The organism is Streptomyces sp. NPDC050416 (assembly GCF_044458845.1).
In the GTDB taxonomy this organism is placed as follows: domain Bacteria; phylum Actinomycetota; class Actinomycetes; order Streptomycetales; family Streptomycetaceae; genus Streptomyces.
In genome coordinates this window covers 227003-283169 of the sequence record NZ_JBITII010000002.1, presented here as the reverse complement: position 1 = coordinate 283169, position 56167 = coordinate 227003, and the positions used below count along the sequence as shown (strand labels likewise).

The following is a 56167-nucleotide window of genomic DNA, read 5'->3' as shown; positions in this document are numbered from 1 at the left end:
GGGACGCCATGTGGCAGAGCAGTCCCCCCGGATCCATCTACGACTACATCAAGGTCGCGTCCTTCTCCATCGGCCCCGACGGCCTCGTCGACCAGTGGAGCCTGCGCGCCGAGCACCTCTTCGGCATCCCCGCCGAACGCGCCGTCGGCATGGACCCCATAGAGGCGTTCATCGACCCGAGCCTGCGCGAGCGCGGCATGCGCAAGATGGCCGAGATCCTCGACGGCCGCGAGTGGACCGGCGTCGTGCCGTTCCGGATGCCCAAGGACGCCGAGGGGGAGTGCGGACGCGAGGGGCTCGCCGAGGTGTACGTCATGCCGACGCGCACCGAGGACGGCGAGAAGGCCGCCGTCTGCATCGTCGTCGACGTCCGCACCCTGCGCAGCATCGAGACCGACCTCGCCGCCTCGCAGGCCATTTTCGGTCAATCCCCGTTCGGTTTCCTGCTGATCGACTCCGACCTGCGGGTCCGCCGCGCCAACCACCGGTTCGCGTCCGTCTTCGGCGGCGAGCCCGACGACCACCGCGGCAAGGGCGTCCACGACTACCTCCAGCGCGGCGAGGCCGAGCGGGTCGCCGCCACGCTGCGCCGCGTCCTGGAGACCGGCAACTCCATCACCGACATGCACGTCACCGGCTTCGTGCCGGGCTCCGACGAGCGCCGCCACTGGTCCGTCAACCTCTATCGCGTGCACAGCGGTTCGGGCCGGCCCATCGGCATCGCCTGGCTCGGTACGGACATCACCTCGCGCCGCGCCGCCGCCCGCGAGGCCGCCGCCGCCCGCCGCAACCTCGCCCTGCTGAACGAGGCCGGCGCCCGCATCGGCAACTCCCTCGACCTGGAGACCACGGCCCGTCAGCTCCTCGACGTCGTCGTGCCCGGCTTCTGCGACCTGGCCACCGTCGACCTCTACCAGGGCCTGCTGGTCGGCGACGAGACCCCGCCCGGGCTCGCCGACGGCAGCGCCGAACTGCGCCGCGTGGCCTTCGCCAGCGCCGTCTCCGACGCGCCCTTCACCGGCACCGGGGTGCCCGTCGCGGTCGGCGCCGTCCACCACTACCCGTTCAACTCGCCCTGCGCGGACGCCCTGCGCACGGCCCGCCCGCAGACCGTCCCCGGCGAGGACGGCGGACTCGTGCAGTCCACGCTCGCCGTGCCGATGGTCGCCCACGACACCGTCGTCGGGCTCGTGCAGTTCGCCCGTACGAAGGGCAGCGAGCCGTTCGGCGACCGCGACCGGGACCTGGCCGTCGAACTCGCCGCGCGCGCCGCCGTCTGCATCGACAACGCCCGCCTCTACCGGCGCGAGCACCAACGCGCGTTGATACTGCAACGCTCCCTGCTCCCGCCCGGCGACCCGGAGGCCTCCGGCCTCGACATCGCCTGCCGCTATCTGCCCGGCAACGCCAACACCGGCCGGCCCAGCGAGGTCGGCGGCGACTGGTTCGACGTCATCGAACTCCCCGGGCACCGCACCGCGCTGGTCGTCGGCGACGTCATGGGCCGAGGCCTGCGCGCCGCCGTCGCCATGGGCGAACTCCGCACGGCCGTACGCACCCTGGCGCAACTCGACCTCGAACCGGCCGAGGTGCTCTCCCAGTTGGACGAGATCGCCCGCGGCCTCGGCGCCCCGGGCGGAGTGCAGCAGGCGACCCGGGCGGCCCGCCGCCCCCGGGAGGCGGACCTGTCGGAGGTGTACCTCGCCACCTGCGTCTACGCCGTCTACGACTCCGTCACCCGGCGCTGCACCTTCGCGAACGCGGGCCATCTGCCGCCCGTCCTGGTCGAACCGGGCGAGCCGGCCCTGATGCTCGACGTGCCGCCGGGCCTGCCGCTGGGCGTCGGCGGCGAGCCCTTCGAGGAGGTCGAGGTCGAACTCCCCGAGGGCGCGCTGCTCGCGCTCTACACGGATGGACTGGTCGAAAGCCGCGATCATCCCCTCGACGAGGGGCTCCAGGCCTTCGTCAGCACCCTCTCCGACCCCACCCAGCCCCTGGAGGACGTGTGCGACCACGTCCTCAACACCCTCGACACCCATCACGGCGAGGACGACATCGCGCTGCTGATGGCACGTGTACAGGGCCTGCCCACCGAGTCCGTCGGCGACTGGACCCTGCCGCGTGAGCCGCGCAGCGTGGGCCGGGCCCGCGAGTACGCGCGCGCCCAGCTGCTCAGCTGGGACATGGAACCCCTGGTCGACACCACGGAACTCCTGGTCAGCGAACTCGTCACCAACGCCCTGCGCTACGGCGAGGGCGAGATCCGGCTGCGGCTGCTGCTGGACCGCACGCTGGTCTGCGAGGTCTGGGACTCCGGCCTGGTCCAGCCCCGCCGCCGCCGCGCCCGCGACACGGACGAGGGCGGCCGGGGCCTCCAGCTGGTCGGCCTCCTCAGCGCCGCGTGGGGCTCCCGCCGCACGCCCCGGGGCAAGACGGTCTGGTTCGAACTGCCCCTGCCGGGTGGTGAAACGAGCCTGACGGACCCGGCGGAGGCACTGCTGAGCCTGTTCTGATCGCAACCGAACACCGGTACGGATCGTCCTCCCCGGCAACACCGATCGATCACCGGGGGAGACGGCATGGACCGCGTGGAGGGCACGACCTCGGACGAAACCGCAGCGGCAGCCGCCGACGGGGAGGATCCCTCACCGGAGGCTCCCGCACCCGACAAGGAAAGAAAAAGGCGGCGCCATCGCTGGGTCAAACGCACGACGCTCGCTCTGCTCCTGGCCCTGTTCCTCCCCCTTCTGACCGCCGAAACAGCTCTCTACATCAACTACCAGGGCGATCCCGCCCAGGGCACTCACACCCGGAACCGCGACGCGCTCTGGCTCGGCCACGCCTGGGTCGACGGCCGCAAGAAGGACGCCGACGTCACCGCCTTGGCCCACCGCCTGCAAGGCACCGGCATCCGCGACCTGTACGTCCACTCGGGCCCGCTGGAACACGACGGCACGTTGCCCAAGTCGGTCTATCCAAGAGCTCGTTGGTTCATCGACGCCGTCCACGAGAAACTCCCCGGCGTCCGCGTCCAGGCCTTCCTGGGCGACGTCCTGGCCACCGAGGGCCCCGACGGCATGCGCCTGGACAACGCGGACACCCGAGCCGCCGTCGTCCGCTCCTCCCGCCAGATCCTGGACACCGGCTACGACGGCATCCACCTCGACCTGGAGCCCCTGCACTCCGGGGACCGGAACTACCTCACCCTCCTGGACGCCCTGCGCCGCGAGACCCGCTCCCGGGACGCCCTGCTCTCGGTCGCCTCCCACCAGATCGACCCGCTCCCCGCCCTCCATTCCGTGGCCGGGACGTTCACCGACCACCCCAAGTGGTGGTCCCAGGAGTTCTTCGGCCAGGTCGCCCGCCGCGTCGACCAGATCGCCGTGATGTCGTACGACACCGCGCAGCCGCTGGAGAGCACCTACGGCGGCTACGTTGCCCAGCAGACATCACTCGCCTTGGAGGTCACCCCGCCCACGACCGACCTGCTGATGGGCCTGCCCTTCTACTGGGAGAGCAACTTCGACCACTGGGGCCACGCCGAGACCGTGCCCGCCGCCGTCCGGGGCGTCCGCCTGGGCCTGTCCCGCACGGACGCCGACCGGGCCCGTTTCGGCGTCGCGCTGTACATCGACTTCGCCGCGACCGAGGCGGACTGGCGCGCGTACAGGGAAGACTGGGTGCGGTGACCAGGATCCGAAGGCCCCTCACCCGCACCGACCTCGCCCCCCTCGCCCGCGCGGCCCTGGGCCCCGGCCGCACCCTCACCGGTGTGGAACGGCTGCGCGGCGGCACCAAGAAGGGCGTCTACCGCCTGACCCTCGACGACGACTCCACGGCCGTCGCCTACGTGTGGTCGGCCGACGAGGACTACTGGGACCAGCCCGACCCCGACCCCCGGGACGTCTTCTCCCACGGCACCGGACTCGGTCTGTTCACGGCGGCCCACGACCGCCTGGCCGCCTCCGGCGTCCGCACCCCACGGCTGATGTACGCGGACGCCACGCACACCCACCTCCCGGCCGACGCGGCCGTAGTGGAGGACATGACCGGCGGCAGCCTGGAGGACGCCCTCGCCCAGGACCCGCGCGAGGCACCCCGGCTCATGGACCGGATGGCGGAACTCCTCGCCACCCTGCACGCCCACACCGGCCCCCGCTTCGGGAAGGTCGCCGTCATCGACAACGGCGGCTCCTCCCACGGCGTCTCCTGCGAACAGCGCATCACCGACGGCGCCCTGCGCTGCCTCGCGGAGGCGGCCCGGCGCGAACCCCGTGCCGCCGCCGTACGCCGGGAACTGGAGGACACGATCCTCGCCCTGGCCGCCGAGGTCCGGCCGCGCGACCGCCAGACCCTCCTGCACGGCGAACTGGGCCCCGACCACGTCCTGCTCACGCCCGACGGGCAGCCGGCCCTCATCGACATCGAGGGCCTGATGTACTTCGACGTGGAGCACGAGCACGTCTTCCTCGAGCTCCGCTTCGGCCCCCACTACGACGCCCTGCGCGCCCCCGGCCTGGACGAGGCCCGCATGCGCCTGTACCGCCTGTCGATGCACCTCGGCCTGGTCTCGGGCCCGCTGACCCTCATCGAGGGCGACTTCCCGCACCCGGAGCGGATGCGGGAGATCGCGGAACACAACCTCCAGCAGGCGCTCAGCCTGCTGAAGAACGCCTCCTGATCTTCGAGCCCAGCCACACCAGAGGGTCGTACTTGCGGTCGATCGCCCGTTCCTTCAGCGGGATCAGCGCGTTGTCCGTGATCTTGATGCCCTCCGGGCAGACCTCCGTACAGCACTTGGTGATGTTGCAGTAGCCCAGGCCGTGTTCGTCCTGGGCGGTGGTCTTGCGGTCCAGGCCGGATTCCGCAGCGGCGTCCAGCGGGTGCATGTCCAGCTCCGCCACCCGCATCAGGAAACGCGGCCCAGCGAAGGCCTTCTTGTTCTCCTCGTGGTCGCGGACCACATGGCAGGTGTCCTGGCACAGGAAACACTCGATGCACTTGCGGAACTCCTGCGGACGGTCCACGTCCTCCTGCATCATCCGGTACTCGCCGGGACCGAGATCCGCGGGCGGGACGAAGGCCGGTACTTCCCTGGCCTTCTGGTAGTTGAAGCCGACGTCCGTGACGAGATCGCGGATCACCGGGAACGCCCGCAGCGGCGTCACCGTGATCGTCTCCTCCCGGTCGAACACCGACATGCGCGTCATGCACAACAGCCGCGGCCGGCCGTTGATCTCGGCGGAGCACGAACCGCACTTGCCCGCCTTGCAGTTCCAGCGCACCGCGAGATCGGGGGCCTGGGTGGCCTGGAGGCGGTGGATGATGTCGAGCACCACCTCGCCGTCGTTGACCTCGACCTCGAAGTCCTCCAGGCCGCCGCCTCCCACGTCACCGCGCCACACCTTGAAGTGGGCCGTGTAGCTGCTCATTCGTACAGCTCCTCTTCGGCGAGGTACTTGACCAGCTCCTCCTTGTCGAAGAGGGCGAGCAGGTCGGCACGGATGGGTTCGGTGGTCTCCCGGGTGAGGGTGATCTGGCCGCGGACCGGGTCCGTGGCCGCCAGCCCGCCCGTCGGGTCGGTCAGCGCGCACAGCAGGTTGATCCGGCGCCACTTGCGGTCCATCCCCGGATGGTCCTCGCGGGTGTGCCCGCCGCGCGACTCGGTGCGCTCCAGCGCGGCCCGCGCCACGCACTCGCTGACCAGCAGCATGTTCCTGAGGTCCAGGGCGAGGTGCCAGCCCGGGTTGAACTGCCGGTGCCCCTCGACGCCGGCCCGGCGGGCCCGTGCCCGCAGCTCGCCCAGCTTCTCCAGGGCCTGCTTCATCTCCGCCTCGCGGCGGATGATGCCGACCAGGTCGTTCATCGTCTGCTGGAGCTCCTGGTGCAGGGTGTAGGGGTTCTCCGGCGGGCCGCCCTTCGGCTCCTCGATCTCGGCCTCGGCGGAGAAGGGCCGCAGCGCCTCGGCGGCGGCGGCGTCGACCTGGCCGTCGTCCACCACGGGCCGCGCCCCGGCCAGCCCCGCCGCGTACTCGGCCGCGTGCCAGCCCGCCCGGCGCCCGAACACCAGCAGGTCCGACAGTGAGTTGCCGCCCAGCCGGTTGGAGCCGTGCATGCCGCCGGCCACCTCACCGGCCGCGTACAGCCCGGGCACCCCGCGCGCCGCCGCCGTGTCGGACTCGACCGCGATGCCGCCCATCACGTAGTGACAGGTGGGCCCGACCTCCATCGCCTCGGCCGTGATGTCGACGTCCGCCAGTTCCTTGAACTGGTGGTACATCGACGGCAGCCGGCGTTTGATCACCTCGGCGGGCATCCGGGTCGACACGTCGAGGAACACACCCCCGTGCGGCGAGCCGCGCCCCTCCTTCACCTCGGAGTTGATCGCCCGCGCGACCTCGTCGCGGGGGAGCAGCTCGGGGGGACGCCGGTTGTGGTCCGGGTCGTCGTACCAGCGGTCGGCCTCGTCCTCCGTCTCGGCGTACTTGTCCTTGAAGACGTCGGGGATGTAGTCGAACATGAACCGCTTGCCGTCGGAGTTGCGCAGCACCCCGCCGTCACCGCGCACCGACTCGGTGACGAGGATGCCCTTCACCGACGGCGGCCAGACCATGCCCGTCGGGTGGAACTGCACGAACTCCATGTTCAGCAGGGGAGCGCCCGCGAGGAGCGCCAGCGCGTGGCCGTCGCCGGTGTACTCCCACGAGTTCGACGTCACCTTGAAGGACTTGCCGATGCCGCCCGTCGCGATCACGACAGCCGGCGCCTCCAGGACGAAGAAGCGGCCCGATTCGCGCTCGTAGCCGAAGACCCCGGAGACACGGCCGTCCTCCTTGAGGACGCGGGTGACCGTGCACTCCTGGAAGACCTTCAGCCGGGACTCGTAGTCGCCGGTCTCCTTGAAGTCCTCCTGCTGGAGCGCGACGATCTTCTGCTGGAGGGTGCGGATCAGCTCCAGGCCCGTGCGGTCGCCGACGTGCGCGAGGCGCGGGTACTCGTGGCCGCCGAAGTTGCGCTGGGAGATCCGGCCGTCCTTGGTGCGGTCGAACAGCGCCCCCCAGGTCTCCAGCTCCCACACCCGCTGGGGCGCCTCCTGCGCGTGCAGCTCGGCCATCCGCCACTGGTTGAGGAACTTGCCGCCGCGCATGGTGTCGCGGAAGTGGACCCGCCAGTTGTCGTTCTCGTTGGCGTTGGCCATCGCCGCCGCGATGCCGCCCTCGGCCATCACCGTGTGCGCCTTGCCGAACAGCGACTTGCAGATCACGGCCGTACGGGCGCCCCGCTCGCATGCCTCGATGGCGGCGCGCAGCCCGGCGCCGCCCGCCCCCACCACGACGACGTCCCACTCCTGCCGGTCGACCACGGACATCAGAACGCACCCCTCATCAGAAGAACCGCGGATCGTCGAAGGCCCCGGACGCGACCAGGTAGACGTAGAAGTCGGCGAGCGCCACGCTCACCAGCGACGCCCAGGCGAGCTGCATGTGCCGGGCGTTGAGCCGGCCCGCCCACTGCCACATCCGGTAGCGCACGGGATGCTTGGAGAAGTGCTTGAGCTTGCCGCCGACGATGTGCCGGCACGAGTGGCAGGAGATCGTGTACGCCCAGATCAGCACGATGTTGACCAGGAACACGAGCGTGCCGAGGCCCATGTGGCCCCATGCGTAGTGCTCGTCGCGGAAGGCGAGCACGGTGTCGTAGGTGAGGATCCCGGCGACGACGATCGCGGCGTAGAAGAAGTACCGGTGGATGTTCTGCAGCACCAGCGGGAAGCGGGTCTCGCCGGTGTACTTCTTGTGGGGCTCGGCCACCGCGCAGGCCGGCGGGGAGGCCCAGAAGCCCCGGTAGTAGGCCTTGCGGTAGTAGTAGCAGGTCAGACGGAAGCCGAGCGGGAAGATCAGGATGATGATCGCGGGGGAGATCCCCCACCAGCTGCCGAAGATCTCCCAGTTCGGGCCGGCCCTCATCGGCTCGCAGCGCTCCGCCAGGCACGGCGAGTAGAAGGGCGAGACGTACGGCGCCGCGTAGTAGTCGGCGTCGGCGAAGGCCCGCCACGTCGAGTAGACGATGAAGGCGAGCAGCCCGGCGACCGTGCCGGCCGGGGCCAGCCACCAGCGGTCGGTGCGCAGGTGCGGGGCGTCGATCGCGGCGCGCGTACCCGCCCGTACGCCGCCGCTGCGGGGATGGGGTTCTGTGGCGGGGGGTTCCGTACCAGTGGCCACGTGACGACTCCGGTCGGGTTCGGGGGACGTGTCGGTCGTTCGACGCCCTCCCGGTCAGGGAGCGCGCCGGTCCCGGGCGCCGAGCCCCTCGTCGTCCGAGTCGACCCACAGCGACGGGTCGTACGGCGCGTCCGAGATGGTGACGAGGTCGGGACGCTTGGGTGCGGCCGGTGTGGCGGCGGCGTCGCGCAGCAGGGCGACGCTCTCGCGCAGGTGGTTGGCGTCGGCACGGACGCGGCGCATCTCCAGGCCGCCGGTGCCGAGCTGCTTCTCCAGGCGTCCCAGCGAGCGGAACAGCTCGTCGAGGCTGCGCTGGACTGACGTGAGTTCGTCGTGAACGGACATGACTTGCCCTCACTTCCGCGGGTCCTTCGAGGCCCAAGGCGGCAACGCTCATGCGCCTGCGAGTGTTGCGCGTCACACCTTGTGCTGTGAAGGGATGTGCATCGATTGGCCGAGGCGTGCGGGTGCATCCTGCGGTGCGTTGCGCCGCACGGGTGGCTTCCCGCCCGTGACCGCCGTGTCGCCCTGTGTTGCCGAACCCTTTCCTCTTCAGTGGCGGCATACATCAGATGAACTCCAAATACCGCCAAAAGTGATCATAACGCCCGCGGCTTCCCGGAGGTAGCACAGATGTCCCAGCATGGCGTCGGCCCGCGTGCGGTCACGCGCTCGGTCGCCTTCCTCACCGCGGGTGTGCTCGCGGTGCCCGCGCTCACCGGATGCGGCTCCGAGGACCCGGCGGGCAAGCCGCTCGCCGCACCGGACATCCAGCCCGCGGGCCGCGACCGGATCGCCGACGGCGGCACCCTGCGCTGGGCCGTGGACTCCGTGCCCGACACCCTGAACACCTTCCAGTCGGACGCCGACGCCACCACCCTCCGCGTCGCCCAGGCCGTCCTGCCGTCGATGTTCCGGATGAACGCCGCCGGCCGACCCGAGCGCAACCCCGCCTACCTGGAGTCCGCCGAGGTCGTCGAGACCGAGCCCAAGCAGGTCGTCCTGTACAAGCTGAACCAGCAGGCCGTCTGGAGCGACGGCCGGGAGATCGGTGCCGCCGACTTCGCCGCCCAGTGGCGCGCCCTGTCCGGCAAGGACACCGCCTACTGGACCGCCCGCAACGCCGGCTACGACCGCATCCAGAAGATCGAGCGCGGGGACAACGCCCTGGAGGTCAGGGTCACCTTCAGCCGCCCCTACGCCGACTGGCGGTCGCTGTTCTCGCCGCTGTACCCCAAGGACGTCATGGGCACCCCGGACTCCTTCAACGACGGTGCCCGCAAGAAGCTCAAGGTCACCGCCGGTCCCTTCACGGTGAAGAAGGTCGACCGCGAGGACGACGAGATCACCCTCGCCCGCAACCCCCGCTGGTGGGGCGAGCCCGCCAAGCTCTCCGAGATCGTGCTGCGCACGGTGCCCCGCGACAAGCGGGCTTCCGAGCTGGCCGCCGGCACCCTCGACGTGGCCGAGATCGATCCCTCCGCGGCCCGCCGCATCACCGTCGCCGCCCGCCCCCGGAGCTCCAGCAGCCCGCTGATGGGCCCCGCCGCCGACCGGTCCGCCGCGGACGCCCTGCACTCCTGGGCCGTCGCCAACGGCACCGACGAGGACGACGCCGACGAGGAGACCGTCGCCCGCAAGAAGCTGCGCAAGGCGGCCGTCACGTACGCCCGGCAGCAGCAGGCCCTGCGCGGCTTCGAAGTGCGCAAGTCCCTGGAGCCGGCCTTCACCCAGCTCGCCCTGAACGGCGCCGAGGGCCCCCTCGCCGACGAGCGCGTCCGCAGGGCCGTCGCCCGCGCCCTCGACCGCAAGAAACTGGCCGAAACCGTACTGAAGCCCCTGGGTCTGCCCGCCGTCCCGGTCGGCAGCCACCTGGCCCTGTCCGGCCAGGCCCACTACGCCGACAACAGCGGCGCCCTCGGCGGCCAGGACACCAAGGAGGCCCAGGCCCTGCTCGCGGACGCCGGGTGGGTGCGCGGCGGCCCCCTCAAGGAGCAGAAGAAGAAGGAAAAGGAAAAGAAAGAGGAGAAGGCGGCCGGCGCCCAGGGCGAGAAGGCCGTCGGCGAGGACAACAAGGCGCACGGCGGACAGGACCCCGCCGACCACCTCGCCCACGACGGCACCCAGTACAAGCACCCGGCCCGGGACGGTGCCCCCGGCGCGTACGCCCCCAAGGGCACCGCCGCCCCGGCGAACCGCGAGGCCGCCCCGCTCGCCAAGAACGGCAAGCCCCTCACGCTCCGCTTCGTGCTCCCCTCCGGACCCGGCTCCCAGACACTGCGCACGGTCGCCGGCCGCATCTCCCGCATGCTGGAGCGCGTCGGCATCGGCACGGACATCTCCAAGGTCTCCGACGAGTCCTACTTCAAGGACCACATCGCCTCCGGCCAGTACGACCTCGCCCTCTACTCCTGGCCGGCCACCGCCTTCCCCGCCACCGACGCCCGCCCCGTCTACGCCAAGCCCGTCCCGGCCGCCGACGGCTCCCTGAACGTCGAGCAGAACTACACCCGCGTCGGCACCGATCAGGTCGACCAGCTCTTCGACGAGGCCGTGTCCACCCTCGACGAGGGCAAGTCCCGCTCCCTGATCCGCAAGGCCGACTCCCGCATCTGGGCGGCGGCCGGCTCCATCCCCCTCTTCCAGCGCCCCCAGCTCATCGCGGCCCGCAAGAACCTCGTGAACACCGGAGCGTTCGGCTTCGGCACGCCGGTCTACGAGGACATGGGCTTCCTGAAGAAGGGCGCGAAGCCGGCGGCGGGCCCGTCGGCGAAGGGATCAGCGGCCCGGTAGCTCCCTTGCCGTCTCCGCCCGGCGCCCGCACCATGAACGCGGCAGTGATCATGGTGCGGGCGCCGGGCGTCCGTGCACGGGGGACGGGAGCCGGCGGATGCGCGGCACGGTACGGCGGGTCTGCGCGGCCGGGTTGGTCGTCGGGGTGCTGGTGACGGGACTGACGGCATGTGCGGGCGACGACACGGCCCCTGAGGTCCCCAAGACCGGCAGGGCCGTCGTGAAGGCCTGCGCCGACGGCACCTTCACCTGGTCCCGGTCACGGAGCGGGACCGGCTGACCGGCGTCTCCGCCCTCGAGCGGCTGGGCACGGGTGGCGGCAGGCCGCACAACCCGATGCGGCGGGTGTACACCCCCAGCCCCTCGGTACGCGCCGACGGACCGGCCCCGTCCGCCGCCGAGATCCTCTTCTCGCTTGGCAAGAAGACCGGCGAGATCGACTCCGGCGCGCGCACCCTGGCGGAGGCCGGCGGAGACATCTGGGCCTTCACCGACGTCCGGCTCCCGGCCCCGGAGCTCGACGACGACCGTGTCGTACCCCGCGCCGCCGGGGAGTTCGTCCAGTACGCCGGTGTGCGGGAAGTGCCGGCGGACTTCCGTTACACCTGCCCGGACGGCAGGACCGTCGCCGGCCGCGCCCGGAACTGGACGGTTGATCTCGCAGGAGTGACCGACTGCGACGAGCGCCCGGACTCGGCTCTGGCCGGGGAGGTCGCCCAGCACGCCTGCGGACGGGGCGAGACTGGCACTTCCAGCCCGTCCGGCGATTGAGGACGAGGCCGTTCAGGCCGAAGCGGGGGTCTGGGGGCGGCAGCCCCCAGCAGGCCCGGGGACTGGTGCCGGCTACCTCAAAAACCGGGTCTGACCTGCACCGACGTATCCCGGCTAACCCCCGCACCCGCGGACCCGTACCATGGGGTGAGGCCGTGGCATGTTGAGCCCGGCAGGGCCCGCGCACCACCGACGTACGCGCAGGGCATTCCTCACACTCCGGGAGTACGCCTTCTTATGGCCACGCGCCACGACATCCGCAACGTCGCCATCGTCGCCCACGTCGACCACGGCAAGACCACCATCGTCGACGGCATGCTGAAGCAGGCCGGCGCCTTCGCCGCGCACCAGCTCGACTCGGTCGACGACCGCATGATGGACTCGAACGACCTGGAGCGTGAGAAGGGCATCACGATCCTGGCCAAGAACACGGCGGTGAAGTACCACCCGAAGGACGGGGGGGACGTCATCACCATCAACATCATCGACACCCCCGGCCACGCCGACTTCGGCGGCGAGGTGGAGCGCGGTCTGTCGATGGTCGACGGCGTCGTCCTGCTCGTGGACGCCTCCGAGGGCCCGCTCCCGCAGACCCGCTTCGTGCTGCGCAAGGCGCTCCAGGCCCGGCTGCCCGTCATCCTCTGCATCAACAAGACGGACCGCCCGGACGCCCGGATCGACGAGGTCGTCAACGAGACCTACGACCTCTTCCTCGACCTGGACGCCGACGAGGAGCAGATCGAGTTCCCGATCGTCTACGCCTGCGGCCGCGACGGCATCGCCTCGCTGACCAAGCCGGACAACGGCACGGTCCCGGCCGACTCCACCAGCCTGGAGCCGTTCTTCTCCACCATCCTGGAGCACATCCCGGCCCCGAGCTACGACCCCTCCGCCCCGCTCCAGGCCCACGTCACGAACCTGGACGCCGACAACTTCCTCGGCCGTATCGCGCTGGTCCGCGTCGAGCAGGGCGAGCTGCGCAAGGGCCAGACGGTCGCGTGGATGAAGCGCGACGGGTCCGTCAGCAGCGTCCGCATCTCCGAGCTCATGATGACCGAGGCGCTCACCCGCAAGCCGGCCGAGGTGGCCGGTCCCGGTGACATCTGCGCCGTGGCCGGTATCCCGGACATCATGATCGGTGAGACCCTGGCCGACCCGGAGAACCCGGTCGCGCTGCCGCTGATCACGGTCGACGAGCCCGCGATCTCCATGGTCATCGGCACCAACACCTCCCCGCTGGTCGGCCGCGGCGCCACCGGCAAGGGCGCCGACAACAAGGCGGCCGTCAAGGACCGCAAGGTCACCGCCCGTCAGGTCAAGGACCGCCTCGACCGCGAGCTGATCGGCAACGTCAGCCTCCGGGTGCTGGACACCGAGCGGCCGGACGCCTGGGAGGTGCAGGGCCGTGGTGAGCTGGCGCTGGCCATCCTGGTCGAGACGATGCGCCGGGAAGGCTTCGAGCTGACCATCGGCAAGCCGCAGGTCGTCACCAAGGAGATCGACGGCAAGGTCTACGAGCCGGTCGAGCGCATGACGATCGACGTGCCCGAGGAGCACATGGGTGCCGTCACGCAGCTCATGGGCGTCCGCAAGGGCCGCATGGACAACATGTCGAACCACGGCTCCGGCTGGGTCCGCATGGAGTTCGTAGTGCCCTCACGCGGTCTCATCGGCTTCCGGACCGAGTTCCTGACCCAGACCCGCGGCACGGGCATCGGCCACTCCATCCACGAGGGCTTCGAGCCCTGGTTCGGCACGCTCCAGACCCGTAACAACGGCTCCCTGGTCGCCGACCGCGCCGGTGCGGTCACCGCCTTCGCGATGACCAACCTCCAGGAGCGCGGCGTGCTGTTCGTCGAGCCGGGCACCGAGGTGTACGAGGGCATGATCGTCGGCGAGAACTCCCGCGCCGACGACATGGACGTCAACATCACCAAGGAGAAGAAGCTCACCAACATGCGGTCGTCCACGGCCGATGTGACCGAGTCGATCGTCCCGCCGCGCAAGCTGTCGCTGGAGCAGTCCCTGGAGTTCTGCCGCGACGACGAGTGCGTCGAGGTCACCCCGGAGGCCGTGCGCATCCGCAAGGTGAACCTGGACGCGCGCGAGCGCGCCCGCGCCGCGAGCCGCGCCAAGCACGGCTGACGCCTGCCGTTCGACGACACCGGGCACCCCGCCTCGCGGGGTGCCCGGTGTCGTAGTAAAGCGGAGGGACGCGAAGGGAAGGGGTAGGGAAAACCCTCGATTTGCCGGGGACGGCCGTCCGGAGCGCCTTGTTCGCACTACCCTGCTGCGGAAGTACCGCGCTCTGCCCGCGCACAGGTCCGTACAACGGCCTTGCGGCGATGGCCTCTTGAGCGAGCGACAGCCACGGTCGGCAGCCTGCACGGCAGCCACGGTAGCCGCAAGCGGTTTATCTCACTCTCGCGTCCGGAATGCGGACACGCGCCACCGATAGATGTGTAACAAGTCCGTTTCGCAGGGATCTTTCACCAAACCCTTTGTCCGGATTTTGGAAGATGTAGGCGCGAGCTGTGATCGAACCGAGACCTCGAGAGTGTGGTTCGCTCCTGGCGCATGGCAGATAGTTAGGCGCGTAGAGCTCGGATGAACGGGTCACTCGCTGGAGGCGGCGCCGACTCACGAGCGCGGGGGCACCTGACGATTTCCGGCACCGGCGACGGGCGGTGGCGGTGGTCTGTCTGTGCTCCCTTTGCGGTGAACCAATGACTTCATAGGAGGAACCCATGCGCGGTGCCAAGAGCGCCAAGTGGGTCGCGGGGGCGATAGTCGTCGCCCTGGCCGCCACCGCCTGCGGCGGCGGCGACGACAGTGCCGGCGACGACATGAACAAGGGGAAGGCCGACCCGAACGGCATCGTCACTGCGCAGCTGAGCGAGCCTCAGAACCCGCTCCAGCCGGCCAACGCCAAGGAGAGCCAGGGCAGCCGTGTCCTGCGCACGATCTTCGCCGGCCTGGTCGACTACGAGCCCGGCACCGGCAAGCTCGAGTACGTCAACGCCGAGTCGGTCACGCCGAACGACGACTCGTCCGAGTGGACCGTCAAGCTCAAGCCGGGATGGAAGTTCCACGACGGCACCCCGGTCACCGCCAAGTCCTACGTGGACTCCTGGAACTGGTCGGCCAACATCAAGAACAACCAGACCAACTCCAGCTGGTTCTCCGACATCGTCGGCTTCGAGGACGTGCACCCGGAGAAGGGTGACCCGAAGAGCGACAAGATGTCGGGCCTGAAGGTCGTCGACGACAACACCTTCACCATCAAGCTGACGCAGCCGGTCTCGTACTTCGCGTACAAGCTGGGCTACGACGTGTGGGCGCCGCTGCCCGAGGCCTTCTTCAAGGACCCGAAGGCGTTCGGCGAGAAGCCGGTCGGCAACGGCCCGTACAAGTTCGTCTCCTGGGAGCACAACAAGCTCATCAAGGTCCGCAAGTTCGCGGACTACAAGGGCCCGAACGTCGCCAAGAACGGCGGCATCGACTTCAAGAACTACACGACCGCCGACGCGGCCTACTCGGACCTGCGCTCCGACAACGTGGACTGGATCGAGCAGGTCCCGACCACCGCGCTGACGAACTACAAGACGGACCTCGGCGACCGCGCCATCGACGAGCCGTACTCGGCCGTCCAGTCGATCGTCCCGGCGTTCTACACCAAGCAGTTCAAGGACATCGACCCCAAGGTCATCCAGGGTCTGTCCATGGCGATCGACCGCCAGACGATCACCAAGACCGTCCTCCAGGGCACGCGTACCCCGGCCGACTCCTACGTCGCCCCGGGTGTCCTCGGCTACAAGAAGGGCGCGCTCGGCGACATCGTCAAGTTCGACCCGGCCCAGGCCAAGAAGCTCATCCAGGAGGGTGGCGGCGTCCCGGGCAACAAGATCCAGATCCAGTACAACGCCGACCAGGACCACAAGCCCTGGGTCGACGCGGTCTGCAACTCGATCCGCAAGTCCACCGGCGTGGAGTGCACCGGCGACCCGAAGCCGACCTTCCAGGCCGACCTGGACACCCGTGACAAGCACGAGGTCAAGTCCATGTACCGCGGTGGCTGGGTGCTCGACTACCCGGTCAACTCGAACTTCATGCGCGACCTGTACGGCAGCACGGCGGCCGGCAACACCAGCGGCTACTCCAACAAGGAGTTCGACAAGCTGAGCTCCGAGGCGGACAAGGCCAGCTCGATCGACGAGACCGTGAAGCTGTACCAGCAGGCGGAGCAGCTCCTCGCCAAGGACATGCCGGCGATCCCGCTCTGGTTCTACAAGGTCAACAGCGGTCAGTCCAAGAACATCCTGGGCAAGATCGAGTACGGCCAGGACGGGGACCCGATCTTCGACACCATCCAGGTCAAGCAGAAGTAACAAGACGACCGCAGGCCGGTGCCGCCCCTCCCGGAAAAGGGGAGCGGCGGCACCGGCCCGTAGGCACAGGCCTCCACCTCACCCCCTCACCTGCGGTAGATGAGTGCGCAGGCCTCGCCGACCCCTCACGGCATGGAGGCGCAAGATGGGGCGCTACGCCGCCAGGCGACTGCTCCAGATGATCCCGATCTTCATCGGGACAACTCTGTTGATCTTCTTGATGGTCCACATCCTGCCGGGCGACCCGGTCCGGGCCATCTACGGGGACAAGGCTCCCGATCCCGCACAGATCGCGCAGATCAAGCGCGAGTACGGCTTCGACAAGCCCGTCCTCGAGCAGTACTTCCACTACATGCTGAATCTCCTCAAGGGAGACTTCGGCAGCAACCTCGCGGGGCGCCCGGTCGCCGACCTGATGGCCGACGCCTTCCCGGTGACGCTGCGTCTGACGCTGCTGGCCATCACCATCGAGATCATCATCGGTGTGGGCCTCGGCGCGTGGGCCGGTCTGCGGGCCGGTAAGGCCGCCGACACGGGCGTGCTGGTCTTCACCCTGACGGTGATCTCCATCCCCGTGTTCGTGCTGGGCTTCATCGCCCGGTTCATCTTCGCCGACGAACTCGGCTGGCTGCCGCCCAACGTGCAGGACTCCACGGACTACTCGCAGTTGTTCCTGCCGGCGTTCGTCCTGGCCATGCTGTCCATGGCCTACGTGGCCCGGCTGACCCGGACGACGTTCGCCGAGAACCTGCGGGCCGACTACATACGCACCGCGCTCGCCAAGGGCCTGCCCCGGCGCCGCATCATCGGTGTCCACCTGCTGCGCAATTCGCTGATCCCGGTCGTCACCTTCGTCGGCACCGACGTCGGCGGCTTCATCGGCGGCGCGGTCATCACCGAGGGCATCTTCAACATCCAGGGTGTCGGCAACCTCCTCTACAGGGCGATCCAGACGAGCGAGGGCTCGACGGTCACGGGTGTGGTGACGGTGCTCGTCCTCGTCATCCTCCTGATCAACCTGCTCATCGACCTGCTGTACGCGGTCCTGGACCCGAGGATCCGGTATGCCTGACGTGACCAAGGCCCAGACCACCGACGCCGCGACCGTGGACGCCGTGGCCCCGCCCGCCGTCGACACGGCCGGCAAGCAGAGCGCGCAGAAGAGCGAGAAGCCCCGCTCGCTGTGGGGGGACGCCTGGTACGACCTGCGGCACCGGCCCATGTTCTGGATCTCCTCGGTGCTGCTGGTCCTGCTGCTGGTGATCGCCGCGTTCCCCGGCATGTTCACCAGCGTCGACCCGCGCGACGGCGACCTGGTCCACCACTACCTGGGCAAGCCGGAGCTGGGCCACTTCTTCCAGCCCGACTGGTTCGGCTACGACCAGCAGGGCCGTTCCATCTACGCCCGCGTCATCCACGGCACCCGCGCCTCGATCCTCGTCGGCGTGTGCGTCACCGCGGCCGTCACGCTGATCGGCGGTCTGCTCGGCATGCTGGCGGGCTACTTCGGCGGCTGGATCGACTCGGTGATCTCCCGGATCGTCGACATCTTCTTCGGCCTGCCGTTCCTGCTCGGCACCATGGTCGTCCTGAACGCCTTCACCGAGCGCAAGGTGTACGTGGTCATCCTGGCTCTGGCCTTCCTGGGCTGGACCTCGATCGCCCGCGTCACGCGCAGCTCCGTCATCACGGCCAAGCAGGCCGACTACGTGACGGCGGCCCGGGCGCTGGGCGCCGGCACCACGCGGATCCTGTTCCGCCACGTGATGCCGAACGCCGTCGCGCCGACCATCGTCGTGGCCACGATCGCCCTCGGCGGTTACATCTCGGCCGAGGCGACGCTGTCGTTCCTCGGCCTCGGCCTCAGCGACCCGACGATCTCGTGGGGCATCGACATCTCGGAGGGCAGCAAGGTGATCCGGGACAACCCGCACACGCTGCTGTTCCCGGCGGGCATGCTCAGCCTCACGGTCTTCGCGTTCATCATGCTCGGCGACGCGGTCCGCGACGCCCTTGACCCGAAGCTGCGCTGAGGAGGGCGTACGTGACCACCATCGACAAGACCAGGAACGTGCCCGAGCCGCGAGGCGCGGCCGAGGGCGATGTTCCCCTGCTCGAAGTGCGCGACCTGCACGTCGAGTTCCACACCCGTGACGGTGTGGCGAAGGCCGTCAACGGCGTCAACTACACCGTGAACTCCGGCGAGACGCTCGCCGTGCTCGGCGAGTCCGGCTCCGGCAAGTCCGTGACCGCCCAGGCGATCATGGGCATCCTCGACATGCCGCCCGGGCGGATCCCGCAGGGCCAGATCCTGTACCGGGGCGAGGACATGCTCACCATGTCGGGCGACGCCCGGCGCAAGATCCGGGGCAGGAAGATCGCGATGATCTTCCAGGACGCGCTGTCCGCGCTGAACCCGGTGCTGTCCGTCGGCTACCAGCTCGGCGAGATGTTCCGCGTCCACCAGGGCCTGAGCAAGAAGGATGCCAAGGCCAAGGCCATCGAGCTGATGGACCGCGTGAAGATCCCGGCCGCGAAGGAACGCGTCGGCGACTATCCGCACCAGTTCTCCGGCGGTATGCGCCAGCGCATCATGATCGCGATGGCGCTCGCCCTGGAGCCGGACCTGATCATCGCCGACGAGCCCACCACGGCCCTCGACGTGACGGTCCAGGCGCAGGTCATGGACCTGCTCTCGGACCTGCAGCGCGAGTACAACATGGGCCTGATCCTGATCACCCACGACCTCGGTGTCGTCGCCGACGTCGCGGACAAGATCGCGGTGATGTACGCGGGCCGGATCGTGGAGACCGCGCCCGTGCACGAGCTGTACAAGCGGCCCGCGCACCCCTACACCAAGGGTCTGCTCGAGTCGATCCCGCGCCTGGACCAGAAGGGCCAGGACCTGTACGCCATCAAGGGTCTGCCGCCCAACCTGACGCGTATCCCGTCCGGTTGTGCCTTCAACCCGCGGTGCCCGCAGGCGCAGGACATCTGCCGTACGGACGTCCCGCCGCTGCACCCGGTCACCGAGCGGGACGGCGGAGAGCTGGTCGGCCGCGGCAGCGCGTGCCACTTCTGGAAGGAGACGATCCATGGCTGAGCAGGACACGAAGGGCGAGTCCATGGACGCCACCCCCAACGTCACCGAGGTGGAGACGGTCGACGCGGCCACCGACGAGGAGGCCGTCGCGGCGATCGAAGCGCCGGTCGAGCGCGGTGAGCCCATCCTTCAGGTCCGCAACCTGGTCAAGCACTTCCCGCTGACCCAGGGGATTCTGCTCAAGCGTCAGATCGGCGCGGTCAAGGCCGTGGACGGGGTCTCCTTCGACCTCTACCAGGGTGAGACGCTCGGCATCGTGGGCGAGTCCGGCTGTGGCAAGTCCACGGTCGCCAAGCTGCTGATGATGCTGGAGAAGGCGACCGCGGGTGAGATCTTCTACAAGGGCCAGGACATCACCAAGCTGTCCGGCCGCGCCCTGAAGGCGGTCCGCCGCAACATCCAGATGGTCTTTCAGGATCCGTACACGTCGCTCAACCCCCGTATGACGGTGGGCGACATCATCGGGGAGACCTTCGAGATCCACCCGGAGGTGGCGCCGAAGGGCGACCGCCGCCGCAAGGTCCAGGACCTGCTGGACGTGGTCGGCCTCAACCCCGAGTACATCAACCGCTACCCGCACCAGTTCTCGGGCGGTCAGCGCCAGCGCATCGGCATCGCCCGCGGCCTGGCGCTCAACCCCGAGATCATCATCTGCGACGAGCCGGTCTCCGCGCTGGACGTGTCCGTCCAGGCGCAGGTCATCAACCTGATGGAGAAGCTCCAGGACGAGTTCAACCTGTCCTACCTCTTCATCGCGCACGACCTGTCGATCGTCCGGCACATCTCGGACCGGGTGGGTGTGATGTACCTGGGCAAGATGGCCGAGATCGGTACGGACACGGAGATCTACGACCACCCGACCCACCCCTACACGCAGGCCCTGCTCTCCGCGGTCCCGGTTCCCGACCCGGAGTCCCGCGAGGGCCGCGAACGCATCATCCTCACCGGAGACGTCCCGTCCCCGGCCAACCCGCCCTCGGGCTGCCGCTTCCGCACCCGCTGCTGGAAGGCCCAGGACAAGTGCGCCCAGGAGACCCCTCTCCTGGCCATCCCCGAGCGTTTCAAGGGCGAGGACACCCCGGCGGCCCACGAGTCGGCCTGCCACTTCGCCGAGGAGAAGGACGTGGTCCACGCGGCCTGACGTCCCAGCACGGCCTCCTGTCCGGTTCCCGGCCCTTCTCACCGAAGACGCCGGGAACCGGTGTTCGAGGGTCTGGAATTTCGAGGGTCTGGAATGCTGCATCACATCGAACTCTGGGTCCCCGACCTTCCCCGGGCGACCCGCGCATGGGGCTGGCTCCTCGGCCGCCTCGGCTACGACCCGTATCAGGAGTGGGAGCGCGGCCGCAGTTGGCGGCTCGGTCCGACGTACCTCGTCGTCGAGCAGTCACCGGCGATGAGTGCCGCCGAGCACGACCGCATGAGGCCGGGCCTCAACCACCTGGCGTTCCATGCCGGGACGCCGGCCGACGTCGACGCGCTGGCTCGGGACGCCCCGGCACACGGCTGGGAGCCTCTTTTCGCCGACCGCTACCCGCACGCCGGAGGCTCCGGGCACTACGCCGCCCATCTCGCCGACAGCGACGGGTTCGAGGTGGAGCTGGTCGCTGCCGAAGTGCCGGTAAACCCCCGCGAACTGCGTTAACACGCAGGCAACTTCGCTGACCCGGTTCCGATATACGGACGCGTCAGGCTGGACAGCGTACGGCCGTGCGGGTGCCGTAAACGGGCCGGGGCGCACCATGTCGCCCCGGCCCGTTGCCGTGTTCAGGTGCCGGTGATGCCCAGGGACCGCTTCAGGAAGTCGACCTGGAGCAGGAGCAGGTTCTCCGCGACCTGTTCCTGGGGGGTGATGTGGGTGACCCCGGACAGCGGCAGCACCTCGTGCGGGCGGCCGGCGGCCAGGAGGGCCGAGGACAGGCGCAGGGCGTGGGCGACGACCACGTTGTCGTCGGCGAGGCCGTGCACGATCATCAGCGGGCGGTGCGGCTCGGCGGGGGAGGACAGGCCGTCCGCCGTGACGAGGGAGCTGCGCGCGTACGCGTCCGGCTGCTCGGCCGGGTCCCCCAGGTAGCGCTCCGTGTAGTGCGTGTCGTACAGGTGCCAGTCCGTCACCGGCGCGCCCGCGATCCCCGCGTGGAAGACGTCCGGCCGGCGCAGCACCGCGAGGCCCGCCAGCCAGCCGCCGAAGGACCAGCCGCGGATCGCCACCCGGGACAGGTCCAGCGGATACCTCTTCGCCAGGTCCTCCAGGGCCTCCACCTGGTCGTCCAGGGAGAGCGTGAAGTCCTGGTGGATCCCCTTCTCCCAGGCGGGGGAGCGGCCCGGGGTGCCCCGGCCGTCCGCGACGACCACCGCGAAGCCCTGGTCCGCGAACCACTGTGAGGTGAGGTGCGGGTTGTGGGCCGCGAGGACCCGCTGCCCGTGCGGCCCGCCGTAGGGATCCATGAGCACCGGCAGGGGGGTGTCACCGGCGTAGTCCCGAGGCATAAGCACGGCGCACGGGATGCGGCGTGCGCCCCCCTCGGTGAGCGTCACGCGGGGGGACATACCGGGATCTTCTGCGTGCGAGGGGACGACAACCGTCGGTTTCCCGTCGCGCAGTACCCGCACCCGCGCACCTGGCCGATCCAGTGCCGCCGAGACCAGAACCGTCACGTCCCCGGCCCGCACCGCCGAGTGCACGCCCGGCTCCCGCGACACCCGCTCCACTCCCAGCTCGTTCACCCGGTACACATGCACTTGGCCGGTCTCCGCCTCGGCGGCCTCCTCGCCCGCCGACGCCGAGATCAGCACGTCGTCGTCGGAGACGTCCAGCACGGCCCGCACGTGCAGCTGCGCCCCCGTGAGCGGCCGGTCCCCGACCGCCAGCAGCCGCGCACCGCCCTCGTCCGCGATCCGCACCAGTCGTCCGGCCGGGCTCCAGCACGGCACCCCGGGGAAAAGATCAAGCCAAATCCGATCTTCGTCGGCGTGCACCATCCGGGTCGCGCCCGACTCCGGATCCACCGCGAGAATCAGCTGGCTGCGCTGATCGCGCGCCTGGACGAGCAGCAGCGGCGCGCCCGCCGCTGACCAGTGCACACGCGCCAGATACGGGTACCGCGCCCGGTCCCAGGCAACCTCCGTGCGCGCCCCGTCCAGGCCGATCACGAACAGCCGTACGTCCGCGTTGCCGGTGCCCGCCGCCGGATACGCCACCCGCTGCGGCTCTCGTTCCGGATGCGCCGGGTCGGAGATCCACCACCGGTCCACCGGCGTGTCGTCCGCACGCGCCACGAGCAGCCGGTCCGACTCCGGCGCCCACCAGAAGCCGCGCGACCGCCCCATCTCCTCGGCCGCGATGAACTCGGCCAGCCCATATGAGACATTTTCCGACTCCGGCTCGGCGAGCGCCCGGTCGCCGTCCCCCTCCGCGCCAACGACGCGCAGCGCACCCTGCGCGACGTAGGCGACATACCGCCCGTCGGGCGAGGGACGCGGGTCGATCACCGGCCCGGGCGTGGGCAGTTCACGTGCCGTCCCGGCCCGCAGCTCGGCCGCGAAAAGCCGCCCCGACAAGGCGAAAGAGGCCAACTCGACGGCCGTGTCGGTGGCGTACCCGACGATGCCGGCGCCACCCTCCCGGCTGCGCTCACGCCGGGCGCGCTCCTCGGGCGAGAGGTCCTCCGAGGCACCGCCCAGCAGGGCGCGCGGGTCGGCGGCCACGCGCTCCCCGCCCTCCTCCGTGTCGAGGACCCACAGTGAGTTCGCCCGGTCCGTACCGGAACCGGAGCGCAGGAACACGACACGTGAACCGTCGGGCGCCACAGTGAACGAACGCGGCGCGCCGAGCGTGAAGCGCTGGGTACGGGCGTGCCGCCGGGGGAAGGAGTCAGGCTCGGTCGTCATGCCCTGACCATATTGGCCATGCGCCCCCTTGTGCGGCCGTGCGCCGATCGATGCGCACGGACGGATAGTTATGATCAATGTCGCATAGTGGGTATGAACCTGCTGGCTGCTGTACGGATTTGATGCCCCCATAGTCCGACCCCCCGCGCCCTCGTGGATCTTTGGAGGTGAGCCGCCGTGGCACTCTCGATTTCGGCGGTGGTGCTGCTGGCGATCATCGTCTTCCTGTTGATCAAGAAGTCGGGGCTGAAGGCCGGGCATGCGATCGTCTGCATGCTGCTCGGCTTCTACCTCGCCTCCTCGACCGTGGCTCCCACGATCAACGAGCTGACGACCAACATCGCGGGCATGATCGGCAGCATCAAGTTCTGACCGCCGGACCTCGTAGTCTGGGTCCATGACGGAACTGCCCTCTCGGCGTCTGCTGCTGGTGCACGCGCACCCGGACGACGAGTCGATCAACAACGGCGCGACCATGGCCAGGTACGCGGCCGAGGGTGCCCACGTCACCCTGGTCACGTGCACCCTCGGCGAGCGCGGCGAGGTCATCCCGCCCGAGCTCGCGCACCTGAGCGGTCCCGCCCTGGGCCAGCACCGCCGCCGGGAGCTCACCGCCGCCATGGCCGAGCTCGGCGTCCGGGACTTCCGCCTGCTCGGCGGCGCCGGACGCTACAGCGACTCCGGGATGATGGGCCTGCCCGACAACGACGACCCCGGCTGCTTCTGGCAGGCCGACGTCGACGAGGCCGCCGCACACCTCGTCGCGGTGATCCGGGAGGTACGCCCCCAGGTCCTGATCACCTACGACGACAACGGCGGCTACGGCCACCCCGACCACATCCAGGCCCACCGCGTCGCGATGCGGGCCGTCGACCTGGCCGCCGAGTCGGGCCGGCCGACCCCCAAGGTCTACTGGAACCGGGTCCCCCGGCCGGTTGTCGAGGAATCCTTCGCCCGGCTCCGCGAGGACCTGCCGGGCACGCCCTTCGCCAAGGCGGCCGACGTTGACGACGTCCCGGGTGTCGTGGCCGAGGAGCGGATCACCACCGTCGTCGACGGCACCGCGTACGCCGCCGCCAAAGCCGCCGCGATGCGCGCCCACGCCACCCAGATCAGCGTGTGTGGGCCGTACTTCGCACTGTCCAACGAACTCGCCCAGCCGATCCTCACGACCGAGTACTACGAGCTGGTGCGGGGCGAGCGGGGCCCCGGCGAACGGGAGACGGACCTGTTCGCCGGTGTCGAGGAGTCCTCATGAGCGACCGGAGTCCGATGCTCGCCCAGCCGATGCGGCCGCCCTCCGCCGGGCGGGCCGCCGCCTGTGCGGGGTTCTTCCTGCTCGGGGCCGTGATCGGCACGGCAGGGGCACTGGTGCAGCCCGCGTGGTTCCCGGGCGGGCTGCTGCTCGCCCTCGCCGGTGAGGCCGGGCTCGTCCTCGGTGCCGCGCGGGTCACCCGCGGGCGGGCCGGGGGCGTCGCGGCCGCCGCCGGCTGGATGCTCTCCGTGGTCCTGCTCACCGCCAGCCGCCCGGAGGGCGACTTCCTCTTCGCGGCCGGCGAAGGCTCCTATCTCTTCCTGCTCGGTGGCATCGCTGTGGCTGTGATCTGCGCCACCCTCGCCCCGGGGCGGCAACCGGACGGCGACCCCGTCCGACTTGGGAAGTGACGTACCACTTCGCCAGGACGCGCCCATGGGGGTCCGGTGTGAGTTTCCCCAGCGGTCCTGAGATACGGGTGAGAAGTGGCCAGTATGGTGGTGCGCGCCGCCGAGCTGCCCGCGTGAGGTTGTGTCGGGCGGCGGAGCCAACCGGGAGAACCTGCCTTGAGTCGTGAAACTGACACTCCGTCCTCCGGGCCCAACGGGCGCGGCGGAGCCGCCTACCCGTCGGGTACGCCGCCGTACGGGACCCCGACGGTGTCCGACGGCGGTACGGAAGCGGGCCGTTCGGCCACGCGGCCGGAGGAACGCAAGACCGAGACCACGCTGACGACCCGGATCCGGATCAACATCCCCGGGTCACGGCCCATTCCGCCGGTGGTGGTGCGCAAGCCCGTCGCGGACGCGGAGGGCTCCGGCGACACCAGTACCGGTTCCGGCGCGAGAGCGGGCAACGAAGCGAAGGCTCCGGGCAACGCCACGCCCGGGGGCACCGGCACGGTCGAGCCCGCCGCCGAGTCCGGCCAGTCCGGTCCGTCCGGTCCGTCCGGTCCGTCGGGCCAGTCCGGCGAGGACAAGCCGACCAGTGACTGGTTCGCGCCGCGCAAGTCCGGCTCGGGCAAGCCCGGGCAGGGCGGCGGCTCCACCAACGGGGCCGGTCTGCCGGGCGGTTCGGGTCCGGCCGCGGGCGGTTCCGGTGGTGCCGGATCGGGCGGCCCGGCAACGGGTGGTTCCGGTGCGGGTGGTTCCGGTGCCGGGCGGCCCGGTGGCGTGGTCGGTTCCATGAGCAGGCCAGGCGGCTCCCGGTCCGGCGGCAAGAACGGTGCGGGGCTTCCCGGCGGGGCGACCGGCGGCCCCATCGCGCCCGGGCACGGCGGCGGCACGGGCTCCTTCGACGTCACCGAGGCACTGGCGGCGGGTCCCCTCGGCAACGGTTCACGTCCGGCCCCGGGCGGTGACGGTGGCGAGACGCGCCGCGACGACCTGCCGTACTTCTCGGAGAACGACCGCCTCAGCCAGAACGGCCAGGGCGGCTACGGCGGCCAGGGCGCTCCCCACGGCTACGGCGACGCGGGCGGCTCCGGCACCCAGGGCCCGGCCGGCCCGACGGGCGGCCCGGTCACCGGCGACGGCCCGATGGCCCCACCGGCAGGCGGCCCCGGCGTCCCGGGCGGCTTCGACGACCAGGGTGGCGGCCCCGGCGGGCCTGGAGGGCCTGGCGCTTTCAACGAGCCCGGTCGCCCGGGTGGCCCGGGCGGCTTCGACGAGCCCGGTCGCGCGGGTGGTCCCGGCAGCTTCACTGAGCCGGGTGGTCCCGGTGGCCCCGGCGGCTTCGACGAGCCGGGCAGGCCTGGTGGTCCCGGCGGCTTCAACGAGCCGGGTCGCTCGGGTGGCCCCGGCGGCTTCGGTGAGCCGGGCAGGTCTGGTGGCCCCGGCAGCTTCGGCGAGCCCGGCAGGCCCGGTGGCCCCAGCGCCTTCAACGACCCCGGCCGATCGGGCGGCCCCGGCGCGCCTGCCGGTCCCGGCGCCATAGGCGGCCCCGCCGGCACGGGCGGACCCGGAGGACCCGCCGGTACCGCGGGGCCCGGAGGCCCCGGCCCCGGAAACCCTGGCGGCGCCCCCGGCTCCGCCGCTCCCACCGGCCACGGCGCCGCGGGCCACGGCCCCGGCGGCGGGATGAGCGACGACACCGCCATCCTCACCCCGCAGAAGCCGGCCCCCGAGCCGCCGGACGGCCAGGGCTACGGCCCCCGGCACGACAACGTCTCCGGGCACACCGTCACCAGCGGTATCCCGGTCGTACCGCCCGGCGCGGCCTCGTCGTTCCCTCCGGGCGCGCCCGGTGACGGCCCGGTGCCCCACACGGCCCCGAAGCTGCCCGAGCCGGTCTCCCCGCCCCCGGCGAACTCCTCGAAGGCGCCGAAGAAGAAGGGGCGCAACAAGCTCGTGCTGCTCGCCGCAGGCCTGGTGGTCGTGGCCGGTGGCGTGTACGGCGCCGGACTGCTGATGAACCGCACCGACGTGCCCAAGGGCACCACCGTGCTCGGCGTGGACATCGGCGGCACCACCCGCGACGGCGCGGTCAAGAAGCTCGACGACGCCTTCGACGGCCGGGTGGGCAAGCCGCTCAAGCTGTCGGTGGACGGCAGGACCGTGTCCCTCGACCCGGACAAGGCGGGACTCCAGTTCGACATGGACGCCACGGCCGACGCGGCGGCGAAGAGCGACTACAACCCGGTCTCCGTTATCGGCTCGCTCTTCGGCAACCACCGCGTCGTCAAGCCCGTCATGCCCGTCGACGAGGAGAAGCTGCACGCGTCCCTGGAGAACGCCGCGGGCGGCTCCGGCGCGTCGACCGACGGCACGATCAAGTTCGAGGGCGGCAAGGCCGTCCCCGTGTACGGCAAGACGGGCAAGGGCATCGACGTCGCCAAGTCGACCGCCGCGGTCGAGGAGGCGTACCGCAACCAGGTGGAGACCGGCACGCCCGGCACGGTGAACCTCCCGACCACCACCCGGCAGCCGACGGTCTCGAACGCCGAGGTCGACCGGATGCTCAAGGAGTTCGCGCAGCCCGCGATGTCCGACCTCGCCACCGTTCGCACCGACGCGGCGCACAGCATCGACTTCGGCCGTGTGTCCCTGCCGAAGATCCTCAGCTTCAAGGCCGTCAACGGCAAGCTGGTGGACACGTACAACCTCAAGGCCCTCCAGGAGGCGTACGGCACGACCTTCGAGGGCGTGAAGATCGACGGCGCGAGCGGCAAGCGCGACGTGCTGCCGCAGGACGTCGTCACGGCCCTGCGCGAGGCCCTGCGGGGCAAGACGCCCGCGGAGCGCATCGGAGTCATCGACACCAAGCCGAACTGACCTCCGGCCACCCGCACCACGAGAGCCCCTGCCCGGTGAGGGCAGGGGCTCTCGTCGTCGCCCGTTCATCCCGCGTACATGACATCTGTCATACGTCACTCCGGACGCCCGACACTGCCCCCGCCCCCACCCTCGAAGCCACGCTGTCCGTATGACAACGACAGCCCCGGTGGTCGCGTTCGACCAGGTGAGCAAGGCATACGCCGCCGTACGGGCGGTGGACGGACTGACCCTGGCCCTGCGCCCGGGGCAGACCGTGGCGCTGCTGGGCCCCAACGGCGCCGGCAAGTCCACCACCCTCGACCTGCTCCTCGGTCTCAAGAAGCCCGACAGCGGCACGGTCCGCCTCTTCGGCACCAGCCCCCGGGACGCCATCGTCGCCGGGCGCGTGGGCGCCATGCTGCAGAGCGGCGGACTGATGGACCAGGTCACGGTCGCCGAACTAGTGCGGCTCGCCTGCGACCTGCACCCGAAGCCGTACCGGCCCTCCGAGGTCCTGTCCCGCGCCGGCATCGAGCAGATCGCCGACCGCAAGGTCGACAAGCTCTCCGGCGGCCAGGCCCAGCGCGTCCGCTTCGCTCTCGCCACCGCCGGCGACAGCGACCTCATCGTCCTGGACGAGCCCACCACCGGCATGGACGTCACCACCCGCCAGGCCTTCTGGGCCACCATGCGCGAGCAGGCCGGCCAGGGCCGGACCGTCCTCTTCGCCACGCACTACCTCGAGGAGGCCGACGCCGTCGCCGACCGGGTCCTCGTCCTGCACCGCGGCCGGGTCCTCGCCGACGGCACGGCCGCCGAGATCAAGGCCAAGGCGGGCGCCCGCCGCATCTCCTTCGACCTGTCGGGCACCGTCGACGAGCCCGCCCTGCGCCGCCTGCCCTTCCTGACCTCCCTGACGGTCTCCGGACAGACCGTCCGCATCCAGTCCACCGACGCCGACGCCACCGTCCACGCCCTGTACGGCCTCGGCGTCTACCCCCGCAACCTCGAAGTCGCCGGGCTCGGCCTGGAGCAGGCCTTCGTCGCGATCACGGCCGCCGAGGAGGCGAAGTCGAAGTGAACAGCCTGATCAAGCTGGAACTCACCCGCGCCCTGCGCAACCGCAAGTTCCTGTTCTTCTCCGTGATCTACCCGTCGGTCCTGTTCCTGATCATCGCGGGCAACGCCGACAGCACCACGAAAGTGCCCGGCAGCGCCCTGACCCTCCCGACCTACATGATGGTCTCCATGGCCTCCTTCGGCGCCCTCACCGCCGTCCTCATGGGCAACAGCGAACGCATCGCCAAGGAACGCGAGGGCGGCTGGGTACGGCAGCTGCGTCTGACGACGCTGCCGGGCCGCGGCTACGTCCTCGCCAAGACCGCGAGCGCCGCCGTCGTCAGCCTGCCGTCCATCGTCATCGTCTTCGCCGTCGCGGCGGCCGTGAAGGACGTACGCCTGAACGCCTGGCAGTGGCTCGCCCTCACCGGAGCGATCTGGGCCGGCAGCCTCGTCTTCGCCGCGCTCGGCGTCGCCCTGGGGTACCTCGCCAGCGGGGACGCGGTCCGCCCGATCACCATGATCACCTACTTCGGCCTGTCGATGCTCGGCGGCCTGTGGATGCCGACGACGACCTTCCCGGGCTGGCTCCAGGACATCGCGAAGTGGCTGCCCACGCACGCGTACGCTGCCCTCGGGCAGGCCATCGAGCAGAGCCGCGCCCCGCACGTCCAGGACCTCGTCATCCTCGTCGTGTCGTTCGTCCTGTTCGCGGGCGGCGCGGCCTGGCTGTACCGGAAGGACACCTTGAAGGCGTGAGCGGCGACGGGTTCGGCATGGGGCAGCGCCCCGTGAACCGCAGGCAGCGGGCGGTGAAGTCGATGTGGACCGGCATCTGGCTGGTCTACCTGAGCGCACCCGTCACCGACCTGCTGCACGGCGGCCACAGCACGGGCGTGCGCGTCCTCGGCTGGATCGGCCTGGCCGCCTTCGTCACCTGGTACATGCTGCTGGTCTTCCGCACCGGCCGGGGCGAGCGCAACGGCGTGGTCCTCGGCTCGCTCGGGGTCCTCGCCGCCCAGTCCGCGCTCCTCGCCGTCACTCTGGGCCGCGAGTGGCTGGTGCTGTTCGTGTACGTGTCGATCGCGTCCGGTGCCGCCCTGCCCCTGCGCATGGCCCGCTGGACCATCCCGGCCGCGTGCGCGCTGCTGACCGCCGTCGCGCTCGCGGTGCCGGGCGGCGAGTCCTACCTGGCGAGCCTGCTCATCCCGGCCCTGCTCGGCGGCTTCGCGATGACCGGCGTACGCGAACTCGTCCGCACCACCATCGCGCTGCGCGAGGCCCGCGCCACCGTCGCCCAGCTCGCCGCCAACGAGGAGCGCCTGCGCCTCGCCAGGGACCTGCACGACCTGCTCGGCCACTCCCTCTCCCTGATCACGCTCAAGAGCGAACTGGCCGGCCGGATGCTGCCCGACCACCCCGGCAAGGCGGCCCAGCAGGTCGCCGACATCGAGCAGGTCAGCCGCCAGGCCCTGGTCGACGTACGCGAGGCCGTCACCGGCTACCGCCGTCCCCGTCTCACAGCCGAACTCGCCGGTGCCAGGGTCGCCCTGACCGCGGCCGGCGTCACCGCCGACCTACCCGCCGAACCCGACCTCACCGGTGTCCCCGAGGAGAGCGAGTCCGCCCTCGCCTGGGCGCTGCGCGAGGCCGTCACCAACGTCGTACGGCACAGCGGCGCCCGCCGCTGCGCGGTCGAGCTGCTGCACCGCCAGACCCTCGACGGCCCGGTGCTCGAACTCGCCGTCGAGGACGACGGCTCGGGCGGCCCGGGCGACGGCCACGGCAACGGCCTCACGGGCCTGACCGAACGCCTCACCAAGGCGGGCGGCACCCTGGAGGCGGGCCCGCTCAGGCACGGCTTCCGCCTGGTCGCCCGCGTGCCCGCGGCCGGACCGGCGGACGTAGGATCCCCGGCATGAGCCGCACGATCAAGGTCCTGCTCGCCGAGGACCAGTCGATGGTCCGCGAGGCCCTGGCCGCCCTGCTCGGCCTGGAGGAGGACATCGAGGTCGTCGCCCAGGTGGCCCGCGGTGACGAGGTCCTGGGCGCGGCCCGCGAGCACGCCGTCGACGTGGCCCTGCTGGACATCGAGATGCCCGGCGCCACGGGCATCGAGGCCGCGGCCCGCCTCCACGCCGAACTCCCGCACATCAAGCTGGTGATCCTCACCACCTTCGGCCGCCCCGGCTACCTCCGCAGCGCCATGGAGTCCGGCGCCGACGCCTTCCTGGTCAAGGACGCCCCCGCCGCGCAACTGGCCGAGGCGATCCGCAAGGTCCTGACCGGCGAACGCGTCATCGACCCCGCCCTCGCGGCAGCGGCCCTGGCGGAAGGCGCCAACCCCCTCACAGACCGGGAACGAGAAGTCCTCCGAGCAGCGTCGGACGGCTCCACCAACGCGGAACTGGCCCAGACCCTGCACCTCTCCCAGGGCACGGTGCGCAACTACCTCAGTACGGCCATACAGAAGCTGGCGGTGAGGAACCGTGCGGAGGCGGTCCGAGCAGCCCGAGAAAAGGGCTGGTTGTAGACCGACCTTCTTCAGGGCCGCGGGGAACTGCGCGACGAGCCACAACGCACCCCGCACTCGCCGACGACATAAAGCCCTACGGCCAGAAGGCCTCAGTTGAGCATCGCCCGGGCCGCGTGAGCCTCCCCCCGCACCCGCTCAGCGGCCCCCTCGTCCACCGCCCGCACAACCTCCGCGTACGCCTCCAACTCCACCGCCCCACCCAGAAAATCCCCTCGCCCCACCAGCAACTGCGCCCGCTCGTACCGCAACCGAGCCGGATGCGACGGCAACAGCAACGACAACTCGACCGCCCACAGCGCCACATCCGACCGCTCCGGCCGAGCCGCCGCCCACGCCCGCACGTTGTTCAGGATCCGCAACACCACATCCAGCGGATCGGCCGGCCGCAGCATCGACGGATCAAGGTGCGCCCCCGTCGCCCCGGCGACCAGCAACTCCGCGTCCGCCCCCGTCAGCACCCGCCCCCCGTCGAACGGATCGGCGAGCACCTGCCCCTCGTCGGGCCCGAACCCGACGACGAAATGCCCCGGCAGAGCCACCCCGTACACCGGCGCCCCGGCCCGCCGGGCCACCTCCATCCACACCACGGACAGCAGGATCGGCAGCCCACGGCGCCGCACCAGCACCTCGTGCAGCAGTGAGGACTCCAGGCGCTGGTAGTCGGCCGGGGCGCCGTGAAACCCCAGCCGGTCCCCGAGCAGCTCCCGCAGGGCGACCGCCCACGCGTGCGGCCGGCCGGGCCGGAACGGCAGCAGCCCGGCCAGCCGGTCCAGCTCGACCTGCGCGGCGTCCAGGCCCGCCTCGTCCAGCGCTCCGTCCGCCGCCGCGCCCACCAGCAGGCACAGCGTCGACAGATCGGGCCGCTCGGACCGGGCCTCTTCGGCGAACCGCCGCCGCAGCTCGGCGGAGCGCTCGGGGGACGGGGGATACGGGGGACGCATGGCTGGCTCGTGCCCTCTCACGACGATCGGTTACCGGCCGGAGTCGTGGTCATCCGGTTCCCGGTAGTGGTGGTAGGCGTGGTGCGCCGCGAAACCCATCCCGGCGTACAACGCCCGCGCTCCCTCATTGTCGGCCTCGACCTGGAGCCACGCCGCCGACGCGCCCTCGTCCAGGGCCCGCCGGGCCAGCGCCGCCATCACGGCCGTGCCCAGCCCCTGCCGCCGCAGCTCCGGATCGACCTCGACGGCGGCGAACCCGGCCCACCGCCCGTCGACGACACACCGCCCGATGGCGGCCGGAGCCGCCGCCCCCGCCGAACCGGGCACGGTCGCGAACCACACCGAAGGCCCGGCCCCCAGCACCCGCAGCGCGACCTCGCTCACGCCCTTGCGCTGGTACCGGGCCAGCCACGCCTCGTCGGCCTCCCGGGACAGCACGACCCCCGACGGCTCGGCGAGGTCGGCGACCGGCGCCAGCGGCCCGACCCACAACTCGGCCGTCACCTCACGCACCCAGCCCCGCTGCTCCAGCTCCGCGCACAGCAGCTCCTGCGCGCCCTCGGCACCGGTCGCGGTCTGGACGTAGGCGGGCAGGCCGCGCTCGCCGTACCACCGCCGGACGGCGTCGAGAGCCTCGTCCAGGGACACGCCCGGGTCACCGAGCGGCAGCACGGAATTCGCCCGGCGCGTGAACCCGGACGCGGCCCGCAGCTCCCAGTCCCCGAGCCGCTCGCTCTCCACGGGCGGCCAGGCCCGCGCGGCGACCCGGGCCAGCTCCTCGTAGGAGGCGGCCGGACCGCGGCGACGCGCCGGCGCGGCGGGCACGAGCTTGCCCGCGACCAGCGCGGATTCCGCGATACGGACGCTCTCGCCGCCCTTGCGTGTGATCAGCAACACACCTTTGTCCCATGATGTGAGAACACCGACCGTGTCGGTGAACTTCTCACCCGGAGCCGCATGTTCGATCATGCTCCGTACGGAGACCCGTTTGCCCACGTCAGCAGCGGTGATACGGACCTCGAGTCGCCCGGCGGCAGAGATTTCCACTGGTCAGTTCACCCCTCCTGTTCGGATCATGCCCGGGAACGGAGATACTAGGGGCGGGCATCGACGACGCCGCGCTCCCGCGCGCCAGGCGGCGGAGCCTGAGGAGGCCCGCCAGCGCCCTATCGAGGAGGAACGACAGCGTGACCTACGTCATCGCGCAGCCTTGTGTCGACGTCAAGGACAAGGCGTGCATCGAGGAGTGCCCGGTCGACTGCATCTACGAGGGCTCCAGGTCCTTGTACATCCACCCGGACGAATGCGTCGACTGTGGTGCCTGTGAGCCGGTCTGCCCGGTTGAGGCGATCTTCTACGAGGACGACACTCCGGAGGAGTGGAAGGACTACTACAAGGCGAACGTCGAGTTCTTCGACGAGCTCGGCTCGCCCGGCGGCGCCAGCAAGCTGGGGCTGATCGAGCGCGACCACCCCTTCATCGCCGCGCTGCCGCCGCAGGCCTAGTCACCGCAAGCGGCCCGCACATCCGTGCCGCCTCGGTCCCGTACGGCCCGACCACGCCCTGGTCGCCGTGCGGGGCCGAGGCGTTTGCCGCGACGGCTCGTCCGTACCAGAAAGTGAGCCAGAAACCGTGTCCGCAGTCTCCGACCGTCTCCCCACTTTCCCCTGGGACAAGCTGACGCCGTACAAGGCCACGGCCGCCGCCCATCCGGACGGCATCGTGGACCTGTCGGTCGGCACCCCGGTCGACCCGGTACCCGAGCTGATCCAGAAGGCACTGGTGGCCGCGGCCGACTCCCCGGGCTACCCGACCGTCTGGGGCACGCCCGAGCTGCGCGACGCGATCACCGGCTGGGTCGAGCGCCGCCTCGGCGCCCGGGACGTCACCCACCGCCACGTCCTGCCGGTCGTCGGCTCCAAGGAACTCGTCGCCTGGCTCCCGACCCAGCTGGGCCTCGGCCCCGGCGACCGGGTGGCCTACCCGCGCCTGGCCTACCCGACGTACGAGGTGGGCGCCCGCCTGGCCCGCGCCGAGTACGAGGCCTACGACGACCCGACGGAGCTGGACCCCGAGGGCCTGAAGCTCCTCTGGCTGAACTCCCCGTCCAACCCGACGGGCGGGGTCCTGCCGAAGGAGGAGCTCACCCGGATCGTCGCCTGGGCCCGCGAGCACGGCATCCTGCTCTTCTCCGACGAGTGCTACCTGGAGCTGGGCTGGGAGGCCGACCCGGTCTCGGTGCTGCACCCGGACGTCAACGGCGGCTCGTACGAGGGCATCGTCGCCGTCCACAGCCTCTCCAAGCGCTCGAACCTGGCCGGCTACCGGGCGGCGTTCCTGGCCGGCGACCCCGCGGTCCTGGCTCCCCTGCTGGAGATCCGCAAGCACGGGGGCATGATGACGCCGGCACCGACCCAGGCGGCGGTGATCGCGGCCCTCGGGGACGACGAGCACGTCCGCGTCCAGCGCGAGCGCTACGCCGCCCGCCGTACCCTCCTGCGCGAGGCGCTCCTCGCCCACGGCTTCCGCATCGAGCACAGCGAGGCCAGCCTCTACCTGTGGGCCACGAGGGGCGAGTCCTGCTGGGACACGGTGTCCCACCTGGCCGAACGAGGCATCCTGGTCGCCCCCGGCGACTTCTACGGCCCGGCGGGCGCCCAGTTCGTCCGAGTGGCCCTGACGGCGACGGACGAGCGCGTAGCAGCGGCGGTCCAGCGGCTGTAACGGCCGGCCCGGCTGTGGGCAGTCGTTCCGCTGGGGCGATGGGGTCCCCCCTGCTCGAGCGAAGCCGAGAGCTTGGGGGAGGGTGGGCACAGCCCCGAACGCCGAGCACCGGCCAAGACGCTTCAGCTGTACCGACTCGCACACAGACCGAGGGGTCCAGGGAAATTCCCTGGACCCCTCGGCCGTCGAGACCCGGCGTCAGCCGACCGGCAGACCCTTCACCGGCAGCGACTCGGCCGACGGCGCCCCGCCCTTCGTCAGGGAGTCCGTCGGCAGACCGCCCTGCGCGGAACCGGCCGCGTCACCGACGAGCTGCCCGGCGGAGCCCGCCGCGTCACCGGCGGCCTTCTGCGCGGCCGGCGTGGTCTTCTTGACCGTCTTGCCGCTGGTCTTGCCCGCGTCCGGCGCCGCCTTCTTGACGGTCTTGCTGCCGGTGTCACCCGCGGACTTGGTGACGTTCTGCGCCGCGCCGTCGACGGTGTTGCCGACGTTCGCCCCGTCCGGGGCGGTCAGCCCGCCGAGGTTCGGGGTGGCCGGCAGCTCGGGGGCCGCGCTGGCGGAGCCGGCCGCACCGACCCCGGCAGCCGCTCCCGCAGCGACGATCAACGCGGCACGGGCGATCCGGCGGGTCAGGGGGAGGGACATGGTGCTCCTTCGACGGGAGAGAACGGTGAGGTTGTGAAGTGTCCGGCCGGGTCCGGGAGTTGATCGACTGGCTGTTGATCTCCCCGGCTCGGACGCAGTGACTACCGCTCGAAGCCCGCGAAGGTTGCGGCGCCGCAACGTAAAGAGTTGGTAATGCGTCGCATTATCGCCTGCGGATAAAAACGGGCAAAGAGGCTCCCGCCGGAAAGCCCGCCGAATCCTTCCGACCCTTTGCCCCCAAGGGTTCTCGCGGTTTCCGGACCGGGCACACGAAAACCCGCGCACCCCGTCGCCACCACGCCGTACGGGTAACCCCCAGGGGTGAAGCCCCGTACCTCTGCGCGATCTAGCCCATCGTCACGATACGGACGGCGTCCGCGTCCCGCTCAGCGCCCGCCGTGCCCTTCGTCCCGGCATCCCGCCACTCGCTGGCGGTGTTCCCGGCGACCCACTCCCGCCCCGCGTACGTGACGCGTGCGATGTGCAGCTCGGAGGCGTTGGCCACGGCCCAGTGCGCCAGCTGCCAGCCGCGCTCCTCCACGCGCTGACCGCCGGCGGCACCCGTGCCGGCGGTCACGGGCAGCGTCATGGTCCGTCCATCGGACCCGCCCGTACCGCTCGGGGACGGCGTCGGCGGGGCCGCCGACGAGCTGCCCACCTCCGCACCGGCCGGCTCCAGCACATCGCGCCCGAAGTCCCGCACGAGCGCCGCACGCACCCCGTCCGGGCCCGTCGCCCGAGTCGCGGCCGGGCGGCCCTCGCAGGTCAGCGTGGCCGCGGAGTGCCCGGTGAGGGCCGCTGCGAGCAGCGCCGCGTCCGGCTCGTGTTTGGCGTACGCCTGCGGGAAGCCGCTGCGCTGCACGCGCTGCGCGGCGTCGGTGAGGGGCAGCCGCGTGTAGCCGGGCACCTTGACCAGGTGGTCGTAGAACTCGCCGGCCGAGTACGTCGGGTCCAGGATCTCCTTCGGCGTGCCCCAGCCCTGCGAGGGCCGCTGCTGGAACAGACCGAGCGAGTCCCGGTCGCCGTGGTTGATGTTGCGCAGGCCCGACTCCTGGAGGGCGGTCGCCAGCGCGATGGTCACGGCCCGCTCCGGCAGGCCGCGTCCGTCGCCCACGGCGGCGATCGTCGCCGCGTTCACCGCCTGCTCGGGCGTGAACTCGTACGACGCCCCGTCGCCCTTTCCGGAGACGACTTTGCAGCCCGGTCCGCCGGTGCCTCCGGTGACGTACTGCACCACGAGGTAACCGGCGATCGCGAGCAGGACCACGAACGCGGACCCGCATCGGAAGAGGCGGCCGCGACGCTTGGGAGAGGACGGCTCTGGCACGCCGTACAAGGTACTGGAGAGTACGGAGTGCCTTGTGCCAGGTGTGGACAGTGGGGCCAGGCCTGGCGCGTTAGGGTCGACGGCATGGCCGACACCTCTCTTGACCTCACGCTGGACGCCGCTGAGCTCACCGCCCGGCTCGTCGACTTCCGTTCCGAGAGCGGCACCGAGAAGCCGCTCGCGGACGCGATCGAGACCGCGCTGCGCGCCCTGCCCCATCTGACGGTCGAGCGGTTCGGCAACAACGTCGTGGCCCGGACGCACCTGGGCCGCCCGGAGCGGGTGATCCTGGCCGGTCACATCGACACCGTCCCGATCGCCGACAACGTCCCCTCCCGGCTCGACGAGGACGGCGTCCTGTGGGGCTGCGGCACGTGCGACATGAAGTCGGGCGTCGCGGTCCAGCTGCGCATCGCGGCCACGGTCCCGGCCCCCAACCGCGACCTGACCTTCGTCTTCTACGACAACGAAGAGGTCGCCGCGGAGCTGAACGGCCTCAAGCACGTCTCCGAGGCGCACCCCGAGTGGCTCCAGGGCGACTTCGCGGTCCTCCTGGAACCCTCGGACGGCCAGGTCGAGGGCGGCTGCCAGGGCACGCTGCGGGTGCTGCTGAAGACCAGGGGCGAGCGGGCCCACTCGGCGCGCGGCTGGATGGGCTCCAACGCGATCCACGCGGCCGCCCCGATCCTGGCCCGCCTGGCCTCCTACGAGCCGCGGTGGCCGGTCATCGACGGCCTGGAGTACCGCGAGGGCCTGAACGCGGTCGGCATCACCGGGGGAGTGGCTGGCAACGTCATCCCCGACGAGTGCGTGGTCACCGTCAACTTCCGCTACGCGCCCGACCGCACCCCCGAGGAGGCCGTGGCCCACGTCAAGGAGGTCTTCGCGGACTGCGGCGTGGACGAGTTCGAGGTCGTCGACCACAGCTCGGCCGCGATGCCGGGCCTGTCCCACCCGGCGGCGAAGGCGTTCATCGAGGCGGTGGGCGGCACTCCGATGCCGAAGTACGGCTGGACGGACGTGTCCCGCTTCTCGGCCCTGGGCGTCCCCGCGGTCAACTACGGCCCGGGCAACCCCCACTTGGCGCACAAGCGGGACGAGCGCGTGGAGATCGCGAAGGTCCTCGCGGGCGAGGAGCGCCTGCGGACCTGGCTGACGGCCTGACCGGCCGGAACGCCGTCGTGTTTACGGCGCTCGATCGCGGACATGCTCACGTCCCTCGTTCGTAACCCGCGTAGATCTACGCTGAGGTGGAAAAACAGGCACGACGGAGGGAGCGCACATGGCGACCGGCAACCCCGAGGGGAAGAAGCAGCCGCCGGAGGAGAAGCGCCTGGGCCCGGTCCTCCGGCGGCGGGACCAGGTACAGGCCAGCACCACCGACCAGCGGCTGCTGGACGCGGGCGGGCCCTCCGACTGGGTGCACACCGACCCCTGGCGGGTGCTGCGCATCCAGTCGGAGTTCATCGAGGGCTTCGGCACGCTCGCCGAACTCCCGCCCGCGATCAGCGTGTTCGGCTCGGCCCGGACCCCGGCGGACTCGCCCGAGTACGAGGCGGGCGTACGGCTGGGCCGGGGCCTGGTGGACGCGGGCTTCGCGGTCATCACGGGCGGCGGCCCGGGCGCGATGGAGGCGGCCAACAAGGGCGCCCTGGAGGCCAAGGGCATCTCGGTCGGCCTCGGCATCGAGCTGCCGTTCGAGCAGGGTCTGAACCCGTACGTCGACATCGGCCTGAACTTCCGCTACTTCTTCGTGCGGAAGATGATGTTCGTCAAGTACGCCCAGGGCTTCGTGGTCCTGCCCGGCGGCCTGGGCACCCTCGACGAACTCTTCGAGGCCCTCACCCTCGTCCAGACCCAGAAGGTCACGCGCTTCCCCATCGTCCTGTTCGGCAGCGAGTACTGGGGCGGCCTGGTCGACTGGCTCCGCCACACGGTCATCGCCCAGGGCAAGGCCGCGGAGAAGGACCTCCTCCTGTTCCACGTCACGGACGACGTGGACGAGGCGGTTGCCTTGGTGTCGAAGGAAGCGGGCAGGTAGAGGCGAGCCGGCTTCCCGCCCAACCGCTTCGACCGTGCGAGCCGTCTCGTCCGACCGCTTCGGCTGGGCGAGCCGGGCTTCTCGTCCGACTGATTCGGGCGGGCGGGCCAGGCCTCTTGTCCGAGAGACTCGGGTGGCGGGTGGGCATAGGTCGGGGGTCCAGGGGGCGGAGAGCCCCCTGGTACCTCGGCTAGGCCAACCCGCGCCGCGCAACGGCAGGACCCCGACGCCCCGCTATCGCCCCCACCATCTCCAACACCTGCCGCGTCTCCGCAACCTCATGCACCCGGTACACCCGCGCCCCCAACCACGCGGAAACGGCAGTCGTGGCCAACGTCCCCACCACCCGCTCCTTCACGGGCCGGTCCAACGTCTCCCCGACGAAGTCCTTGTTGGACAACGACACCAGCACCGGCCACCCCGTGGCGACCATCTCCCCCAGCCGCCGGGTCGCCTCCAGACTGTGCCGCGTGTTCTTCCCGAAGTCATGCCCGGGGTCGATCATGATCGACTCCCTCCGCACGCCCAGCGCCAGCGCCCGCTCCGCCAGCCCGACCGTCACGTCCAGGATGTCGGCCATGACGTCGTCGTACTCCACGCGGTGCGGCCGGGTCCGCGGCTGCGCACCACCCGCGTGCGTACACACCAGCCCCACCCCATACCGCGCGGCGACCTCGGCAAGCCCAGGATCGACCCCGCCCCACGCGTCGTTCAGCAGGTCCGCCCCGGCCTCGCACACGGCCTCGCCGACCTCGGCCCGCCACGTGTCCACGCTGATGACCACCTCCGGGAAGCGCCGCCGCACCTCCGCGACGAAACCGACCGTCCGCCGGGTCTCCTCCGCGGCCGTGACCTCCTCGCCCGGCCCGGCCTTCACCCCGCCGATGTCGATGATCGCGGCTCCCTCGGCGACCGCCTGCTCCACGCGCGCGAGGGCCGGCTCGTCGCGGAAGGTCGCGCCGCGGTCGTAGAAGGAGTCCGGGGTCCGGTTCACGATCGCCATGATCACCGGCTCGTGCGGCCCGAATTCCCGCCTGCCCAGCCTGAGCATCCGCTGTGACCTTTTCTGGTACGTCCCCGTCTTCCGCCGCCTGCGACCCTAACTGTCAGAGTCACGTGGCACGATCGGAGCCTGACACCATGCGTGTCCGAAGACACCGACAGATCCGACCGTGGGGGCTCCGCGATGGTTATGTTCCTGTTCCTGGTCGTCGCGCTAGCCGTCGTGGTCGCCGCGGTGACCCTCGCCGTGGTGGGCGGCGGCGAGAACGGCCCGCTGCCCGAGGCCGTCCCCGAGCGGCTGCGGGACCCGCTGCCCCCGGACCGCCCGGTCGACCGTGCCGACGTCGAGGGCCTCCGTTTCCCGCTCGCCGCCCGCGGCTACCGCATGGCGGACGTGGACGACGCCCTCAGCCGCCTGGGCGCCGAGCTCGCCGAGCGTGACGCCCGCATCGCCGACCTGGAGTCGGCCCTGGCGGGCGCCAGAACAGCCGCCGGCCACGGCCCGGTGTCCGGGGAGAACCACACCTCCGCGCAGAACCACGTGTCCATGGACAAGCCGGCCCTGGGCCAGGAGGACCGGCCATGAGCGACGGCACCGCCCTCGCCGGCCCGGACGGCGCGCTGCGCTGCCCCTGGGCCCTGTCCGCCCCGGAGTACGTGACGTACCACGACGAGGAGTGGGGCCGCCCGGTCCACGGCGACGACGCGCTCTACGAGCGCCTCAGCCTGGAGGCCTTCCAGTCCGGCCTGTCCTGGATCACGATCCTGCGCCGCCGCCCCGGCTTCCGCGCCGCCTTCGCCGACTTCAAGATCGCCTCGGTGGCTGCCTTCACCGACGAGGACCGCGAGCGCCTCCTGGCCGACGCCGGCATCATCCGCAACCGCGCCAAGATCGACGCGACGCTCGCCAACGCGCGCGTGCTGGCCGAGTGGGCCCCGGGCGAACTGGACGAGCTGATCTGGGCGCACGCCCCCGAGCCGGGCACCCGCCCGGTCCCGAAGGCGCTCTCCGACGTCCCGGCCGTCACCCCCGAGTCGACGGCCCTGTCCAAGGCGCTGAAGAAGCGGGGCCTGCGCTTCGTCGGCCCAACGACGGCGTACGCGCTGATGCAGGCCTGCGGACTGGTCGACGACCACCTCCAGGCCTGCGTCGCGCGTCGCGCCTGACGCCGCCGCAGCGGGCCGGCGGTCCGATCGGCGGGCCGGTCAGCGGCCCAGATACCGGGGCTTCTCCTTGTTGACGAAGGCCTGCACCGCGATCGCGTGGTCCTCGGAGGAGCCGGCCCGGGTCTGGAGCTCGTCCTCCTTCTCCAGCGTCTCCGCCAGGGAGTGCGTCAGGCCGTAGGCCATCGACTCCTTCAGCGCCGCGTACGCCACCGTCGGCCCCTCGGCCAGGGCCCGCGCCACCTTCTCGGCCTCCGCGCGCAGCTCCCCGGCCGGCACCAGCCGGTTGGCGATGCCGAGCTCGTAGGCCTCCTGCGCGCTGATGCTCCTGGGGAAGAGCAGCAGGTCAGCCGCCCGCCCGGGGCCGATCACCCGCGGCAGCGTCCACGAGATGCCCGAGTCGGCGGTCAGCGCCACCCCGGCGAACGAGGTGTTGAACGCGGCCGTGTCCGCCACCATCCGGTAGTCCGCCGCGAGCGCGAAGCCGAAGCCCGCCCCGGCCGCCACCCCGTTCACGGCGGCGACGACCGGCTTCGCGGCCTCGGCCAGCGCCCGCACGATCGGGTTGTAGTGTTCCCGCACCGTGCTCATGGTCTGCCCCGAACCGGTCTCCCGGTCCTCGGCCAGCAGGCCGATGTGCTCTTTGAGGTCCTGCCCGACGCAGAACGCCCGGTCACCGGCGGCCGTCAGCAGCACCGCCCGTACGGCGGTGTCGTCCGCCGCGGAGCTGACCGCGTCCCGCAGGGCGACCTTGGCCGCCACGTTCAGCGCGTTCATCGCCTCCGGGCGGTTCAGCGTGATCGTCGCGAGTCCGTCGCTCACCTCGTAGAGCACGGTGTCGGCCATGGAGTATCCCCTCCGTGTCGCTGCTCGGGGACGTACCGGTCGGTACGTCCCTGGTCTGAGGACAGCATGACGGAGATCGCCGGGGGCCGACCGGACCGGACGTGTGACCTGCGTCAAAGAATTCTCGCCTGTTTTCGTTCGGCGGATGTGTGTGCGGTGGCGGAGTATCGCAGTCACATCGCCGAATTGAGTGGTTTTGCTCGCGTGCGTTGCCCAAGCGATGCCGACTGATGTTGGTCATCGGGTCCTGAGATGCGGGATAATGGCTTGGAAGCAATGTGTTCGATGCCGGTGTCGCGTGTCCTGCCTCAAGGACCGCACTGTGCCCTTCTTCAGGGGTCCGTCGGCCTTGACGATGAGCTGGGTTTCAGGAAGGGGAACGAGCATGGCGGCCATGAAGCCGCGGACGGGTGACGGCCCGCTCGAGGTGACCAAGGAGGGGCGGGGCATCGTCATGCGCGTTCCGCTCGAAGGCGGCGGTCGGCTCGTCGTCGAGCTGACCCCGGACGAGGCCGACGCCCTGGGCGACGCCCTCAAGAAGGTCGTCGGCTGACGCGCAAGCGACCATACCCTTTCAGCTGCCCCGGCATCACATGAGGTGCCGGGGCGGCTCTTTTCTCAACCGCGTCTTGCGCCTGCCCCGGGTTCTGCCCGGCTAACGTGCTGCCCGGCTACCGTTTCACCGCGCACAGCAGCCCGTCGCCCACCGGCAGCAGGGACGGCACCAGCTCCTGGCTCTCGCGCACCGCGCGCAGCAGTTCCCGCAGCCGCAGCACCTCGGTGGGCTGCGGACCGGAGTCCACCGTCCGGCCGTTCGCGAAGGCGCCCTCGAAGACGACCAGTCCGCCGGTGCGCAGCAGCCGCAACGATTCAGCGAGGTAGTCCATGACCTCCAGGCGATCGCCGTCGCAGAAGACGAGGTCGTAGCCGGCGTCCGCGAGGCGGGGCAGCACGTCCAGGGCGCGGCCCGGGATGAAGCGGGCCCGGTTGCTGGCGAAGCCGGAGGCGCGGAAGGCCTGGCGGGCGAACTGCTGGTGCTCCGGCTCGGAATCCACGGTGGTCAGAACACCGTCCGGGCGCATACCGTGCAGGAGGTGGATCCCGGAGACGCCGCAGCCGGTCCCGATCTCCGCGACCGCCTTGGCGTCGACGGAGGCGGCCAGCAACCGCAGCGCGGCGCCCGTGCCGGGCGACACCGAGCGCAGACCCGCCTCACGGGCCCGGTCGCGGGCCCAGCGCAGCGCGTCGTCCTCGGCGACATAGGCGTCGGCGAACGCCCAGCTCGTCTGCCGGTTGCCGGTAATGACCCTCTCCTGTCCCCGTGAATGCCTGGGCGTGACTGTATCCGTTGGGCCCGGGAACCCGCAGATGGGACCGGTCGTTTAAAGGGGGAAGCGCGTGGCGCGGGTCGTGACGGGGGGCAGGCAGTGGATCGAGGCGCCGAGCAAGGGGCGACGCAGCAGTACGAGGCGTATCAGCCCAGATCAAATTCTCGTAAAACCGCTTATCCGGTCCTAACGGGCGAGGTGGCTATGGTAGGGGCTCCACTGGACACCACCAGAGCTGACAGGGGAGGTGCGGCTGCGCCTGTGGACAAGGGAGGAGTGCTCCGGCGCTTCTTCACACCAGGCAGGCCGACATCCGTGAACGACACTGCTGACCACAGCCACGCCGCTGACTTCGCCCAGACCGCGACCTTCACCACCGACGCGGACGGGCAGGCGTGGACTCCGCCCACGTGGGAGGAGATCGTCAGCACGCACAGCGGCCGGGTCTACCGGCTCGCCTACCGCCTGACCGGCAACCAGCACGACGCCGAGGACCTCACGCAGGAGGTCTTCGTCCGTGTCTTCCGTTCCCTGTCGACATACACGCCGGGCACCTTCGAGGGCTGGCTGCACCGCATCACCACGAACCTGTTCCTGGACATGGTCCGCCGCAAGCAGCGCATCCGCTTCGACGCGCTCGGCGAGGACGCGGCCGAGCGGCTGCCCAGCAAGGAGCCCTCGCCCCAGCAGGTCTTCAACGACGCGCACTTCGACGCGGACGTCCAGCAGGCCCTCGACACCCTCGCCCCCGAGTTCCGCGCCGCGGTCGTCCTGTGCGACATCGAAGGACTGTCGTACGAGGAGATCGCCGCGACCCTCGGCGTCAAGCTCGGCACGGTCCGGTCGCGGATCCACCGGGGCCGCTCGCAGCTGCGCAAGGCCCTCGCGCACCGCTCTCCGGAGGCGCGCGCCGAGCGCCGCTCCTTCATGCCGCGTGTACCCGCCCTGGGAGGAGGGGGCGCGAGCGCGTGAGCGGATCACGGCCGAAAGCTTCCGAGGGTCACCTCGCAGAGCAGCACCTTGGAGACCGACTCTCCGCCCTGGTCGACGGAGAGCTCGGTCATGACGCGCGCGAGCGCGTACTGGCGCATGTGGCCACCTGCCCGAAGTGCAAGGCGGAGGTGGACGCCCAGCGCCGGCTGAAGAACGTCTTCGCGGAGGCGGCCCCGCCGCCCCCTTCCGAGAGTTTCCTGGCCCGCCTGCAGGGACTACCCGCGGGCGGCGGCCCGGACGGTGATGCCATGCCGCCGGGCGGGGCAGGGCTGCCCGGCGGACTGTCCGGACGGTTCGGATCGCCCGGAGCCTTCGGAGCGAAGCGCGGCGACCGGTTCGAGTTCGGATACGTCCCGGCCCGGCAGCACGCCCCCGTGCTCCCGCCCTCCGCCGGGAACCAGAGCCTCCGCTCGGGCGGGCGGGGCCTGCCGTCCGACGACCGCGGCCTTCCCACGGGCAGCCGGGGCTTCCGGATCCACGACGTCGGGCGGCACGAGCCCGACAGATCCTCCTCGCGGCTGCGGTTCGCCTTCGCGGCCGCCGGAGCCGTGTCCCTGGCCGCGATCGCACTGGGCGGTGTCACGGCCGGCACCCCGACGGACACGGAGGCCCGCGGCGGCGCCGGCGCGGGAAGCAACGTGACCCCGATGCGCACGCAGGGCACGGGCGCCGCGGCACAACCCGAGAACCAGCGACGCCGCAGTACGGGGCCGCTGCTCGGGCAGATGCACGGCCAGAGTGTGCTCGGCCGCGCCCCGGCCGCCCCGACCGAGGTCTCCGCACCGCTGCTGCCGGGTGTGCCGCACTCCGCCGCGGGGCAGCACGCCGTACACGCGCTGGCCGCCCCGGTCATGGCCGGTGCCGCCGTCGTGTCCCCGCTGATACGTCCGCTCGAGGCGGCCCCGCCGGCCGCCCTGACCTCATGGTCGACGGTCCCCGAGATCGCGGCGCCCCTGCTCGCCGTGCCCCTCCCGGACACGACCTCGTCCCCCTCTTCTCCGGCCTCCTCCCGTACGGCCCGCTGACCGGCCGCTGCGCGGCGGCGAGCGAACCTGATTGAATCCGGGGGTGGCGCCCGCGGCCGAGGCGTGGCCGTGGCGCCGATTCGACGAACTGCGGCTACCGCCGTCGAGCCGTGCCGCGGCTGTGGGGAGAGCATGAACGAGGGGAAGCCCACGAAGGCCAAGTGGTGGAGCCGTCCTCGGCCGCAGGGCCTTTCGGGGGAGCCGGAGAGTACGGGTCAGGCGCCGGCGGACACGGTCGACACCGACGGCGACTTCGAGCTGGCGCGGCCTGCCGTACGGCAGGCCGAGGCCGACGGCGACTACGAGTTGAGGCGCCCCGAACAGCCGCCGGCCGACGGCGAGCCTGCCCTGCCCGCCGGGGGCGCCGAGGAGGGCGTTCCCGCCACGTCCGCCGTACCGGCCCAGGGAGGACCGGCCGGGGGCGCGGTGGAGGCCGGGGACGCCGTCTCCGCCGTGCCGGCCCGGGGCAGGCCCGCCGGGAGTGCGGCGCAGACCGCGAGTGCTCCCGCCGCCGGGCCGGCCCCGGGTGGATCTGCCGGGAGCGTGGCGGAGGCCGGTAGCGCGGTGGAGACCCGGAGTGATGTGGAGGCCGGGGACGCCGTCTCCGCCGGGCCGGCCCCGGGTGGATCTGCCGCGAGCGCGGTGGAGACCTGGAGTGCTGTGGAGGCCGGGGACGTCCTCTCCGCCGGGCCGGCCCCGGGTGGGCCCGGCGGGAGCGCCGTGGAGACCATGGGCGCTGTGGAGGTCGCGGATGCCGCCTCCGCCGACCCCGTCGATGGCCGGTCCAAGCCCCTGCATGATCCCGACCCGTACAGCACGCCGCCCTACGGTGAACCCGGGCCCTGGGCGCCCGCGCCGCCCGTGCAGCATCCGGCGGCGACTCCGGCGCGCGGTGTGGTGACGGCGGACCAGCCGGCCTTGCCCGGCACGCCCGTCGCGCCGCCGCAGGGGGCAACGGTGGCGCCTCCCGGCATCCCCGCGACTGCCGCGCCCCTGCCGCCCCCCAGTACCCCCGTGCAGGTACCCGCTGCGGCCGTCTACGCCGATGCCCAGCCCCCGGCGCCCGCCCCCGACCCCTGGCAGCGCTACGACCCCTGGGCCGCCCCCGCGGCCCCGGGCAGCCACGGCCCTCTCCAGCAGAACGGGGCCGGAGTACTCAGCACCCAACAGCGGCGCCGACGGGGCAGGAAGGCGCTGCTCGCCGGTGCCATGCTGCTCGCGCTCGTGTCCGGAGGCATCGGCGGCGGCATGGGGACGTATCTGGAGCGCAACGGCGGCATCGGGACCGTCGAACTGCCGCAGGCCGGGAAGGAGCCCGCCGGGCGGGACGCGGACAGTGTGGCCGGGATCGCCGGGCGGGCCCTGCCCAGCGTCGTCACGCTGCATGTGAGCGGCTCCGGCGAACAGGGCACGGGCACCGGCTTCGTGCTCGACACTCGAGGGCACATCCTCACCAACAACCACGTCGTGCGGGCCGCCGGGTCCACCGGCAAGATCACGGTGACCTTCAACGGCGGGGAGACCGCCGAGGCCGAACTCGTCGGCCGGGACAGCGGCTACGACCTCGCCGTCGTAAAGGTGAAGGGCGTGCGCGGACTCACCCCGCTGGCCCTCGGCAACTCGGACAACGTGCAGGTCGGCGACCCGGTCGTGGCCATCGGAGCGCCCTTCGACCTGGCCGGCACCGTCACCTCCGGCATCATCAGCGCCAAGCAGCGGCCCATCACGGCGGGCGGCGAGAAGGGCGACGGCAGCGACGTGTCGTACGTCGACGCGCTCCAGACCGACGCCCCCATCAATCCCGGCAACTCCGGCGGGCCCCTGCTCGACGCCAAGGCCCGGGTCATCGGCATCAACTCGGCCATCCGGTCGGCGGACAGCGGCTCCGAGCTGGACGGCGGCCAGGCCGGCTCGATAGGCCTCGGCTTCGCCATACCCATCAACCAGGGCAAGCGCGTCGCCGAGGAACTGATCAACACCGGGAAGGCGACCCACCCGGTCATCGGCATCACCCTCGACATGGACTACACGGGCGACGGTGCCCGCGTCGCCGCCGAGGGCAGTGCGGGCGGACCGCCGGTGACCACGGGCGGTCCGGGCGCCAAGGCCGGCATCAAGGCGGGCGACGTCATCACTCAGGTCGACGGCCGGCGCGTCCACTCCGGCGAGGAACTGATCGTCAAGACCCGTGCCCGCCGCCCCGGCGACCGGCTGGAGCTGACCGTGGAGCGCGCCGGCAAGGAGCGGACGGTGTCGCTCGTCCTCGGGTCCTCCGGCGGCAGCTGAGTCATGATGTCCGGCACATACAGGGACGAAGAAGGCAAACATTGGGGAAAGCGCTCCCACCTGCCCCACTCGGAGGTCTCGGGACGGTACCGGTCGGACAGGATCGCCGGGTACCGTGGATCCGGCCCGGACCACGGCAAGACCCCCATGACCACCGAGGGCCGAGGACCGAGGACATCGCTAGGAGCTTCAGGTGTTCAATGACATAGGACCACTCGAGCTGGTGACGCTCATCGTCCTCGCCGTGCTCGTCTTCGGTCCGGACAAGCTCCCGAAGGTCATCCAGGACGTGACGCGCACGATCCGGAAGATCCGTGAGTTCTCGGAGAGCGCCAAGAACGACATCCGGGAGGAGCTGGGCCCGGAGTTCAAGGACTTCGAGTTCGAGGATCTCAACCCCAAGACGTTCATCCGCAAGCAGCTGGACAACGAGGACCTGGGGCTCAAGGAGATCCGCAACGGCTTCGACCTGAAGAAGGAGATGGCCGAGGTCACCGACGCCGTCCACAGCCGGGACTCCGACTCGTCGTCCTCCGGCTCGTCCGGCGGCCGTATCGACATGACGAAGCAGCCCGAGACCCCGGACCGGGACGACCGGCCGCCCTTCGACGCGGACGCCACCTGAGCGACACACCGGGGCGTACGCCAGGGCGTACGCCCCCAGGCGCGCGTGACGCGTTTCATACTCCGGTCGGGCTGTGTACGGCCTGAAGCAGGCGCCCGTGCGGCCCACGCGCCGGGCGGTTTCCCTGCTGCTCGCAGCGGTGTGGCTATGCTGCCGAGTTGATGGGCGGGCCGTACTGGACCAGCAACGCCGCCCGAAGGGGGGCGGGCCGTTCCGGCCCGACGAGAGCGAGGAGGCGTCCGGGCATATGGAGACGACGAGTCGGGCAGTCGCACAGGCGCCGGCCGCGGAGGGCGGACAACAGGGCCCCTCCGCCCGGCGCACGGTCGACGGCTACCTGCGCGCGCCCTTCCCGTGGTACGGCCTCGACGAGGCGTTCACGGGGCCGCGCTGGCTGATGCAGGTCGGTACGGCGGCCGACGGAGCCGTGGAACACGGGTCGATCGGGCACGGTGACGAGCCCACGGTGCGCAACGAGCATGTCGCCGGGGGTGATCAGGAGGCCAAGGAGAAGTTCGCGGTCGTGGTGACCGTGGCGGCGAGTCCCTCACGGCGCAGTGCGGACGGCACGGGGCTGCTGGAGGCGACGTCGGTGTCCTCGGCGGCGTGGCTCGCGGGTGTGGGGCTGCTGTCCTTCACCTGGCCCGGGCAGATGGACCACTCCCTGCGGGACGACTGGCTGGAGCAGCAGACGGAGACGGCGTGGGTGCTGGCGGATGACCTGGACGGGGCCGACTGGTCGACGTTGTCGCTGCCGGTGGACGGTGTGCCGACGGCGTTCCACTACCGGGAGTCCGAGTTCGGGTGGGTGCTCGCCGGTTCCACCACGGCCGGGGTTCATGTCGGGGCGTACGGCAGGGGCATGAGCGCGTACGGGCTCGGCTTCGCCGTGGTCAAGGACATCGCCGCGTACGCCTGACGTGAGTGTGGGGCGCCGTGGGATCGCGGCGCCCCTTCGCCGTGGACGTACAGCTTTCAGGGGCGGTTGCGGGTGCGATGTGGCTGGTCGCGCAGTTCCCCGCACCCCCAGAAGAGTCGGTCTAGAACTTGTTCCTCGGAGTGATCCCCAGGGACAGGCCCGACAGGCCCCGCTGCCGGCCTCCCAGTTTTCCGGCGATCGCCCGCAGGGCCGAGCCCGCCGGGGAGTCCGGGTCCGTCAGGACCACCGGCTTGCCCTCGTCGCCGCCCTCGCGCAGGCGGACGTCGATGGGGATGTTGCCGAGGACCGGGACGTTCGTGCCGGTCGTGCGGGTCAGGCCGTCGGCGACGACCTGGCCGCCGCCCGTGCCGAAGACGTCGACCATCTCGCCGCAGTGCGGGCAGGGCAGGCCGGACATGTTCTCGACCACGCCGACGATCTTCTGGTGGGTCTGGACGGCGATGGAGCCCGCGCGCTCGGCGACCTCGGCAGCCGCCTGCTGCGGGGTGGTCACGACCAGGATCTCGGCGTTCGGGACCAGCTGCGCGACGGAGATCGCGATGTCGCCGGTGCCGGGCGGCAGGTCCAGCAGGAGGACGTCCAGGTCGCCCCAGTACACGTCGGCCAGGAACTGCTGGAGGGCGCGGTGGAGCATCGGGCCGCGCCAGACGACCGGGGCGTTGCCGGGGGTGAACATGCCGATGGAGATGACCTTCACACCGTTCGCCGACGGCGGCATGATCATGTTCTCGACCTGGGTGGGACGGCCGTCGGCACCCAGCATGCGCGGCACGCTGTGGCCGTAGATGTCGGCGTCGACGACACCGACCTTGAGGCCGTCGGCCGCCATCGCCGCCGCCAGGTTCACCGTCACCGAGGACTTGCCCACGCCGCCCTTGCCGGAGGCGACCGCGTAGACGCGGGTCAGGCTGCCCGGCTTGGCGAAGGGCACCTCGCGCTCGGTCTGGCCCCCGCGCAGGGCGGACGCCAGCTCGCGGCGCTGCTCGTCGCTCATCACGTCGAGCGTGACGTCGACGCGGGTGACGCCCTCGACCCGGGACACCGCCTCGGTCACGCGCTGCGTGATCGTGTCCCGCATCGGGCAGCCCGAGACCGTCAGGTACACGGTGACCGCGACCGCCCCGTCCGCACCGATCTCCACGGATTTGACCATCCCGAGTTCGGTGATGGGCTTGTGGATCTCGGGGTCGTTCACCGTCGCCAGTGCCTCGCGCACCGCGTCTTCCGTAGCCATAAGGACGATGGTACGGCGCTGTACCGGTGCGTAGGAAAGCGTCTCAGCGGTCGTCTGCGTCACGTCCCCGTGACCGTTCCGCCGGGAATACGACCGGGTCGTGACGGTGGCCGTTGTGCCGCTCCTCCAGTTCCTTGACCACGTCCTGGAGTTCCGAGCGGATCCAGTCGCGGGTGGCGACCTCGCCCAGGCCGATGCGCAGGGCCGCGACCTCGCGGGTCAGGTACTCGGTGTCCGCGATCGACCGCTCGTTCTGCTTGCGGTCCTGCTCCAGATTGACCCGGTCGCGGTCGTCCTGCCGGTTCTGCGCGAGCAGGATCAGCGGGGCGGCGTAGGAGGCCTGGAGCGACAGCATCAGGGTCAGGAAGATGAACGGGTACTCGTCGAAGCGCAGGTCGCGCGGGGCGAGGCTGTTCCAGGCGACCCACAGGATGATGACGGCCGTCATCCAGACCAGGAACCGTCCGGTGCCGAGGAAGCGCGCGATGCGTTCCGACAGCCGCCCGAAGGCCTCCGGGTCGTACTCGGGCAGGATACGGCGCTTGGGCACGCCCGGCTGGTCGAGGCGGGGGGTGCGCGGCCGGCCCGCGGCCGTGGAGCCGGACGGCGTGCGCTCGCGCAGGGTCTCGCGCTCAGGAACCATCGGTCGCCACCTCCTCCTCGTCCAGGTGGAACTCCGTCTCCCGCCAGTCCTCCGGGAGCATGTGGTCGAGTACGTCGTCCACGGTCACCGCGCCCAGCAGCGAGCCTGCCTCGTCGACCACGGGCGCCGCGACCATGTCGTACGTGGCGAAGAACCCGGCGATGGCGTGCAGGTCCGCGTCGGGGTCGAGTGGCTGCAGGTCGCTGTCCACGATCGAACTGACCAGGGAGGGCGGTGGCTCGCGCAGCAGGCGCTGGAAATGGACCGTGCCGAGGTACTTGCCGGTCGGCGTCTCGTCCGGTGGCCGGCAGACGTAGACCTGGGCGGCCAGGGCGGGGGAGAGGTCGGGGTTGCGGACGCGGGCGAGGGCGTCGGCGACGGTGGCGTCCGGGCGCAGCACGATCGGCTCGGTGGTCATCAGACCGCCCGCCGTGCGGTCCTCGTACGACATCAGGCGCCGCATGTCGGCCGCGTCGCCGGGCTGCATCAGGCTCAGCAGCCGCTCCTGCTCGTCCGTCGGCAGCTCGCCCAGCAGGTCGGCCGCGTCGTCGGGGTCCATGGCCTCCAGGACGTCGGCGGCGCGCTCCTCCTTCAGCTTGCCGAGGATCTCGATCTGGTCGTCCTCCGGGAGCTCCTCCAGCACGTCGGCCAGCCGGTCGTCGTCGAGGGCGGCGGCGACCTCGGCCCGGCGCTTGGGGGAGAGGTGGTGCAGGACGTTGGCCAGGTCGGCGGGGCGCAGCTGCTCGAACGTGGCGAGCAGGTTCTCGGCGCCCTGCCCCTGCTCCTCCAGCGAGAAGCCGGTGACGGCGGTCCACTCGACGGTCAGCGCCTCGCCCTTGGCGCGCCGGAAGGCACTGCCCTTGCGGCCCTTGCGGACGAAGACCCGGTCGATCTCCCACTCCCGGCGGGCCGGCAGCTGATGCACCGACAGATCGAGGACGGTGACCTCCTCGCCGGTCTCGGTGAGCGTGACGCGCCGGTCCAGCAGTTCGCCGAAGACCAGCCGCTCGGTGGGCCGCTGCTCGAAACGCCGGACGTTGAGGACACCGGTGGTGATGACCTGGCCGGACTGGATGGCGGTGACCCGGGTCATCGGCAGGAAGATGCGGCGGCGCGTGGCGAGTTCGACGACGAGGCCGAGCAGCCTCGGCGGTCGCTGTGCCATCCGCAGCATGACGACCAGATCGCGGACACGCCCCACCTGGTCGCCGGCGGGGTCGAAGACGGCGACACCGGAGAGGTGCGATACGAAGATCCGGGGGGCGCCCGCTGCCATGGCCGCGGCTCCTTTTCGTGCGGGGTGTTCCGTGCTGCCTGACTGTGTGCCTGTCTGTGTGCCTGTCTTTTCCGAATTGCCCGCTCGGGTGGGCTTCAGGCTAGCCCGTCCTGATCGGGGACGCGTCGGCGGGCCCACCGGACGGACTGGCTCCGACCTGCCCGCACGTCCCCGGTACCCTGCGGTACGCCGTTCAGGTCTCCCGTCAGAGAGGCAGCCCCACCTGTGACTCCGATTCGCCAGGGCCGCAACCACCGTGCCGCACTCGCGAGCGTGATGTGCGTACTGGCCGTGACCGGACCGGTGCTCACGGGCTGCGCGGAGGAGGATCCGAACGAGGGCACCAACGGGGTCGGCAGACTGCCCGCCGAGAAGATCCAGGCCAAGACCCGCACGGCCGCCGAGTCCGCAGGGGCGGTCCGGGTGCACGGGAACGTCGTCAGCGGCGGACGCACGTACGCGCTCGACATGCGGCTGAAGACCGACGGCGGCGAGGGGTCGGTCACCACCAAGGGGACGACCTTCCGGCTGCTGCGCGTCGGCGAGCAGCTCTTCGTCATGGCCGACGCGGAGTTCTGGAGTCATGGCGCGGGCCAGGGCGGGGAGGGCAAGGCGGACGCCGCCGCGGCCGCCAAGCTCGGCGGCAAGTTCGTGAAGGTGCCGCAGGGCGACCCTTCGTACAAGAAGTTCAGCGGTTTCACGGACAAGGGTGTCCTCCTCGACGGTCTGCTGACCCTGCACGGCAAGCTCGCGACCGAGGGCCACGACGAGCAGGCGGGCATCCACACCATCCGCATCTCGGGCGACAAGGGCTCCGGCGGCACCCTGGAGGTGTCCCTGGAGGGCAAGCCGTATCCGCTGCGCCTGGAGCGGGCCGGTGGGGCGGGTACCCTCACGTTCTCCGCATGGGGGCAGGACTTCTCCCTGAGGGAGCCGGAGAAGAACGAGACGGTGGACTACGGCAGGCAGCTGCCGGCGTCGTAGGCCATCACTTGCGTTTGCGCTTCTTCAGCAGCAGGCGGGGCAGACCCGCCGGAATCGGCCGGCGGGTGGTCGCCGGGGTCGGCAGCGGCGGCTCGGACAGGGAGTCGTCGGGCAGCGGTGCCCTCGTCCCGGTCGGCTCCAGGCGCAGCACCCGGCACTCGCGGGCCCAGCGCTCGGTCGTGGCCTCGCCGTCGGGCGCGTTCAGCCGTTTGCCCTTGAGCTCGGCGACCGCCGCGTCCCACGCCTCGGAGCCCGGCGCGAGCTGGGTGACCCGGGCCGTCCAGGAGACCAGCCGGCCCCCCTTGTCCTTGCTGCGGACCGTCACCTGAGCCTCGGCCCCGTCGGCCAGACCCGGCAGCGGCTGCTCGCCGGGTCCGTCGCCGACCAGGCACGCGGCGCCCTCGTGCCACACGTGCCACAGCGCACGCGCCGGGCCGTCCGGGCCCTGGACCCAGACGAGGCCGGACTTCTTCGTGGCCTCCTCGACGAGGGCCTGGCCGAGCAGCTCGCTTGTCATGGCCCCCAGCCTATCCACGCTGTTCACAGCCAGCCGTTCCGCTTCAGCGTGCGGTGGATGCCCAGACAGATGACCACCGTGATGCCCATGATCACCGGGTAGCCGTACCGCCAGTGCAGCTCCGGCATGTGGTCGAAGTTCATGCCGTACACCCCGCACACCATCGTCGGCACGGCGATGATCGCGGCCCACGAGGTGATCTTGCGCATGTCCTCGTTCTGCGCCACGGACGCCTGCGCGAGGTTGGCCTGGAGGATGGAGTTGAGCAGCTCGTCGAAGCCGAGGACCTGCTCCTGCACGCGGGCCAGGTGGTCGGCCACGTCCCGGAAGTACTTCTGGATGTCCGGGTCGATCAGCCGCATCGGCCGCTCGCTCAGCAGCTGCATGGGCCGCAGCAGCGGCGACACGGCCCGCTTGAACTCCAGCACCTCACGCTTGAGTTGGTAGATCCGGCCGGCGTCCGAGCCGCGCGGCGAGCCCTTGCGCCCCGGGGAGAACACCTCGGTCTCGACCTCGTCGATGTCGTCCTGCACGGCGTCGGCGACCGCGATGTAACCGTCGACGACATGGTCGGCGATGGCGTGCAGCACCGCCGAGGGGCCCTTGGCCAGCAGCTCGGGGTCGTCCTGGAGCCGGTGCCTGAGGGCCCGCAGGGAGCCCTGTCCGCCGTGCCGGACGGTGATGAAGAAGTCCCGTCCGGTGAAGCACATGACCTCGCCGGTCTCGACGACCTCGCTGTTGGCGTCGAGCTGGTCGTGCTCCACGTAGTGGATGGTCTTGAAGACCGTGAAGAGGGAGTCGTCGTAGCGCTCCAGCTTGGGCCGCTGGTGGGCCTGGACGGCGTCCTCCACGGCCAGCGGGTGCAGCCCGAACTCACTGGCGATGCCGGAGAATTCGGCCTCGGTCGGCTCGTGCAGGCCGATCCACACGAAGCCGCCGTCGCGGCGCGCCAGGCGCACCGCCTCGTGCGGGGTCAGCGGGGTCTCGGTCTCGATGCGGCGGCCGTCCCGGTAGACGGCGCAGTCGACGACGGCGGAGGACGTCGCGGGGCTGCGGGTGGTGTCGTACGTCCCGCCCTCCTTGCGCAGCGACACGCGGGACGGACGGACGACGGCGCGCAGGTCGCGGATCATCGACATGGCGGGCTCCTTCGCGACAGGCAACGAAAAGGCGCCGGACCCGACAGGTGGAACTACCCGGAATGAGGACGTTGGGACTGCTGATGTTTGGCACGTCCACAAAGCGGGGAGCACCGCACCGTCGCGGTGGCGAGTCTCGTTACTGATTCAGCTACTGAGGCAGATCAGGCAAAGCGAAACGAAGCGCTCTTCCGCGTGAAGCGAGTGCGAGAGGTGGCGACCAGCCAGAGCCAGAACAGCTACGTCAGCGGCGGGAAGAGCGTGGTGCTACTGCACGGTCGACTTCGGTCCATTGCAGTCCCACCTCCTCCGGCCGGTCCCTCGTAAGGGAGTTCCTTCGGCGTCGGGGCTTGATCGCGACGCTTCTGCGTGCTGCCCCGAACCACCGGGCAAGAGTATCAGTCGCCCGACGTGTCAAGGCGCTTGTTTGCCCGCTACTGACGAGTTCTATGCTCGCCGCATGGCACATGTTCTTCCTCTGGTCGAAGCCCGGTTGCGCAGCGCGCTGGGCGAACCGGACGGGCGCGCGGCGGTCACCTTCCTGGGCACGGACCGCATCGAGGTGCTCCGCTTCCAGGAGGGAGAGATCGTCCGCTACGCCACGCTCGGCATGTCCGCGCACCCCATGACCGAGCCCACGGCGGTGGTCGCCGACCCGGTCAAGGGCCCGCGCGCCGAGCTGGTCCTCTCGGTGCGCGCCGGGCTGGCCGACACCGACAAGGTGCTCCGCCCGCTCGCCGTACTCGCCGCGTCTCCGCAGGTGGAGGGCCTGGTCGTGGCCCCGGGAGCCTCGCTCGACGTCGGCGAGCCGCTGTGGCCCGGCGCCCCCTTCACCTCGGTCCTGGTCGCCGAGCCGGGCGGCCTGGTCGAGGACCTGGAGCTCGACGAGCCCCTCGACCCCGTGCGGTTCCTGCCGTTGCTGCCGATGACCCCGAACGAGGCCGCCTGGAAGCGCGTGCACGGCGCGCAGGCCCTCCAGGAGAGGTGGCTGAACCAGGGGACGGACCTCCGGGATCCGTCCCGGAAGTCCGTCACACTGGAGTGAGGAAGCTCACCAACCCTTGGCTGTGAAGCGTCAGTTGGCGAAGACGGCGACACCGTCCTCGGTCGCGTGCTGCGGCTCCAGCTCCTCGGCTTCGTGGGTGAGGGCCTTCCGCCGTACGACGACCACGAGTGCGCTCACGACCGCGGTGACCGCCGCCACGACGAACGGGA

The 56167-nt window shown here is 71.1% G+C and carries 53 protein-coding genes (2 of these 53 cut by a window edge); 35 read left to right on the top strand and 18 right to left on the bottom strand.

Going from position 1 to position 56167, the window contains the following annotated elements; translation table 11 throughout:
- From ACIBL4_RS06260 to ACIBL4_RS06250, 3 genes are all read left to right on the top strand, one after another.
- Window positions 1–2513, top strand: partial view of a SpoIIE family protein phosphatase gene (locus ACIBL4_RS06260; protein WP_356928475.1) — the 3' portion only. 124 nt of this gene lie to the left of the window's left edge; 2513 of the gene's 2637 nt are visible here — the last part of the coding sequence; its start codon lies off the left edge, out of view; the stop codon is at window positions 2511–2513.
- A gap of 66 nt (window positions 2514–2579) precedes the next feature.
- The gene (locus tag ACIBL4_RS06255) at window positions 2580–3689 is read left to right on the top strand and encodes a hypothetical protein (RefSeq protein ID WP_399407021.1); all 1110 of its coding nucleotides are present in this window, start codon (window positions 2580–2582) and stop codon (window positions 3687–3689) included.
- Window positions 3686–4681, top strand: coding sequence for a phosphotransferase family protein (locus tag ACIBL4_RS06250; protein ID WP_399407019.1), 996 nt, complete (start codon window positions 3686–3688; stop codon window positions 4679–4681). The genes ACIBL4_RS06255 and ACIBL4_RS06250 overlap by 4 nt, the downstream gene beginning before the upstream one ends.
- On the opposite strand, the gene ACIBL4_RS06245 is transcribed toward ACIBL4_RS06250, so the two are convergent.
- The 4 genes from ACIBL4_RS06245 to ACIBL4_RS06230 are packed head-to-tail and all read right to left on the bottom strand — an operon-like array spanning window position 4656 to window position 8567.
- On the bottom strand, window positions 4656–5432 hold the full coding sequence (locus ACIBL4_RS06245; protein WP_399407017.1) for a succinate dehydrogenase/fumarate reductase iron-sulfur subunit: 777 nt from the start codon (window positions 5430–5432) through the stop codon (window positions 4656–4658). The two genes, ACIBL4_RS06250 and ACIBL4_RS06245, sit on opposite strands and share 26 nt — an antisense overlap.
- Window positions 5429–7369 carry a fumarate reductase/succinate dehydrogenase flavoprotein subunit gene (locus ACIBL4_RS06240; protein WP_399407015.1) on the bottom strand — a complete coding sequence of 647 codons (1941 nt, stop codon included), beginning with the start codon at window positions 7367–7369 and terminating at the stop codon, window positions 5429–5431. Before ACIBL4_RS06240 ends, ACIBL4_RS06245 begins: the two co-directional genes overlap by 4 nt.
- 16 nt (window positions 7370–7385) lie before the next feature.
- Window positions 7386–8222, bottom strand: a complete 837-nt coding sequence (locus tag ACIBL4_RS06235; RefSeq protein ID WP_399407013.1) for a hypothetical protein — start codon at window positions 8220–8222, stop codon at window positions 7386–7388.
- Between the two features lie 54 nt (window positions 8223–8276).
- Window positions 8277–8567 (bottom strand): hypothetical protein, encoded by a 291-nt coding sequence (locus ACIBL4_RS06230; RefSeq protein WP_020277543.1) that lies wholly within the window; start codon window positions 8565–8567, stop codon window positions 8277–8279.
- A gap of 288 nt (window positions 8568–8855) precedes the next feature.
- On the opposite strand from ACIBL4_RS06230, the gene ACIBL4_RS06225 reads away from it, so the two are divergent.
- The 10 genes from ACIBL4_RS06225 (at window position 8856) to ACIBL4_RS06180 (ending at window position 20922) form a co-directional block, all read left to right on the top strand.
- Window positions 8856–11015: an ABC transporter family substrate-binding protein gene (locus tag ACIBL4_RS06225; protein ID WP_399407011.1), complete on the top strand. Its 2160-nt coding sequence runs from the start codon at window positions 8856–8858 to the stop codon at window positions 11013–11015.
- Window positions 11016–11112: 97 nt separating this feature from the next.
- Window positions 11113–11295: a hypothetical protein gene (locus tag ACIBL4_RS06220; protein WP_399407009.1), complete on the top strand. Its 183-nt coding sequence runs from the start codon at window positions 11113–11115 to the stop codon at window positions 11293–11295.
- 65 nt (window positions 11296–11360) lie between these two features.
- A complete protein-coding gene (locus tag ACIBL4_RS06215) occupies window positions 11361–11786 on the top strand; it encodes a hypothetical protein (RefSeq protein WP_399407007.1) in 426 nt (141 codons plus the stop codon).
- A 237-nt stretch (window positions 11787–12023) separates the two neighbouring features.
- Complete coding sequence (typA, locus tag ACIBL4_RS06210) at window positions 12024–13931, top strand: translational GTPase TypA (protein ID WP_399407005.1); 1908 nt, start codon at window positions 12024–12026, stop codon at window positions 13929–13931.
- 602 nt (window positions 13932–14533) lie between these two features.
- Window positions 14534–16174, top strand: coding sequence for an ABC transporter substrate-binding protein (locus ACIBL4_RS06205; protein WP_399407003.1), 1641 nt, complete (start codon window positions 14534–14536; stop codon window positions 16172–16174).
- A gap of 145 nt (window positions 16175–16319) precedes the next feature.
- Window positions 16320–17246 (top strand): ABC transporter permease, encoded by a 927-nt coding sequence (locus ACIBL4_RS06200; protein ID WP_399407001.1) that lies wholly within the window; start codon window positions 16320–16322, stop codon window positions 17244–17246.
- On the top strand, window positions 17239–18207 hold the full coding sequence (locus ACIBL4_RS06195) for an ABC transporter permease (protein ID WP_399406999.1): 969 nt from the start codon (window positions 17239–17241) through the stop codon (window positions 18205–18207). The genes ACIBL4_RS06200 and ACIBL4_RS06195 overlap by 8 nt, the downstream gene beginning before the upstream one ends.
- A gap of 11 nt (window positions 18208–18218) precedes the next feature.
- On the top strand, window positions 18219–19277 hold the full coding sequence (locus tag ACIBL4_RS06190) for an ABC transporter ATP-binding protein (protein ID WP_399406997.1): 1059 nt from the start codon (window positions 18219–18221) through the stop codon (window positions 19275–19277).
- Window positions 19270–20418 (top strand): ABC transporter ATP-binding protein, encoded by a 1149-nt coding sequence (locus tag ACIBL4_RS06185; protein ID WP_399406995.1) that lies wholly within the window; start codon window positions 19270–19272, stop codon window positions 20416–20418. Before ACIBL4_RS06190 ends, ACIBL4_RS06185 begins: the two co-directional genes overlap by 8 nt.
- 93 nt (window positions 20419–20511) lie before the next feature.
- Window positions 20512–20922: a VOC family protein gene (locus ACIBL4_RS06180; protein ID WP_399406993.1), complete on the top strand. Its 411-nt coding sequence runs from the start codon at window positions 20512–20514 to the stop codon at window positions 20920–20922.
- Window positions 20923–21044: 122 nt separating this feature from the next.
- Here ACIBL4_RS06180 and ACIBL4_RS06175 read toward each other — a convergent pair whose 3' ends face one another.
- A complete protein-coding gene (locus ACIBL4_RS06175) occupies window positions 21045–23168 on the bottom strand; it encodes a prolyl oligopeptidase family serine peptidase (RefSeq protein WP_399406991.1) in 2124 nt (707 codons plus the stop codon).
- Between the two features lie 177 nt (window positions 23169–23345).
- On the opposite strand from ACIBL4_RS06175, the gene ACIBL4_RS06170 reads away from it, so the two are divergent.
- The 8 genes from ACIBL4_RS06170 to ACIBL4_RS06135 all read left to right on the top strand — a co-directional run bounded on the left by ACIBL4_RS06170 (window position 23346) and on the right by ACIBL4_RS06135 (window position 31269).
- Window positions 23346–23540, top strand: a complete 195-nt coding sequence (locus ACIBL4_RS06170; protein WP_030842840.1) for a hypothetical protein — start codon at window positions 23346–23348, stop codon at window positions 23538–23540.
- Between the two features lie 25 nt (window positions 23541–23565).
- Complete coding sequence (gene mshB, locus ACIBL4_RS06165) at window positions 23566–24426, top strand: N-acetyl-1-D-myo-inositol-2-amino-2-deoxy-alpha-D-glucopyranoside deacetylase (RefSeq protein ID WP_399406989.1); 861 nt, start codon at window positions 23566–23568, stop codon at window positions 24424–24426.
- Window positions 24423–24833, top strand: a complete 411-nt coding sequence (locus tag ACIBL4_RS06160; protein WP_399406987.1) for a DUF6113 family protein — start codon at window positions 24423–24425, stop codon at window positions 24831–24833. The genes mshB and ACIBL4_RS06160 overlap by 4 nt, the downstream gene beginning before the upstream one ends.
- Window positions 24834–24989: 156 nt before the next feature.
- Window positions 24990–27695 (top strand): hypothetical protein, encoded by a 2706-nt coding sequence (locus tag ACIBL4_RS06155; protein WP_399406985.1) that lies wholly within the window; start codon window positions 24990–24992, stop codon window positions 27693–27695.
- 151 nt (window positions 27696–27846) lie between these two features.
- Window positions 27847–28758: an ABC transporter ATP-binding protein gene (locus ACIBL4_RS06150; protein ID WP_399406983.1), complete on the top strand. Its 912-nt coding sequence runs from the start codon at window positions 27847–27849 to the stop codon at window positions 28756–28758.
- A complete protein-coding gene (locus tag ACIBL4_RS06145; protein ID WP_399406981.1) occupies window positions 28755–29495 on the top strand; it encodes an ABC transporter permease in 741 nt (246 codons plus the stop codon). The genes ACIBL4_RS06150 and ACIBL4_RS06145 overlap by 4 nt, the downstream gene beginning before the upstream one ends.
- Window positions 29492–30658: a sensor histidine kinase gene (locus ACIBL4_RS06140; protein ID WP_399406979.1), complete on the top strand. Its 1167-nt coding sequence runs from the start codon at window positions 29492–29494 to the stop codon at window positions 30656–30658. The genes ACIBL4_RS06145 and ACIBL4_RS06140 overlap by 4 nt, the downstream gene beginning before the upstream one ends.
- Entirely contained in the window at window positions 30655–31269 is a 615-nt protein-coding gene (locus ACIBL4_RS06135; RefSeq protein WP_399406978.1) for a response regulator, read from the top strand. The genes ACIBL4_RS06140 and ACIBL4_RS06135 overlap by 4 nt, the downstream gene beginning before the upstream one ends.
- A 92-nt stretch (window positions 31270–31361) precedes the next feature.
- On the opposite strand, the gene ACIBL4_RS06130 is transcribed toward ACIBL4_RS06135, so the two are convergent.
- Entirely contained in the window at window positions 31362–32213 is an 852-nt protein-coding gene (locus tag ACIBL4_RS06130; RefSeq protein WP_399406976.1) for a tetratricopeptide repeat protein, read from the bottom strand.
- Window positions 32214–32243: 30 nt separating this feature from the next.
- Window positions 32244–33260 (bottom strand): GNAT family N-acetyltransferase, encoded by a 1017-nt coding sequence (locus ACIBL4_RS06125; protein WP_399406974.1) that lies wholly within the window; start codon window positions 33258–33260, stop codon window positions 32244–32246.
- A 140-nt stretch (window positions 33261–33400) separates the two neighbouring features.
- Here ACIBL4_RS06125 and fdxA point away from each other — a divergent pair, with 140 nt between their 5' ends.
- Together fdxA and ACIBL4_RS06115 are read left to right on the top strand one after the other, a co-directional pair.
- Complete coding sequence (gene fdxA, locus ACIBL4_RS06120; RefSeq protein ID WP_010047804.1) at window positions 33401–33718, top strand: ferredoxin; 318 nt, start codon at window positions 33401–33403, stop codon at window positions 33716–33718.
- 127 nt (window positions 33719–33845) lie between these two features.
- On the top strand, window positions 33846–34937 hold the full coding sequence (locus tag ACIBL4_RS06115; RefSeq protein ID WP_399406972.1) for a bifunctional succinyldiaminopimelate transaminase/glutamate-prephenate aminotransferase: 1092 nt from the start codon (window positions 33846–33848) through the stop codon (window positions 34935–34937).
- A gap of 198 nt (window positions 34938–35135) precedes the next feature.
- Here ACIBL4_RS06115 and ACIBL4_RS06110 read toward each other — a convergent pair whose 3' ends face one another.
- Window positions 35136–35582, bottom strand: a complete 447-nt coding sequence (locus tag ACIBL4_RS06110; protein WP_399406970.1) for an ATP-binding protein — start codon at window positions 35580–35582, stop codon at window positions 35136–35138.
- 346 nt (window positions 35583–35928) lie between these two features.
- Window positions 35929–36909: a heavy metal transporter gene (locus ACIBL4_RS06105; protein ID WP_399406968.1), complete on the bottom strand. Its 981-nt coding sequence runs from the start codon at window positions 36907–36909 to the stop codon at window positions 35929–35931.
- Window positions 36910–36993: 84 nt separating this feature from the next.
- On the opposite strand from ACIBL4_RS06105, the gene dapE reads away from it, so the two are divergent.
- Window positions 36994–38073: a succinyl-diaminopimelate desuccinylase gene (gene dapE / locus ACIBL4_RS06100; protein ID WP_399406966.1), complete on the top strand. Its 1080-nt coding sequence runs from the start codon at window positions 36994–36996 to the stop codon at window positions 38071–38073.
- Between the two features lie 118 nt (window positions 38074–38191).
- Entirely contained in the window at window positions 38192–38950 is a 759-nt protein-coding gene (locus tag ACIBL4_RS06095; RefSeq protein WP_356928448.1) for a TIGR00730 family Rossman fold protein, read from the top strand.
- Window positions 38951–39140: 190 nt separating this feature from the next.
- Here ACIBL4_RS06095 and folP read toward each other — a convergent pair whose 3' ends face one another.
- Window positions 39141–40001: a dihydropteroate synthase gene (gene folP / locus ACIBL4_RS06090; RefSeq protein WP_399406964.1), complete on the bottom strand. Its 861-nt coding sequence runs from the start codon at window positions 39999–40001 to the stop codon at window positions 39141–39143.
- A 135-nt stretch (window positions 40002–40136) separates the two neighbouring features.
- Between folP and ACIBL4_RS06085 the strand changes: the two genes are divergently transcribed.
- The gene (locus tag ACIBL4_RS06085) at window positions 40137–40538 is read left to right on the top strand and encodes a DivIVA domain-containing protein (protein WP_399406962.1); all 402 of its coding nucleotides are present in this window, start codon (window positions 40137–40139) and stop codon (window positions 40536–40538) included.
- Complete coding sequence (locus tag ACIBL4_RS06080; RefSeq protein ID WP_399406960.1) at window positions 40535–41119, top strand: DNA-3-methyladenine glycosylase I; 585 nt, start codon at window positions 40535–40537, stop codon at window positions 41117–41119. Before ACIBL4_RS06085 ends, ACIBL4_RS06080 begins: the two co-directional genes overlap by 4 nt.
- 39 nt (window positions 41120–41158) lie before the next feature.
- Here the strand turns inward: ACIBL4_RS06080 and ACIBL4_RS06075 are convergent, their stop codons facing one another.
- On the bottom strand, window positions 41159–41962 hold the full coding sequence (locus ACIBL4_RS06075; protein WP_399406958.1) for an enoyl-CoA hydratase/isomerase family protein: 804 nt from the start codon (window positions 41960–41962) through the stop codon (window positions 41159–41161).
- A 385-nt stretch (window positions 41963–42347) separates the two neighbouring features.
- Here ACIBL4_RS06075 and ACIBL4_RS06070 point away from each other — a divergent pair, with 385 nt between their 5' ends.
- Window positions 42348–42515: a DUF3117 domain-containing protein gene (locus ACIBL4_RS06070; RefSeq protein WP_003966491.1), complete on the top strand. Its 168-nt coding sequence runs from the start codon at window positions 42348–42350 to the stop codon at window positions 42513–42515.
- A gap of 118 nt (window positions 42516–42633) precedes the next feature.
- Here ACIBL4_RS06070 and ACIBL4_RS06065 read toward each other — a convergent pair whose 3' ends face one another.
- Window positions 42634–43332 carry an O-methyltransferase gene (locus tag ACIBL4_RS06065; protein WP_311772210.1) on the bottom strand — a complete coding sequence of 233 codons (699 nt, stop codon included), beginning with the start codon at window positions 43330–43332 and terminating at the stop codon, window positions 42634–42636.
- Between the two features lie 162 nt (window positions 43333–43494).
- Here ACIBL4_RS06065 and sigE point away from each other — a divergent pair, with 162 nt between their 5' ends.
- The 5 genes from sigE to ACIBL4_RS06040 all read left to right on the top strand — a co-directional run bounded on the left by sigE (window position 43495) and on the right by ACIBL4_RS06040 (window position 49138).
- The gene (sigE, locus tag ACIBL4_RS06060; protein ID WP_399406956.1) at window positions 43495–44262 is read left to right on the top strand and encodes an RNA polymerase sigma factor SigE; all 768 of its coding nucleotides are present in this window, start codon (window positions 43495–43497) and stop codon (window positions 44260–44262) included.
- 68 nt (window positions 44263–44330) lie between these two features.
- Window positions 44331–45308 carry an anti-sigma factor family protein gene (locus ACIBL4_RS06055; protein WP_399408092.1) on the top strand — a complete coding sequence of 326 codons (978 nt, stop codon included), beginning with the start codon at window positions 44331–44333 and terminating at the stop codon, window positions 45306–45308.
- Window positions 45309–45440: 132 nt separating this feature from the next.
- A complete protein-coding gene (locus tag ACIBL4_RS06050; protein ID WP_399406954.1) occupies window positions 45441–47594 on the top strand; it encodes a trypsin-like peptidase domain-containing protein in 2154 nt (717 codons plus the stop codon).
- A 193-nt stretch (window positions 47595–47787) separates the two neighbouring features.
- Window positions 47788–48219 (top strand): sec-independent translocase, encoded by a 432-nt coding sequence (locus ACIBL4_RS06045; RefSeq protein ID WP_399406952.1) that lies wholly within the window; start codon window positions 47788–47790, stop codon window positions 48217–48219.
- 247 nt (window positions 48220–48466) lie between these two features.
- Window positions 48467–49138, top strand: coding sequence for a hypothetical protein (locus tag ACIBL4_RS06040; RefSeq protein WP_399406950.1), 672 nt, complete (start codon window positions 48467–48469; stop codon window positions 49136–49138).
- Window positions 49139–49259: 121 nt separating this feature from the next.
- On the opposite strand, the gene ACIBL4_RS06035 is transcribed toward ACIBL4_RS06040, so the two are convergent.
- From ACIBL4_RS06035 to ACIBL4_RS06025, 3 genes are read right to left on the bottom strand one after another with little or no spacing between them, the layout of a single operon-like run.
- Window positions 49260–50393 (bottom strand): Mrp/NBP35 family ATP-binding protein, encoded by a 1134-nt coding sequence (locus ACIBL4_RS06035; protein WP_306963914.1) that lies wholly within the window; start codon window positions 50391–50393, stop codon window positions 49260–49262.
- Window positions 50394–50436: 43 nt separating this feature from the next.
- Window positions 50437–51036, bottom strand: coding sequence for a DUF1003 domain-containing protein (locus tag ACIBL4_RS06030; RefSeq protein ID WP_399406948.1), 600 nt, complete (start codon window positions 51034–51036; stop codon window positions 50437–50439).
- Window positions 51026–52312, bottom strand: coding sequence for a magnesium transporter MgtE N-terminal domain-containing protein (locus ACIBL4_RS06025; RefSeq protein ID WP_356928437.1), 1287 nt, complete (start codon window positions 52310–52312; stop codon window positions 51026–51028). The genes ACIBL4_RS06030 and ACIBL4_RS06025 overlap by 11 nt, the downstream gene beginning before the upstream one ends.
- A 225-nt stretch (window positions 52313–52537) precedes the next feature.
- Here ACIBL4_RS06025 and ACIBL4_RS06020 point away from each other — a divergent pair, with 225 nt between their 5' ends.
- Window positions 52538–53296 carry a hypothetical protein gene (locus ACIBL4_RS06020; RefSeq protein ID WP_399406946.1) on the top strand — a complete coding sequence of 253 codons (759 nt, stop codon included), beginning with the start codon at window positions 52538–52540 and terminating at the stop codon, window positions 53294–53296.
- Window positions 53297–53300: 4 nt separating this feature from the next.
- On the opposite strand, the gene ACIBL4_RS06015 is transcribed toward ACIBL4_RS06020, so the two are convergent.
- Together ACIBL4_RS06015 and ACIBL4_RS06010 are read right to left on the bottom strand one after the other, a co-directional pair.
- Window positions 53301–53813, bottom strand: coding sequence for a hypothetical protein (locus tag ACIBL4_RS06015; protein WP_399406944.1), 513 nt, complete (start codon window positions 53811–53813; stop codon window positions 53301–53303).
- Between the two features lie 23 nt (window positions 53814–53836).
- Window positions 53837–54952: a magnesium and cobalt transport protein CorA gene (locus tag ACIBL4_RS06010; protein ID WP_399406942.1), complete on the bottom strand. Its 1116-nt coding sequence runs from the start codon at window positions 54950–54952 to the stop codon at window positions 53837–53839.
- A gap of 460 nt (window positions 54953–55412) precedes the next feature.
- Between ACIBL4_RS06010 and ACIBL4_RS06005 the strand changes: the two genes are divergently transcribed.
- Window positions 55413–55997 carry a suppressor of fused domain protein gene (locus ACIBL4_RS06005; protein WP_399406940.1) on the top strand — a complete coding sequence of 195 codons (585 nt, stop codon included), beginning with the start codon at window positions 55413–55415 and terminating at the stop codon, window positions 55995–55997.
- Between the two features lie 30 nt (window positions 55998–56027).
- Here the strand turns inward: ACIBL4_RS06005 and ACIBL4_RS06000 are convergent, their stop codons facing one another.
- Window positions 56028–56167 carry the 3' end of an MFS transporter gene (locus tag ACIBL4_RS06000; protein ID WP_399406938.1) on the bottom strand. 1084 nt of this gene lie beyond the right edge of the window, so 140 of the gene's 1224 nt are visible here — the last part of the coding sequence; its start codon lies beyond the right edge, outside the window; it ends in the stop codon at window positions 56028–56030.

Excerpts from the sequence above, each read along its gene's own strand:
- ACIBL4_RS06240 (WP_399407015.1), bottom strand. The coding sequence starts at position 7,369 with ATGTCCGTGGTCGACCGGCAGGAGTGGGACGTCGTCGTGGTGGGGGCG.
- ACIBL4_RS06040 (WP_399406950.1), top strand. The coding sequence starts at position 48,467 with ATGGAGACGACGAGTCGGGCAGTCGCACAGGCGCCGGCCGCGGAGGGC.
- ACIBL4_RS06005 (WP_399406940.1), top strand. The coding sequence starts at position 55,413 with ATGGCACATGTTCTTCCTCTGGTCGAAGCCCGGTTGCGCAGCGCGCTG.
- ACIBL4_RS06185 (WP_399406995.1), top strand. The coding sequence starts at position 19,270 with ATGGCTGAGCAGGACACGAAGGGCGAGTCCATGGACGCCACCCCCAAC.
- ACIBL4_RS06195 (WP_399406999.1), top strand. The coding sequence starts at position 17,239 with ATGCCTGACGTGACCAAGGCCCAGACCACCGACGCCGCGACCGTGGAC.
- ACIBL4_RS06220 (WP_399407009.1), top strand. The coding sequence starts at position 11,113 with ATGCGCGGCACGGTACGGCGGGTCTGCGCGGCCGGGTTGGTCGTCGGG.
- dapE (WP_399406966.1), top strand. The coding sequence starts at position 36,994 with ATGGCCGACACCTCTCTTGACCTCACGCTGGACGCCGCTGAGCTCACC.
- ACIBL4_RS06035 (WP_306963914.1), bottom strand. The coding sequence starts at position 50,393 with ATGGCTACGGAAGACGCGGTGCGCGAGGCACTGGCGACGGTGAACGAC.
- ACIBL4_RS06050 (WP_399406954.1), top strand. The coding sequence starts at position 45,441 with ATGAACGAGGGGAAGCCCACGAAGGCCAAGTGGTGGAGCCGTCCTCGG.
- ACIBL4_RS06200 (WP_399407001.1), top strand. The coding sequence starts at position 16,320 with ATGGGGCGCTACGCCGCCAGGCGACTGCTCCAGATGATCCCGATCTTC.
- ACIBL4_RS06095 (WP_356928448.1), top strand. The coding sequence starts at position 38,192 with ATGGCGACCGGCAACCCCGAGGGGAAGAAGCAGCCGCCGGAGGAGAAG.
- ACIBL4_RS06075 (WP_399406958.1), bottom strand. The coding sequence starts at position 41,962 with ATGGCCGACACCGTGCTCTACGAGGTGAGCGACGGACTCGCGACGATC.
- ACIBL4_RS06175 (WP_399406991.1), bottom strand. The coding sequence starts at position 23,168 with ATGACGACCGAGCCTGACTCCTTCCCCCGGCGGCACGCCCGTACCCAG.
- ACIBL4_RS06110 (WP_399406970.1), bottom strand. The coding sequence starts at position 35,582 with ATGTCCCTCCCCCTGACCCGCCGGATCGCCCGTGCCGCGTTGATCGTC.
- ACIBL4_RS06085 (WP_399406962.1), top strand. The coding sequence starts at position 40,137 with ATGGTTATGTTCCTGTTCCTGGTCGTCGCGCTAGCCGTCGTGGTCGCC.
- ACIBL4_RS06025 (WP_356928437.1), bottom strand. The coding sequence starts at position 52,312 with ATGGCAGCGGGCGCCCCCCGGATCTTCGTATCGCACCTCTCCGGTGTC.
- folP (WP_399406964.1), bottom strand. The coding sequence starts at position 40,001 with ATGCTCAGGCTGGGCAGGCGGGAATTCGGGCCGCACGAGCCGGTGATC.
- ACIBL4_RS06225 (WP_399407011.1), top strand. The coding sequence starts at position 8,856 with ATGTCCCAGCATGGCGTCGGCCCGCGTGCGGTCACGCGCTCGGTCGCC.
- mshB (WP_399406989.1), top strand. The coding sequence starts at position 23,566 with ATGACGGAACTGCCCTCTCGGCGTCTGCTGCTGGTGCACGCGCACCCG.
- ACIBL4_RS06230 (WP_020277543.1), bottom strand. The coding sequence starts at position 8,567 with ATGTCCGTTCACGACGAACTCACGTCAGTCCAGCGCAGCCTCGACGAG.
- ACIBL4_RS06135 (WP_399406978.1), top strand. The coding sequence starts at position 30,655 with ATGAGCCGCACGATCAAGGTCCTGCTCGCCGAGGACCAGTCGATGGTC.
- ACIBL4_RS06130 (WP_399406976.1), bottom strand. The coding sequence starts at position 32,213 with ATGCGTCCCCCGTATCCCCCGTCCCCCGAGCGCTCCGCCGAGCTGCGG.
- ACIBL4_RS06205 (WP_399407003.1), top strand. The coding sequence starts at position 14,534 with ATGCGCGGTGCCAAGAGCGCCAAGTGGGTCGCGGGGGCGATAGTCGTC.
- ACIBL4_RS06070 (WP_003966491.1), top strand. The coding sequence starts at position 42,348 with ATGGCGGCCATGAAGCCGCGGACGGGTGACGGCCCGCTCGAGGTGACC.
- ACIBL4_RS06255 (WP_399407021.1), top strand. The coding sequence starts at position 2,580 with ATGGACCGCGTGGAGGGCACGACCTCGGACGAAACCGCAGCGGCAGCC.
- ACIBL4_RS06030 (WP_399406948.1), bottom strand. The coding sequence starts at position 51,036 with ATGGTTCCTGAGCGCGAGACCCTGCGCGAGCGCACGCCGTCCGGCTCC.
- ACIBL4_RS06160 (WP_399406987.1), top strand. The coding sequence starts at position 24,423 with ATGAGCGACCGGAGTCCGATGCTCGCCCAGCCGATGCGGCCGCCCTCC.
- ACIBL4_RS06150 (WP_399406983.1), top strand. The coding sequence starts at position 27,847 with ATGACAACGACAGCCCCGGTGGTCGCGTTCGACCAGGTGAGCAAGGCA.
- ACIBL4_RS06015 (WP_399406944.1), bottom strand. The coding sequence starts at position 53,813 with ATGACAAGCGAGCTGCTCGGCCAGGCCCTCGTCGAGGAGGCCACGAAG.
- ACIBL4_RS06080 (WP_399406960.1), top strand. The coding sequence starts at position 40,535 with ATGAGCGACGGCACCGCCCTCGCCGGCCCGGACGGCGCGCTGCGCTGC.
- ACIBL4_RS06245 (WP_399407017.1), bottom strand. The coding sequence starts at position 5,432 with ATGAGCAGCTACACGGCCCACTTCAAGGTGTGGCGCGGTGACGTGGGA.
- typA (WP_399407005.1), top strand. The coding sequence starts at position 12,024 with ATGGCCACGCGCCACGACATCCGCAACGTCGCCATCGTCGCCCACGTC.
- ACIBL4_RS06010 (WP_399406942.1), bottom strand. The coding sequence starts at position 54,952 with ATGTCGATGATCCGCGACCTGCGCGCCGTCGTCCGTCCGTCCCGCGTG.
- ACIBL4_RS06180 (WP_399406993.1), top strand. The coding sequence starts at position 20,512 with ATGCTGCATCACATCGAACTCTGGGTCCCCGACCTTCCCCGGGCGACC.
- sigE (WP_399406956.1), top strand. The coding sequence starts at position 43,495 with ATGGTAGGGGCTCCACTGGACACCACCAGAGCTGACAGGGGAGGTGCG.